This window comes from Lichenicola cladoniae, from assembly GCF_013201075.1.
In the GTDB taxonomy this organism is placed as follows: domain Bacteria; phylum Pseudomonadota; class Alphaproteobacteria; order Acetobacterales; family Acetobacteraceae; genus Lichenicola; species Lichenicola cladoniae.
Window position 1 is genome coordinate 2583529 of the sequence record NZ_CP053708.1, and the last position, 57671, is coordinate 2641199.

Annotated in this window: 49 protein-coding genes and 1 pseudogene (2 of these 50 only partly in view); 24 read left to right on the forward strand and 26 right to left on the reverse strand. The window is 66.0% G+C overall.

Annotation, left to right across the window (positions count from 1 at the left end):
* From HN018_RS11920 to tssA, 11 genes are all read right to left on the reverse strand, one after another.
* A protein-coding gene (locus tag HN018_RS11920) for a c-type heme family protein (protein WP_171835597.1) crosses the window boundary here: on the reverse strand, positions 1-797 show its 5' portion. The gene continues 76 nt to the left of window position 1, outside the view; the window shows 797 of its 873 coding nt (coding positions 1-797); it begins with the start codon at positions 795-797; the stop codon falls past the left edge of the window.
* Positions 794-2092, reverse strand: a complete 1299-nt coding sequence (locus tag HN018_RS11925; RefSeq protein ID WP_171835598.1) for a peptidoglycan-binding domain-containing protein — start codon at positions 2090-2092, stop codon at positions 794-796. Before HN018_RS11925 ends, HN018_RS11920 begins: the two co-directional genes overlap by 4 nt.
* 88 nt (positions 2093-2180) lie before the next feature.
* Positions 2181-3602 (reverse strand): class I SAM-dependent methyltransferase, encoded by a 1422-nt coding sequence (locus tag HN018_RS11930; protein WP_171835599.1) that lies wholly within the window; start codon positions 3600-3602, stop codon positions 2181-2183.
* Positions 3599-4807, reverse strand: coding sequence for a type VI secretion system baseplate subunit TssG (gene tssG, locus HN018_RS11935; protein ID WP_171835600.1), 1209 nt, complete (start codon positions 4805-4807; stop codon positions 3599-3601). Before tssG ends, HN018_RS11930 begins: the two co-directional genes overlap by 4 nt.
* Complete coding sequence (tssF, locus tag HN018_RS11940) at positions 4804-6660, reverse strand: type VI secretion system baseplate subunit TssF (protein ID WP_171835601.1); 1857 nt, start codon at positions 6658-6660, stop codon at positions 4804-4806. The genes tssG and tssF overlap by 4 nt, the downstream gene beginning before the upstream one ends.
* Before the next feature lie 3 nt (positions 6661-6663).
* Positions 6664-7158 (reverse strand): type VI secretion system baseplate subunit TssE, encoded by a 495-nt coding sequence (tssE, locus tag HN018_RS11945; protein WP_172443477.1) that lies wholly within the window; start codon positions 7156-7158, stop codon positions 6664-6666.
* Between the two features lie 40 nt (positions 7159-7198).
* Complete coding sequence (locus HN018_RS11950; RefSeq protein ID WP_239478622.1) at positions 7199-8056, reverse strand: type VI secretion system accessory protein TagJ; 858 nt, start codon at positions 8054-8056, stop codon at positions 7199-7201.
* 56 nt (positions 8057-8112) lie between these two features.
* Positions 8113-9726, reverse strand: a complete 1614-nt coding sequence (gene tssC, locus HN018_RS11955; RefSeq protein ID WP_171835603.1) for a type VI secretion system contractile sheath large subunit — start codon at positions 9724-9726, stop codon at positions 8113-8115.
* Positions 9701-11188 (reverse strand): type VI secretion system contractile sheath large subunit, encoded by a 1488-nt coding sequence (gene tssC, locus HN018_RS11960; RefSeq protein WP_171835604.1) that lies wholly within the window; start codon positions 11186-11188, stop codon positions 9701-9703. The genes tssC (HN018_RS11955) and tssC (HN018_RS11960) overlap by 26 nt, the downstream gene beginning before the upstream one ends.
* A 3-nt stretch (positions 11189-11191) precedes the next feature.
* Entirely contained in the window at positions 11192-11698 is a 507-nt protein-coding gene (gene tssB, locus HN018_RS11965; protein ID WP_171835605.1) for a type VI secretion system contractile sheath small subunit, read from the reverse strand.
* A 305-nt stretch (positions 11699-12003) separates the two neighbouring features.
* Positions 12004-13116, reverse strand: coding sequence for a type VI secretion system protein TssA (tssA, locus tag HN018_RS11970; protein ID WP_171835606.1), 1113 nt, complete (start codon positions 13114-13116; stop codon positions 12004-12006).
* Between the two features lie 164 nt (positions 13117-13280).
* On the opposite strand from tssA, the gene tssH reads away from it, so the two are divergent.
* The 3 genes from tssH to HN018_RS11985 all read left to right on the forward strand — a co-directional run bounded on the left by tssH (position 13281) and on the right by HN018_RS11985 (position 18011).
* Entirely contained in the window at positions 13281-15941 is a 2661-nt protein-coding gene (gene tssH / locus HN018_RS11975; protein ID WP_171835607.1) for a type VI secretion system ATPase TssH, read from the forward strand.
* A gap of 22 nt (positions 15942-15963) precedes the next feature.
* Positions 15964-16440: an Hcp family type VI secretion system effector gene (locus HN018_RS11980; protein ID WP_171835608.1), complete on the forward strand. Its 477-nt coding sequence runs from the start codon at positions 15964-15966 to the stop codon at positions 16438-16440.
* 851 nt (positions 16441-17291) lie between these two features.
* Positions 17292-18011 carry a CarD family transcriptional regulator gene (locus HN018_RS11985; protein WP_239478624.1) on the forward strand — a complete coding sequence of 240 codons (720 nt, stop codon included), beginning with the start codon at positions 17292-17294 and terminating at the stop codon, positions 18009-18011.
* A gap of 386 nt (positions 18012-18397) precedes the next feature.
* On the opposite strand, the gene HN018_RS11990 is transcribed toward HN018_RS11985, so the two are convergent.
* On the reverse strand, positions 18398-19177 hold the full coding sequence (locus HN018_RS11990) for a Bax inhibitor-1/YccA family protein (protein WP_171835609.1): 780 nt from the start codon (positions 19175-19177) through the stop codon (positions 18398-18400).
* A 307-nt stretch (positions 19178-19484) separates the two neighbouring features.
* On the opposite strand from HN018_RS11990, the gene HN018_RS29105 reads away from it, so the two are divergent.
* The 9 genes from HN018_RS29105 to HN018_RS12030 all read left to right on the forward strand — a co-directional run bounded on the left by HN018_RS29105 (position 19485) and on the right by HN018_RS12030 (position 27267).
* Positions 19485-19610, forward strand: coding sequence for a hypothetical protein (locus tag HN018_RS29105; RefSeq protein WP_275433962.1), 126 nt, complete (start codon positions 19485-19487; stop codon positions 19608-19610).
* Between the two features lie 8 nt (positions 19611-19618).
* The gene (gene thpR / locus HN018_RS11995; RefSeq protein ID WP_171835611.1) at positions 19619-20161 is read left to right on the forward strand and encodes an RNA 2',3'-cyclic phosphodiesterase; all 543 of its coding nucleotides are present in this window, start codon (positions 19619-19621) and stop codon (positions 20159-20161) included.
* Positions 20148-20675 carry a hypothetical protein gene (locus tag HN018_RS12000; protein WP_171835612.1) on the forward strand — a complete coding sequence of 176 codons (528 nt, stop codon included), beginning with the start codon at positions 20148-20150 and terminating at the stop codon, positions 20673-20675. The genes thpR and HN018_RS12000 overlap by 14 nt, the downstream gene beginning before the upstream one ends.
* A 10-nt stretch (positions 20676-20685) precedes the next feature.
* A complete protein-coding gene (locus HN018_RS12005; RefSeq protein ID WP_171835613.1) occupies positions 20686-21381 on the forward strand; it encodes an NAD-dependent deacylase in 696 nt (231 codons plus the stop codon).
* Positions 21378-21977, forward strand: a complete 600-nt coding sequence (locus HN018_RS12010) for a uracil-DNA glycosylase family protein (RefSeq protein WP_239478626.1) — start codon at positions 21378-21380, stop codon at positions 21975-21977. The genes HN018_RS12005 and HN018_RS12010 overlap by 4 nt, the downstream gene beginning before the upstream one ends.
* An 84-nt stretch (positions 21978-22061) precedes the next feature.
* A complete protein-coding gene (locus HN018_RS12015) occupies positions 22062-23696 on the forward strand; it encodes a peptide ABC transporter substrate-binding protein (RefSeq protein ID WP_171835615.1) in 1635 nt (544 codons plus the stop codon).
* A complete protein-coding gene (locus HN018_RS12020) occupies positions 23680-24633 on the forward strand; it encodes an ABC transporter permease (RefSeq protein WP_171835616.1) in 954 nt (317 codons plus the stop codon). Before HN018_RS12015 ends, HN018_RS12020 begins: the two co-directional genes overlap by 17 nt.
* Positions 24626-25495, forward strand: coding sequence for an ABC transporter permease (locus HN018_RS12025; RefSeq protein WP_239478628.1), 870 nt, complete (start codon positions 24626-24628; stop codon positions 25493-25495). Before HN018_RS12020 ends, HN018_RS12025 begins: the two co-directional genes overlap by 8 nt.
* Positions 25492-27267: a dipeptide ABC transporter ATP-binding protein gene (locus HN018_RS12030; RefSeq protein ID WP_239478629.1), complete on the forward strand. Its 1776-nt coding sequence runs from the start codon at positions 25492-25494 to the stop codon at positions 27265-27267. The genes HN018_RS12025 and HN018_RS12030 overlap by 4 nt, the downstream gene beginning before the upstream one ends.
* 78 nt (positions 27268-27345) lie before the next feature.
* On the opposite strand, the gene HN018_RS12035 is transcribed toward HN018_RS12030, so the two are convergent.
* Complete coding sequence (locus HN018_RS12035; protein ID WP_171835617.1) at positions 27346-28173, reverse strand: SDR family oxidoreductase; 828 nt, start codon at positions 28171-28173, stop codon at positions 27346-27348.
* A gap of 97 nt (positions 28174-28270) precedes the next feature.
* On the opposite strand from HN018_RS12035, the gene HN018_RS12040 reads away from it, so the two are divergent.
* On the forward strand, positions 28271-29185 hold the full coding sequence (locus tag HN018_RS12040) for a LysR family transcriptional regulator (RefSeq protein ID WP_171835618.1): 915 nt from the start codon (positions 28271-28273) through the stop codon (positions 29183-29185).
* An 83-nt stretch (positions 29186-29268) separates the two neighbouring features.
* Here HN018_RS12040 and HN018_RS12045 read toward each other — a convergent pair whose 3' ends face one another.
* Both HN018_RS12045 and HN018_RS12050 read right to left on the reverse strand, forming a co-directional pair.
* Positions 29269-29607: a DoxX family protein gene (locus HN018_RS12045; protein ID WP_171835619.1), complete on the reverse strand. Its 339-nt coding sequence runs from the start codon at positions 29605-29607 to the stop codon at positions 29269-29271.
* The gene (locus HN018_RS12050; protein WP_171835620.1) at positions 29604-30023 is read right to left on the reverse strand and encodes an ester cyclase; all 420 of its coding nucleotides are present in this window, start codon (positions 30021-30023) and stop codon (positions 29604-29606) included. Before HN018_RS12050 ends, HN018_RS12045 begins: the two co-directional genes overlap by 4 nt.
* A 125-nt stretch (positions 30024-30148) precedes the next feature.
* Here HN018_RS12050 and HN018_RS12055 point away from each other — a divergent pair, with 125 nt between their 5' ends.
* The 5 genes from HN018_RS12055 (at position 30149) to HN018_RS12075 (ending at position 36558) form a co-directional block, all read left to right on the forward strand.
* Positions 30149-30733, forward strand: a complete 585-nt coding sequence (locus tag HN018_RS12055; protein ID WP_171835621.1) for a TetR/AcrR family transcriptional regulator — start codon at positions 30149-30151, stop codon at positions 30731-30733.
* A 275-nt stretch (positions 30734-31008) separates the two neighbouring features.
* Entirely contained in the window at positions 31009-32094 is a 1086-nt protein-coding gene (locus HN018_RS12060) for a hypothetical protein (RefSeq protein WP_171835622.1), read from the forward strand.
* On the forward strand, positions 32094-32915 hold the full coding sequence (locus HN018_RS12065) for an FAD binding domain-containing protein (protein WP_171835623.1): 822 nt from the start codon (positions 32094-32096) through the stop codon (positions 32913-32915). The genes HN018_RS12060 and HN018_RS12065 overlap by 1 nt, the downstream gene beginning before the upstream one ends.
* Positions 32912-35623: a molybdopterin-dependent oxidoreductase gene (locus HN018_RS12070; RefSeq protein ID WP_171835624.1), complete on the forward strand. Its 2712-nt coding sequence runs from the start codon at positions 32912-32914 to the stop codon at positions 35621-35623. Before HN018_RS12065 ends, HN018_RS12070 begins: the two co-directional genes overlap by 4 nt.
* Positions 35620-36558, forward strand: a complete 939-nt coding sequence (locus HN018_RS12075) for an antibiotic biosynthesis monooxygenase (RefSeq protein WP_171835625.1) — start codon at positions 35620-35622, stop codon at positions 36556-36558. Before HN018_RS12070 ends, HN018_RS12075 begins: the two co-directional genes overlap by 4 nt.
* Positions 36559-36753: 195 nt before the next feature.
* On the opposite strand, the gene HN018_RS12080 is transcribed toward HN018_RS12075, so the two are convergent.
* On the reverse strand, positions 36754-38232 hold the full coding sequence (locus HN018_RS12080) for an amidohydrolase family protein (protein ID WP_171835626.1): 1479 nt from the start codon (positions 38230-38232) through the stop codon (positions 36754-36756).
* A gap of 83 nt (positions 38233-38315) precedes the next feature.
* Here HN018_RS12080 and HN018_RS12085 point away from each other — a divergent pair.
* Both HN018_RS12085 and HN018_RS12090 read left to right on the forward strand, forming a co-directional pair.
* A pseudogene (locus tag HN018_RS12085) lies at positions 38316-38615 on the forward strand (MgtC/SapB family protein); the annotation flags it as partial.
* A gap of 44 nt (positions 38616-38659) precedes the next feature.
* Positions 38660-39166 (forward strand): hypothetical protein, encoded by a 507-nt coding sequence (locus HN018_RS12090; RefSeq protein WP_171835627.1) that lies wholly within the window; start codon positions 38660-38662, stop codon positions 39164-39166.
* A gap of 113 nt (positions 39167-39279) precedes the next feature.
* On the opposite strand, the gene HN018_RS12095 is transcribed toward HN018_RS12090, so the two are convergent.
* From HN018_RS12095 to HN018_RS12105, 3 genes are all read right to left on the reverse strand, one after another.
* Positions 39280-40827, reverse strand: a complete 1548-nt coding sequence (locus tag HN018_RS12095; protein WP_171835628.1) for an FAD-dependent monooxygenase — start codon at positions 40825-40827, stop codon at positions 39280-39282.
* A 769-nt stretch (positions 40828-41596) separates the two neighbouring features.
* Positions 41597-42025, reverse strand: a complete 429-nt coding sequence (locus HN018_RS12100) for a DUF4267 domain-containing protein (RefSeq protein WP_171835629.1) — start codon at positions 42023-42025, stop codon at positions 41597-41599.
* A gap of 357 nt (positions 42026-42382) precedes the next feature.
* Positions 42383-43141 carry an SDR family NAD(P)-dependent oxidoreductase gene (locus HN018_RS12105; RefSeq protein WP_171835630.1) on the reverse strand — a complete coding sequence of 253 codons (759 nt, stop codon included), beginning with the start codon at positions 43139-43141 and terminating at the stop codon, positions 42383-42385.
* A gap of 95 nt (positions 43142-43236) precedes the next feature.
* Between HN018_RS12105 and HN018_RS12110 the strand changes: the two genes are divergently transcribed.
* On the forward strand, positions 43237-44148 hold the full coding sequence (locus HN018_RS12110; RefSeq protein WP_171835631.1) for an AraC family transcriptional regulator: 912 nt from the start codon (positions 43237-43239) through the stop codon (positions 44146-44148).
* Positions 44149-44566: 418 nt separating this feature from the next.
* Here HN018_RS12110 and HN018_RS12115 read toward each other — a convergent pair whose 3' ends face one another.
* Positions 44567-45454, reverse strand: coding sequence for a hypothetical protein (locus HN018_RS12115; protein WP_171835632.1), 888 nt, complete (start codon positions 45452-45454; stop codon positions 44567-44569).
* A gap of 444 nt (positions 45455-45898) precedes the next feature.
* On the reverse strand, positions 45899-46369 hold the full coding sequence (locus HN018_RS12120) for an Lrp/AsnC family transcriptional regulator (RefSeq protein ID WP_171835633.1): 471 nt from the start codon (positions 46367-46369) through the stop codon (positions 45899-45901).
* Positions 46370-46511: 142 nt separating this feature from the next.
* Here HN018_RS12120 and HN018_RS12125 point away from each other — a divergent pair, with 142 nt between their 5' ends.
* Positions 46512-47477: a DMT family transporter gene (locus HN018_RS12125; RefSeq protein WP_171835634.1), complete on the forward strand. Its 966-nt coding sequence runs from the start codon at positions 46512-46514 to the stop codon at positions 47475-47477.
* Here HN018_RS12125 and HN018_RS12130 read toward each other — a convergent pair.
* Together HN018_RS12130 and HN018_RS12135 are read right to left on the reverse strand one after the other, a co-directional pair.
* Positions 47470-49563 (reverse strand): lysylphosphatidylglycerol synthase domain-containing protein, encoded by a 2094-nt coding sequence (locus HN018_RS12130; protein WP_171835635.1) that lies wholly within the window; start codon positions 49561-49563, stop codon positions 47470-47472. The two genes, HN018_RS12125 and HN018_RS12130, sit on opposite strands and share 8 nt — an antisense overlap.
* A 23-nt stretch (positions 49564-49586) precedes the next feature.
* Positions 49587-51224 carry a lysine--tRNA ligase gene (locus HN018_RS12135; protein WP_171835636.1) on the reverse strand — a complete coding sequence of 546 codons (1638 nt, stop codon included), beginning with the start codon at positions 51222-51224 and terminating at the stop codon, positions 49587-49589.
* A 79-nt stretch (positions 51225-51303) separates the two neighbouring features.
* Here HN018_RS12135 and HN018_RS12140 point away from each other — a divergent pair, with 79 nt between their 5' ends.
* Both HN018_RS12140 and HN018_RS12145 read left to right on the forward strand, forming a co-directional pair.
* A complete protein-coding gene (locus HN018_RS12140) occupies positions 51304-54240 on the forward strand; it encodes an ATP-dependent DNA helicase (protein ID WP_171835637.1) in 2937 nt (978 codons plus the stop codon).
* Positions 54241-54322: 82 nt separating this feature from the next.
* Positions 54323-55012 (forward strand): MBL fold metallo-hydrolase, encoded by a 690-nt coding sequence (locus HN018_RS12145; RefSeq protein WP_171835638.1) that lies wholly within the window; start codon positions 54323-54325, stop codon positions 55010-55012.
* 328 nt (positions 55013-55340) lie between these two features.
* Here HN018_RS12145 and HN018_RS12150 read toward each other — a convergent pair whose 3' ends face one another.
* From HN018_RS12150 to groES, 3 genes are all read right to left on the reverse strand, one after another.
* Positions 55341-55547, reverse strand: a complete 207-nt coding sequence (locus HN018_RS12150; RefSeq protein WP_171835639.1) for a cold-shock protein — start codon at positions 55545-55547, stop codon at positions 55341-55343.
* Positions 55548-55765: 218 nt separating this feature from the next.
* Entirely contained in the window at positions 55766-57403 is a 1638-nt protein-coding gene (gene groL, locus HN018_RS12155; protein WP_171835640.1) for a chaperonin GroEL, read from the reverse strand.
* A 60-nt stretch (positions 57404-57463) separates the two neighbouring features.
* Positions 57464-57671, reverse strand: the 3' portion of a protein-coding gene (groES, locus tag HN018_RS12160) for a co-chaperone GroES (protein WP_171835641.1). It continues 92 nt past the right edge of the window; the window shows 208 of its 300 coding nt (coding positions 93-300); its start codon lies off the right edge, out of view; the stop codon is at positions 57464-57466.

Below are 57671 nucleotides of genomic sequence, written 5' to 3' on the forward strand. Positions count from 1 at the left end.
TCATCCTTCGCGGTCACGTTGAATTCCGGAGCGGTGAAATCACCCAGGCTGACACGGTCCGCGATCGCTGTGATGTGAGCGACGGGACGGATGATCACGACATTGAGCAGCAGGTTGACCAGCGCGAACATCACCGCGAACACCAGGACCAGCCAGCCAAAGGTGACGAGGGTGAGATGCGATGCGCGCGCTAGAGCGCCGGCCTCGGGCACCGATACGATGGTGGCGCCTACGATATCGCCCATGTGCCAGCCGAAGCCGTGCTTGCTGCCGTACACGTCGAGCAGCGTGGTAGGCGCCGCCTGCGGGGTCGAGTGGCAGGACAGGCAGCTTGCATCGGTTACCTTGATCGGCAGCGCGTATGACAGCATCTGCCCGGCGGCGGTCTGGTTCTCGCTCACCAGCTTGGTCAGGGCAGCATCGTCGCGAAAGCGCTGGATGATCGCCGCCTCCCATGGCGCCGGCAGGTCGGACAGGTTGGTCGGGTTGCTGGTCGCCTGGTGGAAGACGTAGTTCGGGAACGCCTTGGTCAGGAAGCGGAAGCTTTCGGCGGCGGCGAAGAACGAAATGCCCTGGGGCAGGAACTGCACCTTCATCTGCTCGGCCAGCAGCGGAGCCACTTCGGTGTCGGTGTAGTGGATGGTCGCGTGCGCCTCGCCCATCATCACCGCGGCCTGGTTGATCTGGCCCTGCTTCGCCGTCTCGACGCTGATCCGGTGCACGAAGAACGTCGCCAGCAGCAGGCCGACGACGAACGTCGCTAGCATGACCATGTTGAACTTGAGACGGAGGCTCACTGGCTGTCACCGGCGCTTGATGGCGGAGCCGGTGGCTGTGCCGTCGCCGGCAATGTCGAAGTGATGAACCTGGACTCCAGCGCGTTCAGTTCCGCATAGGTCAGGAAACCGGTGGTGGGATGGTTCAGCGAGGACTGGTAGGCGCTGACCGCCTTCTGGGTGTCCTGGTCGTCATGCCCGGTGATCGCGCCCTTCATCAGGCCGCGTCGGGCCAGCGCCGACTGGATGCGACGGACCGTTTCGGATCCTGTATTCGCGTCTGCGGCGACCACGGGCCTGGGTGCCCTTCTGGGCGGCGCCAGGTTGATCGGGCTGGAACCGGGCGGTGGGGCGGACGCATCACCGCCCGTTCCGTCCAGGTTCTTGTGCCCAGGCGTGGAGGCGTCCTCGGCCGGCGGAACGGCTGCGGCGGCCAAGGTTGCCTGGGCGTCGGTTGGTTGAGCGTTGGCTGGCTTGGCGTCAGCCGGCTCGGCGTCCGCGGGCTGAGCGTCGCCGGTCTTGGAGTCAGCCGACTTTTCGCCAACTGGCGGCTGATCGTCGGCTTTTGCCGAGGAAGCGCCGGACTTGTCGTCCGCCGTGGTCGCATCCGGCGGGACCGATGTCCCGGCTGCGGGAATGCTGGTCCAGTCGCGCGATGCGGAGACGGTACTGGTGAACGCCTCGATCAACGGTGCGCCTGCCGACGTGGGCTCGACCGCGATCGAGAGACGGGTACCGGGCGCGGTCTCCTCGCGGAGCGACTGGATCGCCGATTGCATGGAGGTGGCGCCGGGGCCGGTGCTGGGTGGCGCATGTAGCTCGGCGAGGAACATCGAAGCGTGGGCGGACAGGATCCGAGAGACCGTGCGCGCGATGATCGCCTGGCGCGGCAGGTCGGCAGGCCCGGTGATCGCAGCGTCGGCCGGCAGCAGGAACAGCTTGTCGGTATCGGCCATCGCGTACCCGCAATAGGCCACCAAAACGCGCCCGGACGAAGGCAGCCGTCCGGCGAAACTGCCGATTGCGGCGCGCAGAGTAGGTCCCGGCGCATCCATGATCTCTGTGACGGTGTCGCCCTGGCTGCGCAGGCGATCACCCAGGCCGTGCAGCGCAGGCTCGCAGCCTGGCAACCCAGGCAGGGCAGCCGGCTTGCCGTTGCCGATCAGGAGTGCCGCGCCGACCGGTGGCGCTGCATTCGTGGCGGCGATGTCGGTGGCCTGGGCGGAGCGGCTGGTGCCGGCGATCGCTGCCGACAACAGGGTCACCGAGACAAAGACGCTGCCGATCCGGGCGGCATTCCGGGTGCGACCGCTCATCACGGGTGGCCGTGATCTATCAACAGAAATCATGGCGCGATCATAATCCAGGCAGAGGTTCGTCGAAAGCCGTTGCGTTTCCGGTGGGTCAACTCAGGACCCCTGCATGCTGCCAGATCGGCCGGCGACCGTCGGGTGGAGCCGCGCCCGGACGCCGGGTATCCCCGGTCTCCGCGGCTTGCACCGCGGCCACCATAGTATCCGGATCGCATACCAGTCCCGCGCCAAGGCGGATGCTGGCGAGCCCGGACTGGGCAGGATCGCCACGCAAAATATGCGCTGCGATCGCACGGTTATGGCGAACTGCACCAGAGTCCGGATCGGCCTCGGCATCCGGCCGGCCGACCACCACCGCCTGGCCGGAACCGACCAGCAGCCCGACCAGATCGACGGCGCTGCCAATCTGCCCAGTCGCCGACAGCAGGTCGCCCACCTTGCGCGGCCCGTCGGCCAGTGCAGACACCGCCGGCCTGAAGAAGTCCGGCGAAAGGGTCGCGGTACCGGTGGCAGTCTTCAGCGCGTAGATCACCTCGTCCGGCAGCCTGGTCAGGCAGAGCACCAGTTCGCGCAGCGCCTGTTCCTGGACGTCCCGCGACATCAGCCGGGCGCCCCGCACATACACGTCGCTGCGCAGCGGGCGCGGCATGCAGAGGTCGCGGGTGAGTTCGCGCAGCCGGGGCTCGTCGATCCGGTCGCAGACGGCGCGCTGCTCGGCGGTCAGCACCAATTCGGGAAAGTTTTCGAGCAGCTCGGCGGAGCCCACAAAGTCGAGCCGAGCCGGCTCCAGCGCGTCCTGCACGTCGGCTTGGAAGCACGGCCGCCAGAACCGGTTCATGTATTCATGGCTGAGATAGGACGGCGACACGCTCTTGGCGCGGTCGATCAGTCCGGACGGCTGGCTCGCCTCGAGATGCATCGCCCCCGCCGCACGCAGCGCCTGCGCCAGTTCCAGCGCACCCGCCGCCCGCCGGTCACTGCGCCCGCCGATGCGGTCGCCGGCCTCCAGCAGCAGGCGCTGCAGGCCGATCGCGCCCTGCCAGCCGGGCAGGGCGTTGTAGCTGAGGTGCAGCAGGCCGCCGGCGCGCAGCCGGGCCGCCAGCACCCGCACCAGCCCGTCGCGCACCGGGTCCGCGACCCAGCTCCAGAAGCCGTGCGCGCTGGCGATGTCGAACTCCGGCAGCATGGTCGGATCGAAGGTGACCAGGTCGGCTTCCATGAACTCGACGTTTGCGATGCCGGCCTCGGCAGCGAGCGCGCGTGCCTCGGCGATATGCGCCGGCAACAGGTCCAGCCCGATCACCCGCCAGCCCGGGTTGCTGGCCGCCAGGCACAACGCGGTGCGACCGCGGCCGCAGCCGAACTCGACATAGGTGAGGTCGTCGCGCCGTGCCGGCAGGGGGCTCTCGGTCCGGTTCAGAAGGCAGGCCAGCGCGAGCACGTCCGGCGATTGCTGCGGATGGTAATGGGCGGTGTAGGGGATGTCGGCGACGTAGCCGTGGCTCCAGCTCATGCGGGTACCCGTTCGATCTGTTCCATTTCGACCAGCTCCGCCTCGAACAACGCCTCGTCCGCATGCTCGGCGCGCACGCCGGCCGAGCCGAGCCAGCTGTTCCAGCCGAGCTGCGGCGGCGTGGCGCCGGACAGCAGCAGCGGCGGCACCGCATCGCGCGCCAGCACCGGGTTGACCGCGAAAGCTGTCTCGAAGCCGAGATAGGCGCGCACCAGGGCGACCAGCCGTTGCAGCAGGCGTCCGGTCGGCAGCATCGCCCGGAACTGCGGCAGGTCGAGCGGGCCGACGCGCAGCACGATCCGCGACTGCACGTCCCACACCCGCACGCCCACCGACGCATCGACGCCGAGCTGGTTGAAGGACGGCACTGTGCCGCCGTTCGACAGGGTGACCGGCAGCGCCGAACGCTCCCCGACGTCCAGCGCCAGCCAACTCCCCGCGAACTGCTCGATCTCGACCGGCTGGCCGAGCCAGTCGGTCAGGATCGCCTGCAGCCGGTCGGCGGAGCGCGGACGCGTGGCGAACTGGCCGGCGAAATGCAGCAGCGGCTCCGGTTCCACTCCAAGCCTCGGGACCAGGTTCGGGGTGCCGAAACCGCCCAGCGCCAGCAGCATCGCGGCGAACGGATCGGCCATCGGGTCCGACCGGTCGGAGCCCTCAGGGGTGCCGGCCAGCAGGGCGGCGGCGGCGGCACGGTGCGGGCGATACTTGATGCCGGCCTCGGCGAACAAGGCAACCGGGCGCTGCGCCAGCACGTCGAGGAACGCGGCCAGCGCCGGCGACCGCTTGCGCTGCTCGGTGACGACCTGTTCGGTATACGGGCGCGGCAGCACGCCGGATGGACCGGTCAGGCCGATCGGGGTGACGGTCGCCTTGAACTGTCCGTCGGGTCGTTCGACGGACAGCACATCGGCGCCCGGAAAGGCCAGGCCCGGTGGGGCATGGAACTCGACCGCGCGTCCGGGGTCGCGCTGCGAGGAGGCCTGCATCAGCACCATCACGGCAGCGTCGAACGAGAACCGCTGCGGTTGCTGCATCAGTCGCTCGAGCAGGGTGCGCGGCGCGGTGTGGCGTGGTTGTGCCGGAACAGGCAGGGCGGCTGCGGCATCGGGATCGCCGGCCTGGTCGAGCTCGATGGCGTCGGCCGTCACGGTGACGATGCCGGCGTCGGGCGCTGCGTGCGGTGGCGCGGTCTCGCCGCTCACAGCAGCACGCGCGAGCCGGCCCGCGGCGGAAACCTGGCGACGATACCGGGCCGGCCCTGCAGCACCACCGTTGTGCGGACGAACGAGTTGACGGTCGCGTGCAGGGCCAGGAACCGCTCCAGCACGCTGGCCATCAGATAGAGCCCGGACGAGGTCCAGACCCTGGCATCGAACTCGAGCTGCACGTCGAGCCCGCGGCAGAAGGCGCCCGGTCGGGCGCCGGGCACCCTTGCGGTGCCGCTGGCGGACGAAACGCCGACCAGACCGCCGATCCCGTTACGCGTCTCAGCGCTGTCATGCAGGTCGTAGAGCCGCAGCACGTCGCGCAGGCTTTCCGCGCCGGCGCCGCCGCCCACGATCGACAGGTGGCTCAGCGACAGATGCGAGATCAGGCGCCAGGCGCGGCTGTCCTGTAACTGGGCGCGGAGCGACGCGGTCGGCGGGACCAGGCAATCGACCGACTGCACCGTCGCCAGCCCCTCGGACAGATGCAGATGCGGCTGCCCGCCGCCGAACGGCAGCAGCGCCGGCAGGTCGCGGTTGCTGCATAGCGCATCGATCGACAGCACCGCGTCCGCTGGGCGATCGACCGACATGGCGGGGTCCATCGGGGCCAGGAAGAGCTCGGTGCCGCCCAGCGAGGGTGCGCCGGTCCGCCGGGTCACGTTGTAGAAGCCGGCCGGCTGCGCATCGGCCTGGCTGCGATCCCCGGGGCCGCGATCCTCGGCGAAATCGTGCGGGGCATGGCGATAGAACGGCCGCCACGGACGCGAGGAACCGTCGCCATGCAGCTCGCGTACCCGCTCGACGCTCCAGATTTCCAGCCCGCGCGGGCGACGATGATCCGGGGCGATATGATACTCGGTTTCCTCGTGGCTCAGCGCCACCGGCTCGCAGCTCCGCTCGAACAGGTTGACGATCGGCACGCAGCCCAGCGCCACCGCGTCCGGCCGCAACGACCGCTCCAGCTCCGGCACCGCCTGGTCGAGATAGATGAAGATCTCGAGACGGTTGCGTGCATGCAGCATGGTCCGCGCATCGAGCCCGACCAGGTCGATGAACAGGAACTTCTCCGGCAGCGCGAAATACTCGGTCAGTAGCCGGAAGCCGGAAAAGGAGCGCGCCGACCACGGATAGAGGGCCTCCTCGGGAGCGAACCCGGCAGGCTGGATCGACGAGGCCGGCAGCAGCGTGGGCTCGACGTCGTTCGGTCCGTCCGCGCAGGCAACGCCGATGCCGTTGCGACAGATCAGCTCGTACAGCGCCAGGCTCTGCTCGATCGGCCCGCGCAGGAACAGGCGCAGCCGGTCGATCTCGAGGTCGGCGAAGCTGGTGTCGGGACTGGTGGTCTCGAGCACGATGCGCAGGCTGGACCGCACCCCCCTCGCCTGCGGGTTGACCGGCGCCACCAGCGGCAGGCCGGTCAGCCGCACGCTGGTGACGTTGATCGGCCATAGCGTGGCGTCGGAGGTGGTGCGGAAGCGGCACGGCTCGCCCTCCACCGGCTCGGTCTCGACCGCACTGCCGCGCGGCACCAGCACCGGCACCTTGAGCTCGGGCTGGCAGGTCAGCTGGACCACCGAGGCGGACGGTACCGGCGCCAGGTAATGCGGATACAGCACCCCGAGCAGCGCGTCGGTCAGCTCCGGAAACTCGTCGTCCAGGCGGCGATGCACGCGCCCGGAGAGGAACGCCACCCCTTCGAGCAGACGGCCGACATGCGGATCGTCGACCGCATCCGGACCCATGCGCAGCCGGCCGGCGGCCTTCGGATTTGCCTCGGCGAACTGCGAGGCCAGTTCGCGCAAGGCGACGAGTTCGCGATTGTAGTAGGGAAGCAATCCGTCTGACATATCTTAGGTGCCGCTCTGCAGATGCAGGACCATTTCCGCGGTCGCGGCATTGACCGTGGTGTCGAACGCGATCGGCGCGACCACCGGCTCGACCCGGAGCAGCGCCTCGATCCGCAGACGCAACGTGCTGCGCAGCCGGTCCGGATCGTCGGTGAGCCGGACATGGACCTGGGCCAGGCGCGGCTCGAACCGCTTGATAGTCAGCTCGATCTCGTCACGAAGCGTCTCGCGCTCCTCGCGACGGTTGAGCGCGCCGGAGGTGAAGTTGGGCACGCCGTATTGCAGGCCGGACGTCCGCAGCGCGGTGAGCTGCACCGGCACCGAGGCCCAGGGGCGGTGCGCGTTCAGCAGCGCCTCCAGGTCGCGGTGCACCGAGGCGCGCAACGCGGCGATCTCGTCGACGCGTACGGACGGGCCGTGCACGGGACCGTCGGTGTCGAGCAACCGGTCGAACACCGAGCTTTGCACCCGTCGCGGCGTGTCGCGCGCAACCGGCATGCGCGGCATTCTCATGCGCGTCGCCGAGGCCGGGCATCCCTCATCCGAAGGTGAGCGAGACGAGATCCTGAATCGCCAGCCCATCCTCGCCGGCCAGGAACAGTCGCTGTCCACGGCCCCGCACCAGGGTCTCGCCACTCCACTCGGTGGATTTGCCGAGGCGCAGTGTATCGGCGTCCGCCTCGCCGGGCGACGATGCGGTCGTCGGACCGCCGGCATAGATCGCCGGCACATAAACGTCGCCATCCGGACCGGCCCGCACGGTCATGCTGCAGCGGCGCCAGAACAGGTCGCGCGGACGGCGGGCAGGATGGAAGATGGCCTCCTCGATCCGCTCGGTCGGCATCCAGAAATAGCGGCCGGTCACGGTTAGGACTTCGATGAAACCAGCGCAGATATCGTCGGCGTCCCGGAAATCGTCGAATAAGGCATCCTCGTGCTGTCCGCCGACATGCGGCCGTACGGCTTCGGCTTGCTGGGCCGCCTGCGCGGCACCCGCCTCGTCGCCTTCACGCAGCAGGGTCAGCGCTTTCAGGGAGAGGCTGAGGGACTCCGTCGGTTCACCGACGAATTCGGGCACCCGGCCCTCGTTCCACGTCTGCTGCCGGGCGATTTCGGCGCGCAGCAGATGCCGGAACTCGGACGCGACCAGCATAAGCGAGGGATCGATAGTTTCCGCAGCGGCCAGCACCGTGTCGGCACGTTCGAAGCGGCCGGCGAACAGCAGCAGCTCGGCCAGCAGCATGCGATGTTCCATGACAGCGGGCGCGCGACGCACGCTGTCGTTGGCGGCCGTGATGGCGGCTTCGAGATGTCCGGCGCGAAACAGCGAACCGGGCTTGTTGGACATGTCCGCCGCCTCGTTCGAGGCGCCGGCGTCGTTCTGGGCTGCACACATAATGCCGGTATTTCCTTTCATTACGGAGACGATGTCAATCGTGGACGGATCGTTCTTCAGTTGCGTGAGCCGGGAGCAGACAACTCCGTGACCAGGCGGAACGCCGCCTCGATATCGTCGAGCTGGTAATGCGGCTGCAGATGGATCACGCAACCGAACGTTCCGGGACGATCGGGCTGCTCGCGGACCGTGATGCGGCTCGCCACCAATGGATGCCGGGCACGACTTTCAGGCCCGGCCCGCATGCTGCCATTGGTATATTCCGAGAGCCATTTCTGCAGCCGGCGTTCGATCTCGTCGGCGGTCAGCAACGAGCCGACCATTTCGCGACCCATGACCTTAAGATAGTGCGCGAACCGCGATACGCACAGCACCGAGTTGATCTGCGCCGAGATGCGCGCATTGGCCCCGGCGGCCACGGCGTCCCGAACGCCGCCTTCCTGCAGCGTCGGCACATGCATGCTGCGCACCGACGCGAAAACCGCCTCGTTGCCGTGCGGCAGCCGATTGAGCGGGATCAGGCCTGCATCGATCAGCAGCCGCTCCTGCCCGTCGGTCAGCACGAGATCCAGCGACTGGCGGCACCAGCCGCGCTCGTGGTCGGTATCGAACGGCTCGACCACCAGGTCCGGTACCAGGCCGCCGCCGATCCGGTCGGGATCGATGCCGCGGATGTCGGCCGGCCACTGGAATTGGGTCTGCGCCCGTACCACCACGGAGGCGAACGCATAGCAGCCTACCGACCAGACCCGCTCACGTGCACTCGGCGCGAACTCGGCGTACCGAAAGCCCTCCTGCCGCGAGGGGTCCGCGGTCCAGGGAGGCCGCGCGAGCACGCGCGGCATGGTGATGCACAGGAAGCGCGAATCTTCCCGCGTCGAGAGGGTCCGCCAGCGCGCGTGATCGTCGTCGCGCAACGAAGTCGATGGATCGAACGACAGGGCAAGATCCTCGAACCGATCGACGCCGAGCAGTTCCGGCGCGGCGGCGACCACGACTGGGGCAAAGGCTGCCGCAGCGACCGCGCCGAGCGATGCGAGTGCGGCGATATCGTCGAGCGATGGCAGGTCTTGCACCCGCCGGCTCGGGGGACGGTGGCGCATCTCGTGATCGACGACGAGCAGGCCGAACGGCTCGCCGCCGGCGCGACCGATTTCGCTTTCGTAGATCAGCCGGAACAGGGCGCTCTGGTCGAACTCCAGTGCACGATCGAGATCGCGGCAGATCTCACGCCAGGTCACGGACAGGACGCGTACGCGTACCGATGCCGACGCATCAAGCCCGTCAACCAGCCAGGCGAGGCCGCGCCAGGACCCCTCGAAACGCTGGAAGCGCGGATCATGCAGGATTGCGTCAAGCTGGTCGCCGATCAAGCGGTCGATGAGTGCTATGTCGCGGTCGATGAGACCACGCAGGCGATCGTCCAGAGAAATTGCGTTGACCGGGCCGGCACCAAGCAGCGCGGGTCCGAACCACTCGATCAGGCCGTCGAGGCCGCTACGCAGAAAATGTCCCAGGAGATTGGCGACCCGCACGGTATCCGGCCCGGTGAAACCGCCCTCGAGGACGGTCTCACGCAGGCCGGCCTTGCCGCCATCAAGCCTGGAACCGGCTTGAATGTGTCCCAGAACGATTCCTAACGGGTCACGCTTTTTCCGGAATACGGGCAACCATGCGCAGGCTGGTGGTCAGCTCTTCCATCTGCAGCCACGGCCGCATGTATGCGATCGCATTGTACGCACCCGGGCGGCCGGGGATCTCCCGCACCTCTACGCGTGCTTCACGCAGCGGATATTTTGCCTTGCTGTCGGGACCGGCGTTCTCGTTGGTGTTGACGTAGTTCTTGATCCAGCGGTTCAGCCAGATCTCGCAATCCTCGGCCTCCATGAACGAGCCGATCTTGTCGCGCGCCATCACCTTCAGGTAATGCGCAAACCGGCTGGTCGCCATGATGTAGGGCAGGCGTGCCGAGATGCGGGCGTTGGCGGTCGCGTCCGGGCGGTCGTACTCCTTGGCCTTCTGCGCCGTCTGAGCACCGAAGAAGACCGCGAAATCGTGGTTCTTGTAGTGGCACAGGGGCAGGAAGCCGAGGTTGGACAGCTCGTACTCGCGGCGGTCGGTGATGCCGATTTCCGTCGGGCACTTCGCGTCCAAATCGCCGTCGTCGGACTGGAAGATATGGGTGGGCAGGTTGTCCACCTTGCCGCCGCCTTCGGCACCGCGGATCGCGGTGCAGAACCCGTGCTTGGAGAACGCATCGGTCAGGCGCGTGCCCATCACGTAGGCGGCGTTCATCCAGCAATACTGGTCGTGATCCATGCTGAGCGCCTTGCCCGCGACATCGAGCGGCGCTTCTTCGTAGTCGAACTCGTCGATCGGCTTGGTCAGCGCGCCGTACGGCAGTCGTGCCACGACGCGCGGCATAACCAGGGAAACGAAGCGACTATCCTCGCTGTCGCGGAAGCCGCGCCACTTCTGATATTCGACCGTATCGAAGATCTTGGCGAGATCGCGTGGCTTGGACAATTCGGTCCAGCTGTCGAAGCCGAACATGTTGGCGCCGGCAGCCGAGATGAACGGTGCGAACGCGGCAGCGCTGACGTTGGAAATCAGCCGCAGCGTCTCGATATCGTCCGGGTGGTTGCCCCATTCGTAGTCGCCGATCAGCGCGCCATATGGCTCGCCGCCGGGCGTGCCGAATTCGTTCTCGTAGATCTTGCGGAACAGCAGGCTCTGGTCGAATTCGACAACGCGGGTCAGGTCGCGGTTGAGGTCGCGCTTCGACGCGTTCAGCAACCGGATCTTGAGCATCGTGCCGGTTTCGCTGTTCATCACGAAGTAATGCAGGCCGCGCCAGCTTCCCTCGAGCTTCAGAAACCGCGGATCGTGGATGATCTCGTTCAGCTGGTCGGACAGCTTCTTGTCGATCTCGGCGATCGCCCGCTCGATGGTGCGATTGAGGTTGCGATCGAACTTGATGGTGCCGGCCTCGGCCTGCTCGACCAGTGCCCGAACCAGGTCCTGCGCCCGATCGGGCTCGGTTTGGCGGGTGGCCGACACGACCTGCTGCAGGAGGTCGTTGGTCTCAACGGCTTTTGAAGCGCCGGTGTTGGGTGTTGTGGTTTGCGACATCGATCAGGCTCCGGCCTTCGGACCGAGCTGGCTGGTAACCTGCTTCAGGTCGTCACCATCCTTGAGGATTTTTTCAAGCAACGCCTCGAGCTCCTCGGAACGATCGGCCTTGCTCATCAGGTCGCGCAGCTTGTTGCGTGTTTCGAGCAGCGCACGGAGCGGAGCCACCTGATCCAGCACGCGACCCGGCTCGAAATCCTCGATCGAGTTGAATTTGAGAGACACCGCAATTTCGGTACCGTCATCGGTCAGCTTGTTCGGGACGATGAGATTGAGGCCCGGAGTCAGCCGGGTCATGACCTCGTCGAAATTGTCACGATCGACCTGGATGAACTTTCGCTCCGCCAGCGGACGCAGTGGCTGGGTCGGATCGCCGGAGAAATCGCCCAGCACTCCCACGACGAACGGCAGTTCGCGAATGACTTCTGCGCCCTCGGTCTCGACTTCATAGGTGATATGGACGCGCGGACGGCGCACCCGGCTCAGCTTCTCGTGAATACTTGCGCTCATCGAAGCCTCTCCTTGCTGCCATCGCACCTGGCCGCAACCGTGACATCACGATCCTCGACATGATCAGGAAACACGATCAAACGCCTTCGGCATCTGTCTTGCAATAAACGCAGCCTCCGGCATGTCGATCCGGACGACCAAGATGCCTCACCGTATGCGCCGCTCTGGGGAACGGTCAATCCTCGGTATAACCTCGCAGAGCTCACATTGGGGCAAGCCGGTCGCCGGACACCTCCCGGGAGGCTCGCACACACAGGCTGCACCATTGGGATGGCGGCGCGCACCATGTGATAATTGGATGACAATCAACCGGAAATTGGACGGATACCGAGTTGCGATAGAATAATCGCGCGCGCCTCCGGATCCGGAACGACTTCGCCGAGAAGCTCGGGCCAGGTGAGGCGTCCACGCCGCACGGCCTCCTCGAGGGTGTAGGCCAGGGGCGAATGCGGCTCGTGGGTGCGAAAGAATTCTGCGACGTCGAGCAGCGTCGCCAGCATGCTTTCCCGTGTCGGCCGCTTCGGTGCGTGCGGAACCGGAGTGCCCTGGTCCGCCGTCATGTCGCCCGGCTCCGCGAGCGCTTCCGCGATGGGCGACTCTATCTCGTCGGGCTGGGCAAGACGGTCGGGCACATATCGCTCGGCGATGCGGATGATCTTCTCGATGACGCCGGCCACGCGACTGCAGGGCGGCGCTTCCGTCCCTGCCACAGCGGCCAGGGCCTCCACCAGATCCTGCCACGCAAGCAACGCCACCTGTGCCTCGCGGCCGATCACGCCCAGTTGCGCAGCACCGATCGTCCGGGCTGCGTCCTCGAGCTCGCGGAACGGCAGGACCCCGGTGGCAAGTTTCTGTTTCTTTTTAGCGGCTTCGCCGATGCCCTCGACCTCCTCGCCCCGCTCGAAACGCCACAATGTCACCGCACTCTGGTCGGTGTGCGTGAACAGCACGAGCTTGCGGAGCGGCTGCATCAGGGTGCCATCACTGCCGACGCCGTTCAGGCCGGCGAGCGGCGTGGTCCGGCCCTCGATCCCATCCTCGTCGGGCAGCGGATACAGCCCGTGCGCCCAGTATTCGCGAACCAGCCCGGCAATCAGCATGGCGCCCTCGGTCAGGCCGGCGAGGCCGTGCTGCCGCACCAGCGCTTCCGCGAGCCATGCCGCAACCTCGATATCCTTTCCGTTCGATGACAGAATGGAGAGCGCATGATCGCGCACGGCATTCCAGCTCGGCGGTATTCCGCTATCGGCCGCGTCGTGATCGCTCGAGCGCTCGATCTGCCGCGCATCGGCACGTGCGTCACGCAGCCGGAAATAGGGAGATTGCGGCGATACGTCGGAGCGAGGATCGGACCCGGCTGGCTGTTCGCCGGGAAACGGGGCCAGCAAGGTTGCGAGATCGGTGGAAGCTGGCGTCAAGTTCATATGGTCCCGGATACGGAACTTGAGGCTGTTCCTGGTGACAGACGTTGATACTCTATTCAGCAGTGCCGTTGCTGGACAGATGCGCCCCGAAAAACTAACGTCTCGAAGCATGACGTTTAGTATGCGCCGCCGCAAGGCCGTGCAATTCAGGGATCTGCATGGCCGCAATCGACCTGTCGCTGCTCGTCGCACGACTGAATGGCACGTGCCGCAGGGCGCTTGAAGCAGCCGCGGGACTGACGCTGTCCCGCACGCACTACAATGTCGAGATCGAGCACTGGCTGCTGCAACTGGTAGGAACCGCCGGCACGGATATTCCGGTGCTGTTGCGTCACGTTGATATCGACGAAGGCCGGCTGACTGCGGATCTGCAGTCGACGCTGGACGGGATGAAGACCGGCAACGGACGTGCCCCGGCGCTGGCGCCGGAAATCGTGTCGCTGATGAAACAAGCCTGGTTACTGGCCTCGGTCGAGCGCAATGCGGCCTCGATCCGCTCGGCGGACCTGCTGATGGCGCTGCTGGCCGACGAAGCGCTGTCACAGGGTCTGCGCAGGACCCTGCCTCGGCTGTTCCGGATCGAGACTGCGGTGGACCGTGCGGCGCTGCCCCGGATCCTCCGTGACAGCAGCGAGACCGCGGGGGATGCACCGCTCGGTGAGGCTGCGGCCGCGCCTCCGGGCGACGTGGCTGCCGGCGCCGCACGCGCTGCATCGCCCGCACTCGCGCAGTTCACCATCGACCTCACTGCGCAGGCCAGGGAGGGCCGGATCGACCCGATCCTCGGTCGTGACGCCGAGATCCGCCAGCTGGTCGATATCCTGACCCGGCGGCGCCAGAACAACCCGATCCTGGTCGGCGAGGCCGGCGTCGGCAAGACGGCGGTGGTCGAGGGACTGGCGCTGCGGATCGCCCAGGCCGATATCCCGCCCGCCCTGGCCGATGTCAGCATACTCACCCTCGATCTGGGGCTGCTGCAGGCCGGAGCCGGGGTGAAGGGCGAGTTCGAGAACCGGCTGAAGGCGGTCATCCGCGAGGTACAGGCGAGCCCGTCGCCGGTGATCCTGTTCATCGACGAGGCGCATACGTTGATCGGCGCCGGCGGCAGTGCCGGATCGGGCGACGCCGCCAATTTGCTGAAGCCGGCGCTGGCGCGGGGCGAATTGCGGGTGATCGCAGCCACCACCTGGGCCGAATACAAGAAATATTTCGAGAAGGATGCCGCCCTCACCCGGCGATTCCAGCCGGTGACCATAGCCGAACCCGACGAGCCGACCGCAATCGCGATGATTCGCGGCCTGGTGGCGACGCTGGAGGCGCATCACGGCATCCCGATCCTGGACGAAGCCGTGGACGCCGCCGTGCGGCTGTCGGCGCGCTATATCCCGAGCCGGCAGTTGCCGGACAAGGCGGTCAGCCTGCTCGATACCGCCTGCGCGCGGGTGGCGATGAGCCAGTCCGCCTCCCCGCCTGCGGTCGAGAACGCCGAGCGGCGGCTCGGTCTGATTGATACCGAGCGGAATGGACTGCACCGCGAGGCTGCACTCGGTACGCGTCACGACGATCGCCTGGCGGCGCTGGATGCCGAGCACCAGGCGGTGTCCTTGGATCATGCGGCGCTGACCAGCCGGTGGCAGGCGGAACGGGAGGTTGTGGCCTCCCTGCACGCCCTGAGGGCCCTGATGCTGGAGCCGGCGGTTGCCCGGGACGGCGCGCCTTCGATGGACCTGGACGCGGTGCGCGCCGACTATGGCGAGCAGCGTGCCCGTCTGCAGGCGCTGCAGGGCGAGCAGCCTCTGGTGTTCCCGGTGGTTGATGCGCAGGCGGTGGCCGAGATCGTCGCCGCCTGGACCGGCATCCCGACGGGCCGCATGCAGTCCGACGAGATCCGCACGATCCTCGACCTCGATGCGGCGATGGGCCGACGCATCGTCGGACAGGATCATGCGCTGCAGGCGGTGGCCCAGGCGATCCGGACGTCGCGGGCCGGACTTACCGATCCGCGCAAGCCGATCGGTGTATTTCTGATGGTGGGCACGTCCGGCACCGGCAAGACCGAGACGGCGCTGGCGCTGGCAGAGCTGCTGTATGGCGGCGAGCAGAACCTGACGGTGATCAACATGTCCGAGTTCAAGGAGGAGCATAAGGTCAGCCTCCTGATGGGCAGCCCGCCAGGCTATGTCGGCTACGGCGAAGGCGGCGTGCTGACCGAGGCGGTTCGCCGGCGGCCCTATTCGGTCATCCTGCTGGACGAGATGGAGAAAGCCCATCCGGGCGTGCAGGACGTGTTCTACCAGGTATTCGACAAAGGCCAGATGAAGGACGGCGAAGGCCGCGACATCGACTTCAAGAACACCGTCATCATCATGACGTCGAATGCGGGCAGCGACGTGCTGGCGCAGCTGTATGCGGATCCGGAAACCGCACCGGAGTCGTCGGCGCTCGCCGGCCTTCTGCATGAACCTTTGCTTAAAGTGTTCAAGCCGGCTTTCCTCGGGCGGACGAAATTAATACCGTATGTTCCGTTGAACGATGAAACGCTGCGCAGGATCGCAGTTCTACAGCTCGAGCGTGTCCGGAAACGGTTCCGAGATCGTTTCGGTGCGGACCTGTTGTTCGATGGCGCGATTGTCGATCTGCTTGCGGCACGGTGTGCCGAAAGCAGCGCCGGGGCGCGGGCGATAGAGGGCATTCTGTCCGATACATTGCTTCCCGATCTGGCAACTGCCGTCCTGACACGGATGGTGGACAATATCGCAGTCGAGAAGATACTCGTCGAAGTGGACAATGCGGGCTCGTTTCGCTACTCGCTGACATAAGGCCCGCGAGAGAGGAGAACACATGGCAATCTATATGAAATTCCCCGGTTGTGACGGAGACGTTACAGAAACGTCGCATCCGAGCTGGATCGAGTTGCACGGCTTCCAGTGGGGCGTCGGTCGCGGCATTTCGAGCGTCGTCGGTTCGTCGTCCGAGCGTGAGTCGTCCGCGCCGTCGATCAGCGAAGTCACCGTCACCAAGGAAAACGACATCGCCACCGGCAAGCTGATGCAGGAGGCGCTTTCCGGTCACGGCAAGGAGGTGCAGCTCGATTTCACCCGCACCTACAAGGATCAGCAGGAAATCTACCTGACGCTGACCCTGACCAACACCATCATCAGCGGCTATTCGCATTCCTCCAGCGGCGATCGTCCGATGGAGAGCCTGTCTCTCAACTTCACCCAGGTCGAGTTCAAGACCAAGCAGATGAAGCCGGACGGAACGCAGGGCGATCCGGACACCGTGACCTACAACCTGGCGACCGCGAAAACCTCCTAAGACCTCTATTCCTGATCGATGCTGCGCCCTCCGCAAGGATGGGCGCGGTTGAGATCGGTTTTTCGCCGGCGTGTTCCGTGCGGCTAGACGCGATGCGCGTGGTCGAGTGTGAGCCTCGCTTTCATGTGCGGGCAGTCGGTCACCATGACTCAACTGCTCGCGCGCGAGACTGAGCGGGATGAAGCTACGGACCGGATCGCATTTTGGTTTCGTGGCCGGTGGCGGATGCGGGTCCGCAAGGCATCCTGGCAAAACCGGACGGTGCGTTAACGGCTACTCCATTCCGTGGAGTGCATCCATCGGCAACGCGACGATGACGCTATGGCTGTTTTGGGGTTGCGCCAGCCTCAACCGGAGATCGTGGACATCTGCATCTCAGCTCGCGCGGGACGCGTTCACCCATTGCGACGCGCTCTCCGCATGCCTATCCGGCAGCACTGCAGGTACTGACCGAAAACGGTCTGCGAGGCCGTAGAGCATAGCGACGGCGGAAACCACAGGCTCGGCATTCGCCTTTCGATGCCGATCGAGCCATGGAAAGCAGCCATTCGGCCCGCCGTCCCCGAGAGGGTCGAATAAGCGCCGCTGTGCGGGTCGCCGAAAGCGGTCCTGGATCAAGTATCGGCTCGGCATCGCCCGTGACGCCAAGCGGTCCCTGCCCCGGTGACGGCCGGCAGGAGTCCGGCGAGCGGGGCCTCCGGACCGTCAGGGTTCCGTAGAGGCCGTTTTCGTGATAGGATGTAACGACATCTTAAACCGCCAGTGCGTCGATATCCTGGATCGAACCGATCCGGAAGCCCGTCATTTGCGGTTTCGCGCCCCTCTGGGCCGAATCAGGAGACGGCAAGCACGTGCTGATAAAGACCGAGACCGAAGCGACCAACGACGTTGACCAGACCGCGGTCGAACAGGCGGTGGTCGAACAGTCCATAGCCGAGCAACCATTAGACGAACAACCAGTAGCCGAACAGGCTGGTGCTGAACAGGTTGGCGTGGAGCCGACGTTGGTCCCTCCCGTGGCAGCCGATGCCGCCGAAGACAGCAAGGCCCGTCCGGCGCCGGTGCGGAAGCCCAAGGAGGACGAACCGTTCGTCGAGGGCGATCATGTGGTGTATCCGACCCATGGCGTCGGCAAGGTCGAGCGGATTGCGACGGAAGAAATCGCCGGCCATAAGCTCGAGCTGATCCATATCACGTTCGAAGAGAACCGGATGACGCTGCGCGTCCCGGTGGCGAAAGCAAAAAGTGCCGGCCTGCGCAAGCTGGCAACCCGCAAGCTGTTCGACGAGGCGCTGACGATTCTTAAGGGCCGTGCCCGCATCAAGCGCACCATGTGGTCACGCCGGGCGCAGGAATACGAGGCGAAGATCAACTCGGGCGACCCGCTGGCGATCGCCGAGGTTGTGCGCGACCTGCACCGCAATGCGGGTCAGCCGGATCAGAGCTTCTCCGAGCGGCAGATCTACGAGGCGGCAATGGACCGGCTGGCGGCCGAGCTCGGCGCGCTGGAGCAGATCGACAAGAACGCGGCTGCGGCCAAGCTGTCGGACTATCTCAAGACCATCGCCTGATCAAATCGCCGATGGGAAAGCCCGGCCAGCAATGCTGGCCGGGCTTTCGTACGTGCTGGTGGGGACTGATCAGCTCGTCCGTATCGCACCGCAATCAGCATGCCTTGGTGAGCGGATGCAGGCTGCATAGTCGCTGGCCGAACGGCCTGCCTCGGCAGCGGTGGACATAGCCACCGATCGCTCGAGCCCGCCGCGGCGCTCGTCCGAAATCTTCAACCCGACCTGGCCGCTCCGGTAGCAAGCCCGTATGGGCCTCGGACCAACCTCGCCCCGTCGACGGGAGCCCGGTGAGGTATCATGCCGGAAGCTGGGCAGCACGACCCGCATACGAAAATCCCCGGCCTTGTGAGGCCGGGGATCGGGCAGGCTCGATAAGGGCAGGTCGATCAGTTGCTGCTGCTGCGAGTGCCGGTGAGCTGCAGCAGGAAGGTGAACAGGTTGATGAAGTTCAGATACAGGGTCAGCGCGTCGTAGACACTGCGCTTTGCCGCACCGTCCGCGCCCTCGTAGTTCGCGAACTGCAGGTAGTTCCACTTGATCCGCTGCGTATCGAACGCGGTCAGGCCGGTAAAGATCAGCACGCCGAGAATGCTCACTGCGAGATACAGCGCGGCGCTGTGCAGGAACATGTTGACCAGCATCGCGATCAGGATGCCGAACACGCCCATGATCAGGAACGAGCCGAGCTTGGTCAGGTCCGCCTTGGTCGTGTAGCCGTAGAGGCTCATTGCGCCGAAGGTGGCGGCGGTGATGAAGAACACCCGCACGATCGACATGTCGGTATAGACATAGAAGATGTTGGTCAGGCTGATGCCCATCGCCGCGCAGAACGCCCAGAACAGCGTCTGCGCCGCGGTCTTGGACAGCTTGTTCACGCCGAAGCTCAGCACCAGCACGAAGGCCAGCGGCAGGAAGATCGACACGATGCCAAGCATGGTCGGCTTCATGACCATGGTCCCGGACTGGGTCATGACCAGCTGGTGGAACAAGCCGGCCAGCGAGCTATGGGCAATGCCGTAGGCCACCAGGCCGGTGAGGACCAGGCCGGAGGTCATCCAGTTGTAGACGCGCAGCATATAGGCACGCAGCCCGAGATCCACGGCCCCGGACTGGGCGCCCGCGCCAGCGGCGCGAGAGGTGGTGCGATAGTCGGGAACGAACGCCATGTGTGAATTCCTGTGCCATCGGGTGATCCCGGGTAGCTCCACGTATGTTGGAGGTTCCGTGATGCAGGTCAAGGATAAGCGGTTGTCAGCAAGATACTGACACGAAACTCGTCCTCACGCAGCATCCGCTAGACGTCATCCAAACGGGCGTTGACCAGCGGCAGGCCGGCGGGCACCGTCCTGGTGCACAATGTCGGGCCAGGCCTTCCCAGGCGCCAAGCTGCAGATAGGCGTGCGAGTCGGGGAGGCGATCGGTCCAGGCATGCCCAGCGCGCCTACTCAACGCGAAAAGACTATCCTGGCGCGGATGCAGAGACGGCCCATCCCGGGCGCCGCGCGACCGTCCCGGCCCGCCTCGACCCGCACCGGGGTCATGCTGGCGATCCTGGCCGCAGTCGTGCTGCTGTTCTCCCGGCCGCGGCGCGCACGCTAGGCACGGCCATGGTGCGGCTGTTCGTCGCCATCGATCTGCCAAGGAGCCTGCGCGAGACGCTGGCCGGGCTCTATGGCAGCCTGCCCGGCGCCCGGTGGGTGGCGCCCGACGACATCCACCTGACCCTGCGCTTCATCGGCGAGACCCGTCCGGATGTCGCGGACGAAGTCGACTACGCGCTCCGAAGTCTGCGTGGCCGAAGGTTCGACCTGGCGCTGCAGCAGACCGGCGTTTTCATGTCGGCCGGATCACGCGGTGCCTCGACGCTGTGGGCCGGCGTCGCGCGGAGCGAGCCGCTCGACCATCTGCGCTGCAAGATCGAGACGGCGCTGCAGCGGGTCGGCATCGCACCGGAGCGGCGCCGGTTCCAGCCGCATGTATCGCTCGCGCGGGTCGACCGGGTGCCGGACCCGGTACTTGCCGGCTGGATGCAGGCGCATAACCTGCTGCGGACCGACAGCGTTACCATCGACAACTTTACGCTGTTCAGCTCCCAGCCGGGGCCTGACCGGCCGGTCTATACAGCGGAGGTCGACTATGAACTCGTCTAGAGGTTTTACCGCTGTCACGGTCCTGTTCATGGCGCTGGCCGGTATCGGGTCAGCTCGCGCGGTCAGCCAGGTCTCGGGGCCGGTGCAGATCGGCCCCTCCTGGGGACAGGGCGACCCGGCGCATTCGGCGGCGATGCTGAACACGCGGATCATCAACCTGGGTGGCTCGCCCGACCGGTTGATCCGGGTGGAATGCCCGGCGATCGGCCGGGTGGCGCTGCGCAACGGCACCCTGCATGGCGACATCCAGGCGCCGACCCTGTCGCAGCAGCAGGCCGCACAGGCGCGCCAGCAGGACCCGGACACCAGCCACACGCCGCAGAACGGCCTGGACCTGCCGCCGTCGTTGCACGGCAAGTCGCAGCCGGTCATGGCGCAGTTCGACCTGACGTCGGCCACCCAGCCGATGACCGACGGTGCGCTGGTGCCGTGCTCGCTCTATTTCGCGCATGCCGGGCAGCGGATCGTCATCTTCACGGTCGGCGAGAACCCGGCGCCGACCGACGAGCCATAGCCTGCCTGCCATGGGACCAAAGCGCGTCGTGATCCTGACCGGTGCCGGGATCAGCCAGGAATCGGGGCTGCATACGTTCCGGGATACGGGCGGGGTCTGGTCGCAGGTGCGGCTCGAGGATGTCGCCACCCCGGAAGCGTTCGTGCGCGACCCGGCTCGGGTGCAGGCATTCTACAATGCGCGCCGGGCGCAGTTGCTGTCGGTGATGCCCAATGCGGCACATACGGCGCTCGCCAGGCTCGATGCGGAGTTCGACGGCGAATTGCTGGTGGTGACGCAGAATGTCGACGACCTGCACGAGCGTGCCGGCAGCCGGCGCCTGCTGCACATGCATGGCGAGCTCGGGCGTGCGCGATGCACCGACTGCGCGGCTACGCGGGAATGGAACAGCGCGATCGAGCCTGACACGCCCTGCCCCAGCTGCCGACAGCCTAGGCTGCGCCCGGACGTGGTGTGGTTCGGCGAGATGCCGCTGCACATGGAGGCGATCGAACGGGCGCTGATGGCGTGCGACCTGTTCGTCTCGATCGGCACCTCGGGCACGGTCTATCCGGCGGCTGGCTTCGTGCAGATGGCGTCGGGTCATGCACGCACGGTCGAGCTCAACCTGGAACCATCCGACGGATGGACGCAGTTCGACGACAGCCTGGCCGGGCCGGCGACGAAGCTGGTCCCGGCCTTTGTCGACGAGCTGCTGGCGCGGTGACCGATACGCCGGAGGAGACGCTCGCGCGGCTGGTCGCCGAGGTCAGGGCCTGCCGCGTGTGCGCGCCGCATCTGCCGCTCGGGCCGAGGCCGATCTTGCATGTGTCCGCGACGGCGCGGGTGCTGATCGCGAGCCAGGCGCCGGGAACCAAGGTGCACGAGAAGGGCATCTCGTTCTGGGACGCATCCGGCGACCGGCTTCGGAATTGGCTCGGGCTGGACAAGGCGGTGTTCTACGACAGCAGCCGCCTGGCGATCATGCCGATGGGCCTGTGCTATCCGGGGCGCCTGCCGCAGGGCGGCGATTGCCCGCCGCGACCGGAATGTGCGCCGATCTGGCGCGACCGGGTGCTGGCGCTGATGCCGGACATCCGGTTGACGCTGCTGATCGGCACATACGCGCAGGCGCATGTGCTCGGAGCCGGGCCGATGACCGGACGGGTGCGGGAGTTCCGCTCCTACCTGCCACGCTATTTTCCGTTGCCGCACCCGTCCTGGCGCACCGAGGTCTGGGAGAGACGCAATCCCTGGTTTACCACCGAGGTTCTTCCCGCGCTGAAGGCAGAGGTGGCATGCGCCCTGGACATGAGCACGTAGCTCTGGCACCACCGGACCGTGCCTGTCTCGATTTCTTCCTGGCGTCTCGCGGCTGCGGCCTGCTGTGCACTGAGTGCGACGGTGGTGCCGGCAGTCTCCCGGGCCGCACCACCGACTTCCTGCGGCACTGTCATCGTGCCGACGGCGGTCGGCTCGGGAAGCTCGGCGACGATCACCTCGTTCAACCCGATGCTCACGACGGCGCTCGGGGCGCACGAGGTCATCGAGCAGATGTTCAAGCCGCTGGTGTGGATCGACCGGCACGGCAAGCCGGACTGGGAGCGCAGTCTCGCAGCGAACGTCACCACTCCGGACGATGGGCTGAGCTTCGTGGTCACCCTGCATAACTGGCGCTGGTCCGATGGGGTGCCGATCACCTCGGGCGATTTGCTGTTCACCCTCGATTTGATCCGCCGGCTCGGCGCCGGCTACGCGTATTACGGCACCGGCGGAATGCCGACGCTGGTGGCGAATGCCACAGCGCTGTCGTCGCACCAGGTACTGTTGCGGATGACCCGCAAGGTGAACCCGCGCTGGTTCATCTCGATGGGCATGGGAAACTTGTTCTTCCCGCTTCCGAAACACGTTTTCGAAGGCATGAGCCTGGTCGAGATGCGTCGTCGCCAGACCGATCCGACGCTGTTCGCGGTATCCGACGGCGCGTTCCTGCTGAAGAGCTACGCGCTCGGCCGACACATCGTCATGGAGCCGAACCCGCTCTATGGCGGCAGGCATCCCAGCATCAAGCGACTGATCTTCGCCTTTCCGAACGGCACCACGGCGCTGGAGGAACTGCGGTCCGGCGGCCTCGACATCGCCAACATCCCGTTCCTCCTCTCCGGCATGATGGACCGGCTGCCGGGCTTCGAGACGGTCCACCTGACGCCGAACTTCGCGTATGGCGATGGCTATTTCAATTTCCGTTCGCACAATGCGCCGTTTCTCGCAGACGACGCGGTTCGGCGGGCGATCGCGCGCGGTATCGACCAGAAGGAGATCATCGACCTGGTGTTTCATGGGCAGGCCGCGATCGACCACGGCCCGGTGCCGCCGTCGATGTTCGACATGCAGTCGGATGCGGCCCATGCCGGATATCCCGAACTGTCGTTCGATCCGGCTGCCGCACGGGCGTTGCTGCAGTCGGATGGCTGGAAGCCGGGAGCGGACGGCGTCATGACCAAGGGTGGCCGCCGCCTCGCCTTTACCATCATGACCTCGTCCGAAAGCGTTGCGGGAATATTGCAGGCGCAGGTGATGCAGCGCGATCTGCGCGCAGTCGGCATGGATGTCTCGATCCAGCTGGTCGGCTTCAACCAGCTGCTGGCCACGATGTCCGGAAACGGTCACGACTGGGACTTGGCGGTCTTGATCTGGTCGGTCGAAAGCTATCCCGACGTACATGACTTCTTCTCGTCGGACGGTGCGGAGAATTTCGGACACTTCATCGATCCGCACATGGATGCGCTCAATCGCGACGTGATGTTCGGCTCCGGCGATGGACCACTGCATGCGGTGCAGGATTATACGGTCGCGAAGCAGCCGCATCTGTATCTGCCGGTCGGCACCCCGAACCTGCTGGTGCGTCCCGGCATCGGCGGCGTGAAGGAATTCCTCAGTCCGAACGGGATGTGGTCGGCGGAACTGCTGACGCTGTCAGGACCGTTGGCGTGCCCGGCGGATGTCACCCAGGCCGGGAGCACGCATGTTCCGCACGCTTGAGCGACGGTTGCGGGCGGCGATCCTGTCGCTGTTGATCCTGGTGAGCGTCGCGTTCCTGCTGATCCACATCACCCCGGGCGGGCCGGCCTATTCCATTCTCGGGCCGGGCGCCAAGCCGGCCGCGGTGGCGGCACTCAACCATGGCTTCGGGCTCGACCTGCCGCTGTGGCGGCAATACCTGAACTGGCTGTGGAGCCTGGCGCACGGGCAACTCGGGTCGTCGTACATCTATAACCGGCCGGTCGGGCAGATGCTGCTGGCGTACGAGCGCAATACGCTGGCGCTGCAACTGGTGTCGCTGGGCGCCAGCCTGCTGATCGCGCTGGCGCTCGGGCTCGCGCACGGCGTGTATTACTCGGGGAGGATCGGACGTTTGATCGGCGCACTCGAACTTGGGTTGTACGCGATCCCGACTTTCTTTAGCGGCACCCTGCTGATCCTGTGGTTCTCGATGGGGCTCGGCTGGTTTCCCGCCGGCGGGCTCGAGGATCTGCGCCTCGACCACCAGACGATCGGCGCCACCCTATCGCACCTGGCGCTGCCGGCGATCACCATCACCCTGTTCACCGTGGCGCCGCTGTCGCGCTACTTCGCGCAGTCGGTGCACGAGGAACTCGGGCGCGACTATGTCCGGTCGGCACTGGCGCGCGGTGCGTCGCCGATGCGCATCCTGCTCCGGCACGTGCTGCGCAATGCGCTGCGGCCGCTGGTGACCATCCTCGGGCTCTCGCTGCCGGCGATCTTTGCCGGCGGCATCGTCACCGAGAGCGTGTTCGCCTATCCCGGGCTCGGCTGGCTGCTGTGGCAGTCCGCCATCGCGCAGGATTATCCGGTGGTGGTCGGCATCGTGCTGGTGATCGGCGTGCTGACCGTTCTGGGCAACCTGCTGGCCGACGTGATCAACGGCCTGCTCGATCCGCGGACCGGTTATGCCTGAGGTGGTGGCCATGTCGGGCCGCAGCGCGTCGGTCATGCTCGGGCGGATTGTCGGCATACGACGCTCCGGCGTTCTGGGCGTCGGCATCGGGCTCGCCTTGCTGATCATCGCCCTCTGCTTCCTGCTGCCGCTGGCGTACACCGCGGACCCGTATGTGCTGCATCCGGCCTCCACGCTGGCCTCGCCGGGGGGTGCGTTTCCGCTCGGCACCGACGAGATCGGGCGTGATGCGCTGGCGCGGCTGCTCGATGCCGGGCGCTCGACGTTGCTGGTCGCGATCCCCGCGGCGGTGATCACCTTCCTGGCCGGGCTGGTGTACGGGCTCGGATCCGGGCTGGCGCCGCGCTGGCTGGACAGCATGCTGATGCGGCTGCTGGACGCGGTGCTGGCGCTGCCGGGCCTCGTGGTGCTGATATTCTTCGCCTCGATCCTGAAGCTGGCGACGCCGTCGCTGATCCTGCTGCTCGGGCTGATTTCCTGGCCGCCACTGGCGCGGCTGGTGCGCAACGAGACGCTGGCGCAGCGCGACCGCGAGTTCATCCAGGCCTCGCGGCAGATGGGCGCCGGCTTCCTGCATATCGCCACCACGCACCTGCTGCGGGTGATGGCGCCGGTGCTGGTGGTGAACTTTACCTTCCTGGTGGGCGACATGATCCTGGTGCTGTCGGCCCTGTCGTTCCTCGGGCTCGGGGTGCAGCCGCCGCAGACCAGCTGGGGCGGGCTGCTGGAAAGCGCGCTGCAACTGGTGGCGCTCGACCCGTGGTGGCTGATCCTGCCGCCGGGCCTGCTGATCTTCGCGTCCCTGCTGTCGGCATCCCTGATCGGCCAGGGCCTGCTGGCGCGGCAGGGGCGCACGTCTTGACCGAACCGCTGCTTCGGCTCGAGCGGCTGGGCGTCAGCCTCCCGGCGCATGGCGGCGGTGGGCGCGTGCAGGTGCTGGAGGAACTCGATCTCGATATCCGTCCCGGCGAGATGACCGCGCTGGTCGGCGAGAGCGGCTCCGGCAAGACGATCGCGGCGCTGGCGGCCATGCGGCTGCTGCCGCGTGGTGCGGCGACGACCGGGCGGGCGCTGTTCGAGGGCGTCGACCTGCTGGTGCAGGACGAGCGTCGCATGCGCGATCTGCGTGGGCGTATCGGCATGGTGTTCCAGAACCCGCTCTCGGCGCTGAACCCGTCCATGACGATCGGCGCGCAGGTGGCGGAGGGGCATCTCCTGCATGCCGGCGGCACCGGGCGGCAGGCGCGGGCCCGGGCGATCGAGCTGCTGGGCGAAGTGGGCGTGCCGGACCCGGCGCGGCGGCTGGACGATTATCCGCATCAGTTCTCCGGCGGGCAGCGACAGCGGGTGATGATCGCGGCGGCATTGGCCTGCGACCCGAGGGTGCTGATCGCCGACGAGCCGACCACCGGGCTCGACCCGCTGGTCGCGCGGCAGATCCTGGCACTTCTGGCGCGGCTGCAGGTGTCGCACCGGCTCGGGGTGCTGTTCATCACCCACGACCTGTCGATCGTCGAGGCGCATGCGGACCGGTTATGCGTGCTGTATGCAGGGCGCGCGGTCGAGTGGGGCGCGGCCGGGCGGTTTTTTGCGCATCCGCGCCACCCGTACAGCCAGGCGCTGCTGAAGGCGGTTCCACGGCTTGGCCAGGCGACGCTGCAGGGTATCCCGGGCACCCTCCCCGATCCGGCCGCGCGACCGCCCGGTTGCCGGTTCGCGCCGCGGTGCGGGCATCGCGGGCCACCCTGCGACGACGCGTTTCCACCGGCGATCGGGGATGAAGACGAGGCGGCGGCCTGCCTGTTCCCGCAACCGGTTCCGGTGCTTGCCGCCGGGCATGCGCCGGCGCCGGAGATGCGTGCGGATCTGGCGCCGTTGCTGGAGCTGCAGAACGTCAGCGTGAGGTATGCCGGTGCGCCGCCGTCGCTGCAGGACGTTTCGTTGACGCTGCGGCGCGGTGAGTGCCTGGGCATCGTGGGCGAGAGCGGCTCGGGCAAGTCGACGCTGGGGCGGGCGATCCTGCACATGCTGCGGTTCGAGGGACGCATCCTGCTCGACGGACAGGTGGTGGCCGACCTGCCGGTGGTGGATCGGCGCCGGGCGCGGCGGCGCATCCAGGTCGTGTTCCAGGACCCGCGGGAGTCCTTGAACCCACGTTTGCGTATACGCGAAACGCTGGCGGAGCCGTTAAGGCTCGGCGGCATCCGGGATCGCGTGCGGCTCGACCGGGAGGTGGCCGGGCTGCTCGACAAGGTCGGCCTCGATCGCTCGCTGGCGACGCGGTATCCGCACCAGATTTCCGGTGGACAGGCGCAGCGCGTCGCGGTTGCGCGGGCGCTGGCGGCGCGTCCGGAAATCATCGTGCTGGACGAACCGACCTCGGCGCTCGATGTGTCGACGCAGGCGATGCTGTTGACGCTGCTGCGCGATCTCAGCCGCAGCGAACATGTGGCCTACGTGATCATCAGCCACGATCTTGCGGCGGTGAGCTGGCTCGCCGATCGGATCGCGGTGCTGAAGCAGGGCCGGATCGTCGAGTTGGCCGATACGGCTGCGTTGATTGCGGCACCGCGGGACGAGTATAGCGCGGCGCTGATCGCCACGGCGCCGCGTCTGCAGGGAGCGAAACGGTAGGCTTGCACCGGACCTACGGCGCGTGACTACCGCATTTCTTCGAGGGGAATCCCGACGGGCGGTGGACGCGCTGAAGGCTTAGTCGCGATCGGCCGAGAAGGCGATCTCGCGCTGTGCCTCCGCTTCCACCAGCCGGCGGCGAAGCGAGTCGACGATCGGCGTATAGGCGCCGCTCCCCAGCACCAGTCGCAAATCGGGTTTGTTGCTGTCGCACGCCGCAATCATGGCGGCGGCGGTCTTTGCCGCGTCGCCGGTCAGCACGAAACTGCCGGTCTCGATCGCTCGCCGCACCTCGTCTGCCGGCGTTGCGTCGTATGCATTCATCTTCGGAGCATGAACCAGTCCTGCACGAAAGCCGGTCGCTGTCGGACCGGGTTCGGCGATGATGAAGTCGATTCCGAAAACGCCCACTTCTTGCGCCACCGCCTCGACGAAGCCTTCAATACCCCACTTGGTCGCGTGGTAGAGGCTGAAGTAGGGAAACGCCATTTGGCCGCCTGCGGACGAGACCTGCATGATCCGGCCGCCTTTCTGTGCACGTAGATGCGGGAGGGATGCGCGGATAAGCTGGATCGAGCCGGTAAGGTTCGTTGCGATCTGCCGGTCTATGTCAGCGTCCGCCAACTCCTCCGACGCGCCGACAAGGCCATAGCCGGCATTGCTCACGATGACATCGACGCGCCCGAGGCCGCGGAACGCTTCATCGGTGACGGCGCGGATCGCAGCCACGTCGGTGACGTCAAGCGTCAGGCTGACGAACCTGTCCCCATGTTCGCGTGCCAGATCGTCGTTTGCCTCGGGTCTGCGCGACGTGCCGGCTACCCTGTCGCCGCGCGCCAGTAGCTGCTGCGCCATCTCCCGCCCCAAGCCCGAGGAAGCGCCTGTGATGAACCAAGTCCGTGCCATGGAAATCCTCCGCTGGTCTGTGCACGGAGACATGGCGGTTTCGGATTGGTGCGATAAGATGGACAAGCTTGACTGACCCAGTGCGGATTTCATACCAATGGCACGGCCCTCGCTCCGCGATCTTGAAGCCTTCGCCGCGGTCGCGACCCATCGCCACTTCGGACGGGCGGCGGCCATCCTCGGCATCTCCCGCTCCGCGCTAAGCCACACGTTGATCGGGCTCGAACGCTCGCTTGGGGTCCGGCTGCTTCACCGCACGACACGAAGCGTGTCACCGACCGACGCCGGCGCACAGCTGCTCGACCGGCTCCACCCGATCCTGCACGATCTCGATAAAGCTCTTGATGGTCTCGCAGTGGCTCGTGGCGAGCCGGCAGGCCGGTTGCGCATCAATGCGACGTCACGCGCGGCCCTGCTGCTGCTCGAACGCGTCGTGCCTCGCCTTCTCGCTCGCCACCCGGCGGTGGAACTCGACATCGTCACGGAGGGCCGCCTGGTCGATATCGTGGCGGAAGGTTTCGACGCCGGGCTGAGACTTCTCGATGCGGTCCCACAGGACATGGTCGCGGTGCCCTTTGGTGGCGACATCCGGTTCGTCGCGGTCGCGTCACCGGATTATCTCGCCGCCGCGCCGCCGCTGTCGACGCCCGACGATCTTCGCCAGCATCGTTGCATCCGCCAGCGCCTGCCAAGCGGAAAGAGGTATCGCTGGGAGTTCAGCCTTCATGGCGAGGAACTCACGATCGATGCGCCGGGCGCGCTGACGCTCGACGATGGCGACCTCATGGTAGCGGCGGCGCAGCAGGGACTTGGGATCGCCTATATCGCCGAACCGTTCGCGGCCGATGCGCTTGAGGCTGGAACGCTCGTGCGCGTGCTCGATGCATGGTGTCCGCCGTCGCCCGGGCTCGCACTCTACTACCCCGGCAACCGGCACCTGCCGTCGGCGCTGCGCGCTTTTATCGACGTGCTCAAGGGATGTGAGCGAGACGCCGGGTATCAGCCCGGCTAACAGGGGTTGCCGGGATTGGACAGTCGGCGGTGGCGGGCGTGAAGACCGATCCGTTCGCGACGCTCCGTCAGTCGGACGCCCTGCTAGGCTCCGGCATGAAGGAGTGCGGCATCCACCAGGATCATCCCGAGAAAGCCCACCGCCGGGGCGAGATGCGAGAGGCGCTCCCGCATTTTCAGGAGCGTGGCGAGCGCGGCGAGGATCAGCGCTGCGAGCCCGACGAGCGCGATGTTGCGTGTGGACGGAAGCAACAGCGCCGCCGCGCCCAGGAGTTCCAGACCTGCGGTCAGCAAACGCCATCCCCTGGGATAGCCCCATCGCCGAAAATCCGCTTCGACGCCGCCGACATCGAAGAGATTGGCCAGGCCGGCACCGGTGAACGCAAGCATCGTGATGCCGTTCATGAACAGGGCGATGGTCATTGCGCCGCGCCGCCCGGCATCGGGATCGCGCCCATCTGCTGAAACACGTCCAGGAGGTTGAGTTCGTCCCAGTGCTCGACGAACCGACCGTTCTCGACCCACCAGATATCGATCGAACGCATGGTGATGTCAGCACCGGACGCCGGCACGCCGACGAATGGCCCGGTATGGCGAGCGCGATAGGTGAAGCGTCCGACTACGCGGTCGCCGCCGGAGAAAGCATCCTCCACCGTGACGTGGGTGTCGGAGAGGGTTTCGAACCAGTGCCCCATGAAGGCGACCAGGCCGGCGCGACCGGGTCCTACGCCGGGATTATGTTGCACGTACGCTTCCGAAACGAGCGCGTCGAAGCGGCGGGCGTCGTGGCTGTTCATGATGTCGGCGAACAGATGGGCCAGATCGACGTGATTGCGCATGATAGACCTCCCGGGCTAAAAGATGATACATAATCGTATCGTGTCTTTGATGTAAGACGGAGTAGTATCGTATGCAAGCCCAAGGTTCCAGAAAGTGGCGGGAGGATGATCCGCGCAGGCTGCGCATGGCGGAAAAACGCTCTGCGATCCTGCAGGCGGCCCGTCCGATCATGCTGAGGGACGGTCTGGGCGGGACGACGCTCGACCGGGTCGCGGCCGAAGGGGGTCTTTCCAAAATGACCCTCTACCGGCACTTCCCCAACAAGGAGGCGCTCTTCGAGGGGCTGGTCGCAGCCATGTGTGCATCCATGCGCGACGGCATCGAGAACGCGCCATCGCCGGCACCAGACAAGGACGCCGCCGACAGGCTTTCCGAGGAGTTGCACGCCTTCGTCGCGGCGTTGATCGAGCCGGATGCGCTTGCGCTCTATCGCGTGATCGTCGCCGACGGCTGGCGTTCTCCCGGGCTCGCGCGTGTCTTCGATCAATCCGGAATGCGCGTTATCCGGTGCCGCATCGCCGCGATCCTTTTAATCGGCGGCATTTCTGCCAACCAGTCGATGCAGGTTGCCGCCGAGATTGTCGCACTGGCGCTCGGCGATGCGTACCAGCGTGCGGTTCTTGGCATAGCCGAAGAGGGAGACGGCCAGGCCTTTGCACAGCAGATCGAAGCTGCTGTGAGACATGGCTTCAACCAGGCCGCTATATAAGCTTACCCTTCGGGCAGTTCGAATGCCGGGACGTGCTAGCTGCGAACGTGCTCGAGCATCTTCGTGATCTGCTCCGGGTCCATCGCGCCTGGCGCTTCTCGTCATCTTTCAGCGCGTTGTCCCGCCGGCGCGACAGATCCAGGGCGTTCGGCGTTGTAACAGCCGGCTTGCCGGCGCCGATGCACAAACTTCTTGTGCGGTGAGGGACGCAACGATTGTCCGGTCGTCGGGAACGTGCATAATATCGTTACCGAAACGGTCTGCGCGAGGCACCAATGCGTCTGCGATCCACTCCTGGTTGCATGGTGGTGTTTGTTGCGTCATTGGCGGCGGCGCACGCGCAGCCTGCGCCGTTCATGGAGCCGATCGCGGGTATCGTGGCCTCGACGCCGGCAGCCACCGCAACCCGGAATGTCCTCGCCCTGAACAGCGCCATGTTCGAGCTGTACGGGAGCGCCGGCCGGGTGTTCCAGACGAATATCCGGGCCAATCACCCGATCATCCTGGGCATGTTCTCGACCGATGGCGGCCGGTTCATCCTCTACCGCCCCGGCAAGGCTCCGCTCGAAGCCCCACCGACCCCGGTCGTCTACCAGGTAATGAAATCGGTCGGCCACAGCACGATGGCGCTCGCCGAGGCAGTGGCGCCCTACCTCGACAATCCGGCGAACCAGGAATGGCGTGCCGCCCTGCTCGCCTACCGGTCTCGCGTGCAATCGGCGATCGATACGCTGGATCAGGTCGCGATGCCGGACGGGCAACGCGCGACGGTCAAGGCGATCCTGGCCGCCGATGTCGGCTTCATGGACCAGTGCGTCGAGCGGCGCGCGATCACCACGCCGGACCTGCAGGCCTTCGCCACGCGGGAAGCGCCCGACCTGAAGAAAGTGGTGGCCTGGGCAGCGGAAACGCAGGTTGCGCACTGGATGGACGTGCTGGCGGGCTGGAAGACAACGCTCGGGCCGGACTGGAACAAGGCCTATGCGATGAGCAACTCGATCTACGTCACCCGGCAGAACAACGTACTGTTCGGCATACTCGCCCAGTTCTTTCCACCGGAGGCCGTCAATTCGCGGCTGATGCTGCTGGAGACCATGTCGTTCACCACGACCCCCGACGAGATGCTGGAGGCGCTGACCCGGATCGTCGCCGACCGATCGGTGGGCGCGCTGTTTTTCAAGAACTACTACCTGATGGATTACGAATTGATGGGCGGCGATGCCCGCGTGGCGATCTCCGCGGAGACGGCCAGGCGCGGCATGACCACGTTCCTGCCGCCGGTGGTGCCGTTCGGCTCGAACCAGTGGCCGGCCCTGAGCATGGCCGGTCCGGGTGCGGCGACGCTCGCGGAACTGCCCTGATGGACCTGCACACGATCCGGACCGTGCTGCGGCCGTCGGCTGTGGAACAGGTCGCCGGCTGGACGCCGGGTCATGCCTGGCTTGCGGGCGGCACCTGGCTGTTCTCCGAACCGCAGGTCTCGACCGACACGCTGGTCGATCTGCACGGGCTCGGGTGGCCGGCGCTGGAAGCCGACGCCACCGGCCTGACGATCGCCGCCACCTGCCGGATCGCCGAGATCGCGCACTATGCCGGTCCCGCCGACTGGCGCGCGGTGCCGCTGTTCCGGCAGTGCTGCGACAGCTTCCTCGCCTCGTTCAAGATCTGGAACGCGGCGACAGTGGGCGGCAACCTGGTGATGTCCTTGCCGGCCGGGCCGATGACGGCACTCGCGGCGGCGCTGGACGGCGTCTGTGTTGTGTGGCCGCGTGTCGGTGCGCCGCGCATGGTCCCCGTCGTCGATTTCGTTACGGGCGACCACACGAACGTCCTGCAGCCCGGCGAATTACTACGGAGTGTCCATCTGCCAGCCGCCGCCCTGCGCGCGAGGACGGCGATGCGCCACATGGCTCTGACCAAGCTCGGCCGCTCGGCGGCGCTGCTGGTCGGGACGCGAAACGAGCAGGACGCCATGGTGCTGACGATTACGGGAAGCACAGACCGGCCGGTGCAGTTGCGATTTCCCGGGGTGCCGGATGCCGACGGGCTGCGCCAGGCGATGGCGACCATTCCAGAGGCGCGGTGGTTCCAGGACGTGCACGGGTCGGCGCCGTACAAGCGGCACGTCACGCAGTATTTCGCCGAGGACATTCGGGCCGAACTTGGAGGGCTGGGCGCATGAGCTGCACGATCGACGGGCGCCTGATCGACGCCGAGCCCGGCGCTGGCCAGTGCCTGCGAACGTTCGTGCGCGAGAATGGCGCGCTCGGGGTCAAGAAGGGCTGCGACGGCGGTGATTGCGGCGCCTGCACGGTGTGGCTCGATGGCGAGCCGGTCCATTCCTGCCTGATGCCGGCATTCCGTGCGGGGGGGCGACATGTCACCACTATCTCCGGCCTCGGCCAGCCCGGCGCCCTGCATGAGCTGCAGCAGCGCTTTCTGGATGCGCAGGCCTATCAGTGCGGGTTCTGCACGCCCGGGATGATCATGACGATCGCGGCGCTGACGCCGGAGCAGCACACCGATCTGCCGCGTGCGCTGAAGGGCAATCTGTGCCGGTGCACCGGCTATCGATCGGTCGCCGACGCGATCATCGGCCGGGTCGAGGCCGAGGAGGACCGTGCCGGGCACGCGGCCGGCGCCAGCCTGCGCAACCCGCTCGGCCCGGACATCGTCACCGGCTGCGCACGCTATACGATGGATCTGGCCACCGACGATCCGCTGCTGGCGGGATTGCTGCATCTGAAAGTGCTGCGGTCGCCGCACGCCCACGCCCGGATCACCGGCATCGATACCGCCCGGGCGGAGGCCCTGCCCGGCGTCGTGGCCGTGCTGACCCACGAGAACACGCCGAAGCGCCGGTTCAGCAGCGCGACCCACGAGGATCATCTGGTCGATCCCGACGACATGGTCCTCCTGGACGAGGTGATGCGGTTCGCCGGCCAGCGCGTGGCGGCGGTGGTCGCCGAGACCGAGGCGATCGCCGAGGCAGCATGCCGGCTGCTCGACGTCTCGTACGAGGTGCTGCCTTCGGTGTTCGATCCGGAGGACGCGATGCTGCCCGGCGCGCCGGTGCTGCACGAGAAGGCGCTGGAAAGCCGCGGGAACGTCTACGCCGAGATCAGCGGCGAGAGCGGCTGCGTGGCGGACGGCTTCGCCAAGGCGGACTACGTGCACGAGAAAACCTATTCCACCACCCGCGTGCAGCACGTCCATCTGGAAACCCATGGTTCGATCGCCTGGCGCGATGCCGAGGGACGGGTGCATGTGCGGACCAGCTCGCAGGCTCCGTTCATCGTGCAGCAGAAGCTCTGCCACGTCTTCGACCTGCCGCTCCGCGCGGTGCATGTGTTCACCGAAAGGGTCGGCGGCGGCTTCGGCGGCAAGCAGGAGATGGTGACCGAGGACCTTTGCGTGCTCGCGGCGGTGCGGACCGGGCGGCCGGTCAAGTGGGAGTTCTCGCGCGGGGAACAGTTCACTGCCGCAACCACCCGCCACCAGATGACGACGCAGGTGAAGATCGGCGCGCGGCGGGACGGCACGATGACCGCGATCGAGTTGCGCGTGGTGTCCAACACCGGCGCCTATGGCGGGCATGGCGGCGAGACCCTGGCGGCGGCGCTCGGCAGCCCGCTGACCGTGTACCGCTGCCCGAACAAGAAGGCCGCCGGCTACGCGGTCTATACCAACATGGTGCCAGGCGGCGGCTTCAGGGGGTATGGCGCGTCGCAGACCACGTTCGCCGTCGAGTGCGCGATGGACGATCTGGCGTTGGCGCTAGGGCTCGACCCATTCGCGATCCGCCGCACCAACATGATCCGCTCGGGCGACTGGATGCAGTCGATCTGGACGGAAACCGCCGATATCGGGTGGGGCAGCTACGGCCTGGACCAGTGCATGGACTGGGTCGAGGCGGCGTTGGCCAGTGGCCGGGGCGAGCCGAAGCCGGTCGGCGCGGAGTGGCTCGAAGGCAGCGGCATGGCGCTGGCGATGCTCGATTGCGGGCCACCGACCGAACACCGCTCCGGAGCGGAGATGACGCTGCTGCCGAACGGGCGGTATCACCTGGCGGTCGGCTCGACGGAGATGGGCAACGGGTCGGTCACGTCGCACCGGCAGATCGCGGCGGAACTGCTCGGCTGCGCCGCCGACCAGATCGACATCATCAATGCCGATACCGATCGCGCGCCGTACGATACGGGAACGTTTGCCAGCACCGGGACGGTCGTTGCCGGCAAGGCCGTGGCGCTGACGGCCGAGGCGCTGCGCGACAACCTCCTCGACTATGCCTGCCTGGCGCACGAGACGCTGCGACCGGCGGCGCGGCTGGAAGCGGGCTTCTTGATCCGCGGCGACGAACGGCTGGCGCTGGCCGACCTGCATGTGGCGGGCACGGCGGCGGGCCACCGGTTCCAGGCGAAGCGAAAGGCCTATCTCTCGCCGCGAACCGTCGCCTTCAACGTCCAGGGCATCCGGCTGGCGGTGCACCGCCACACCGCCGAGATCCGCATCCTGCACTCGGTCCATGCGGCCGATATCGGCCGGCCGCTCAACCCGATGCAGTGCCAGGGCCAGATCGACGGTGCGATCGCGATGGGGCTCGGTTGGGCGCTGACCGAAACCATGGTGCATGACGACGACGGCCACGTGGTGAACCCGAGCCTGCGGAACTACCGCATTCCGGCGTTCGCGGACGTGCCGCCCAGCGAGGTGCACTTCGCCGATACCTACGACAGCATCGGGCCGCTCGGTGCCAAATCGCAAGGCGAGTGCTCGATCAACCCGGTCGCGCCTGCGATCGCCAATGCGCTGGCGAGCGCGGCGGGCGTGCGCTTCGCCCACCTGCCGCTGACGCCGGACCGCATCTATGCGGAGCTTCCGCTCTCATGACGACGGGTGCGGGCGTCACCATCGTCACCCAGACCCGGGTGGCCGAAGGCGGCGCCCATGCGTTTGCCCGTTTCCAGGCGGACATCAACGCGGCCATCGCGCGACAGCCCGGCTTCATCGAGCAGTCGGTGCTGCCACCGAACCCGCCGGTGCAGGTGGACTGGGTTATTTTGCAGCGGTTCCGCGCCACGGCGGACGCGGTCGGGTGGCTGCGCTCGGACGAGCGCATCGGGCTGGTGGCGGGGGTGCAGGCGCATCTGGTCGGTCCCGACGACGTCCATCTGTTGCGAGATGGCGACCAGGGTGCGCTGCCCTCGCCGGTGTCAATCGTGATCACCACCCGGGTGAAGCCCGGCTGCGAGGCGCCGTTCCGGCTGTGGGAGCATCGGATCGCGGCGGCGCAGACCCAGGCTCCGGGATTTACTGGCTATCGGCTGGAGCCGCCGATCCCGGGCGTGCAGGACGATTTCGTGGCCATCCTGCGGTTCGCCTCGGACGCGTCGCTGCAGCAGTGGCTGGACTCCCCGCAGCGCGCAGCCCTGCTGGCGGAGGCGGCGGCGTTCACCGTCGAGGTGCGGACGCGGCGGGTGCAGGCCGGCTTCTCGCAGTGGTTCGCGCCGGCGGGCGGCGGTCCGGCGGCGTGGAAGCAGAACATGGTCGTGCTGCTGATGCTCTATCCGGTGGTGTTCCTGTTCGGCCGGTGGGTGCAGACGCCGCTGCTCGCGGGGGTCTGGGGGCTGCCGTTCTGGCTGTCGCTGTTCATCGCCAACGTGGCGGGGGTCGTTCTGCTGAACTGGCTGGTCCCGTGGGGCAGCCGCCGGTTCGCGTGGTGGCTGACGCCACGCGACGACGCGCCGGCCTGGACGTCGTGGATGGGCGCGGCGGCGTTGATCGGCTTGTACTGCGTGACGATGGCGGCGTTTTCCAGATCGTAGACGATAGCGGTGGCGTCGCGCGACATTTCCCAGCGCCGAAGCCGGTGAGGATCGGGGGTAGTTGTAGCGAGTTTCGGACATCGCCTTGAAGACCGGGGTAGTTGCCGCGTTTCTACACGGACCAGGATTGGGCAAGTTCCGTTATGGTATCGTCACAGTGACGATTCCCACTGCAAGATATAATGGCCATGAGCTTTATCCGCGCAACTCGCAGGGTGGCTCGTTCAACGGAGTGTCGGCGAAAGCGACCGGATACAGCGCGCGTCCGGTGGCGAACGACTGCAGCGCGGCGATGTCCGGTCGGCCGGCTTCGGGACAGACGCGCCTGGCGTTGCCGGCGACATCCAGCGTTCCGCAGCCGGGCCGTAGCGCATCGACGATGTCCGGCTTGCCGTACAGGATGGTTCCGCCGCGCAGTACGAGTGCAACGGTCGCCGGGGTTGCCCGCACGACGGCTTCGTACGGGTCACCTCCGTTCGCATCGAACAAGGCCAGGTCGGCGACCTTGCCCACCGCAATGCTGCCGATGAGCGCGTCGTCATGCACCACGCTGGCGGCGTCGATGGTGACCATGCGCCATAGGTCGCGAGCGCTCAGCACATCGTGCAGGATGGCATGATTGTAGTGAACCGCGCATGCCAGTTCGCGGTTCAGGTTCATCGAGCCGGATGGCAGCCAGTCCGAACCGAGCGCCAGGGTTATGCCGAGGCGATGCGCCTCGATGATGTCGAGCGTCTTGCCATACAGCGCCAGGTTGCTTCGCGGTGACCAGACGATGCCGGCATGCCGTTGCGCCACAAGTTCGAGGTCCTGCTTCGTCAAAGCGACCGCATGAATCAGGGTGGCCTGCGGCATGATCCAGTCGTTGGCGATGCCTCCCCCGCCGGCGAGCGGGGTTGTGTCGTAGGTGCGCGAACTTTCGCAGCGGAACTCGTTGCGCGCGGCCTGGTCGCGTCCCTCCGATACATGCGCCAGGAACGCGCTGCTTGCCGCGACCTCGTCATGCGTCGCGGGATGGTGGCCGTAGTCGCAGTCGTGCACGCGCATGATGCCGGCCGCATCGTCGAGCGGAAAGATCCGGTAGGTTACCGGACGTGCCGGAAGTCCTTCCAGTCCGGCCGCGAAATCGAGGTTGCGCAGCAGGCTGGGCGCCATGCGTTCGCCGACCGTCGAGGTCGCACCGCCGACAAGAAAACGCAGTTCGCCCCAGGCGATCACCCGCGGATCGCGATCGGGCTTGAAGTCTTCCAGCGCATGGTGTCCGTCGAGGCCCTTGCGCCACTCATGACGGTGTTGGTAGCGCTCGCCGGTATCCGGACGCGGCGCGATGCCGGTGTAGTCGATATGGTCGTGGGTGTTGATCAGGCCGGGGGACAGGATCTCGGCAGGACAGTCCAGGATCGTGGCGCCGTGGGCCTGTGCTGTGCAGGACTGCCCGACGCAGGTGATCCGGCCGTTGCTGTCGACGAGCACCTCGCCGGCGCGGATGACGCGGTCCGGGGTCAGGACGATGGCGCGGATGAGCAGGCTGTTCGGGATGCCGTTGCCATGCGTGCTGCTGCACGGCGTGGCGGCGCCCGCATCGGCCCCGTAAAGCGCCAGCAGGATCGACGCGGCCACGGCGATCCATGCCGCGCAACGCAACGCCACGGCCGAAATGTTCGTTTGCATCATGTCTGTCCTGCTTCGGTGCATCCGCCTATGCAAGTTGCTGGCCGACATCGGCAGGACGGCGCCGAAGCGGCGATGGAGTGGGTATGCCGGACTTTTTCGACCTCGCCGGCCAGGGTTGGGTGCAGCTCGCCGAGCTGACCATGGCGTTCGTGCTGTCCGCACTGGTCGGGCTCGAGCGGGAGATCCGCCAGAAGAGCGCCGGCCTGCGCACCTACACGTCGGTGGGCGTGGCGGCGGCGCTGTTCATGCTGATCTCCAAATACGGCTTCACCAACGTCCTGGTGCCGAGCCGGATCGTGCTCGACCCGTCGCGGGTCGCGGCCCAGGTGGTGTCCGGCATCGGCTTCATCGGCGGCGGCGTGATCTTCATGCGGCGCGACATGGGCGCTTTGCAGACTTGCGTGTGCCGTGATGATAGGACGCCTGCATGAGCCATCCCATCTCGCTGTCTCCCTCCGTGAACCCGAGCCATCGATGTGCAACCCGACTTCTCACAATGGTCCACGAATTTCACAAGGCAGGCTATCAACGCATTCGCTTCAGCTCGGGCATGGCGCCGAGCGGCATCTATTGGCGTTGCTCCATCACCCATGCCGGGAACATGACCGCCGATGGCCTCCACATCCAGGACTACAATGCTCCTGAGGAGGTCGCGGCCTATTCCTCAAGTTCGGGCGACCACTACTTCGGCTGGGCCGACGCCCCGGGACGTTCCGCCCGCGAGCTCGGGCTCCTGTTCCTCGATCGATTCCCGGCTATCGCGGAAAAAGGCCTGGGGCGTGATTGGACGTATGCCGGCTGGTTGACAGAGATTCTCGGACGAGCCGAACGCGATGAACGTTCTGGATTTCCCGTCTTTTTCGCAGACTACCCGATTGATCTTGAGCCGGCCGATCGCCCGCCGCCCGTGACCATCGGCATGATGCACGAATGACCAACTTCCATCCACAGCACGCATACAGCCGGGCAGACTGGCCGAAAGCAGACCGTCTGCTTTTAAGGGACCGGTAGAGAAAGCGGACGCTCGATCCCGCGACGCATCGTCGGTCATCTCCCCACCTTACGCGTCTCTGGCCCGCCGAACCACCGCAACGCGGCCTCAGCCGCCGCATCGACATCCGGTTCAGCCTCACTGGCCCAGGCGACGTAGCCGTCGGGGCGCACGAGCACCGCGCTCAGGCCAAGCCGTTCCTTGGCGTCACTTGCGACATACGTGATCCGATCGCCCCAGCCATGCACCAGCGCCTGAAGCAATTTGCAGCCACAGAAGTCGAGGAAGAGACCTCTCCCGCTGCGAAGGTGGAGGCTAGGCGTCGTGTCGTCCAACAACTCGAAATCGGGAACGCTGCGACCTACCAGAGGATGCGTGCCTGCTAGATTGTAGCGGAGGGACACACCCCAAACCCGCTCAGCAAAGTAGGTTGCGCCGTCACGCGTTTCGATCAGGTCGCGAATGATGGCTTCGAGCGCGCGTGCGCTCCGGTCAGGGCGCATGATCGCGACCTGAGCGCGCGACCAATCGAGGATCTGTGCGCCCACTTCAAGGCGTTCACTCACGTAGCTGTCGAGCAAACCGACCGGTGCATCGCCCTTAATGGTGGCCGCTAGCTTCCATCCGAGGTTCATGGCATCGCCGAGACCAAGGTTGAGGCCCTGACCTCCCAGCGGCGAATGTATGTGTGCGGCATCGCTTGCCAACAGCACTCGCTCTTTACGATAGGTCGTCGCCTGACAGGCGCGGTCCGTCCAAGTCGTGGCTAAATCGAGTGACGTCACGGTGATGTCCTCACCGGAAATGCGGCGCAATACCGCTTGCACATGATCGAGCGTGACAGGTTGGGATCGGTGGAAGGCACCACCATCGAACTCGACCATCCCGACCGTTCCGGGCGGCGAGAAGTTGTACATGCCGGTCGCGGTGTAATGACGGCCTGGCTTGAGCTTTGTTGGTTCGTCCATCACGACCTGAACGGAATAGCCGGTGAACTCGGGATCGGTGCCGACAAACTCGAAGCCGCTCATCTTGCGCACAGTACTTCGGCCGCCATCGCAACCGACCAGCCACAGTCCGTGGAATTGCTCGTCACCAGCGTGGACGGTCACGTGCCGATCCGCCTGTTCGACGCCGCGGACGGCAAGGCCGCGCCTGATTTCGACGCCCAGCTTGTCCGCCCGGGCTGCAAGGACCGTCTCGAGGCACGACATGTCAGTCATCATGGTGGTGTCAGCCGCACTAGCCAGGCGGTACGGCCACTTCGACATATCGATGTTGTCGTGGAAAAACTGGATACCGGCGAAATGTCCGCCCGGTCGCCGCACCTGCTGCACCCAGTGCGGCAAGTTGTAGCTCCCATCCAAGGCATTCTTCGCCGATTGGCTTTCGGCGAGATCGTCAAGCAATCCGCGACGGCGAAACGCCTCGATGGTCTGCACCGAGAGGCCGCGCATGCCGAACGGAAGCTGTTTCAGGCGTGAGTGCGGATCTTGAGCCTGCTCCAGAACCAGCACCGAGAGGCCTGCAAGGCGCAGCTCGAGCGCAAGAAACAGGCCGACCGGACCAGCACCGGCGATGAGAACGTCGTAATGTGCGTGCATGGACCACTCCTCGTATCATCCGACCGGAGCGGCTTGTCGATCCGACAACCACACGGACGAACAACGGGCGCTTGAACAGCGCCCGAGATTCGTCGTGGGACTCATGCAAGATGCATGGACAGAGCTTCCGTCACCGGAAGGACCTGGGCTGGACCACACCAAGTCTGCCTTTTTCGACGCGCCAGATCTACCGGCGTGTTGCTCGAAACGCAAGCGTGCAGCTGACGCCTTACGTAGGTCCTGATCCTATCATGGCGGGAGCGTCCGCTTTCGAGCGCAATAGGCGACCACGTCGTGACGGCTTCTGGGCGCAGAGCAGCCACCGTCGAACGGCAAAGACTGGCCGGAAGCGGACTGGCAGCTTTGGAGTGGTTGGCTGAGAGAAGCGGACGTTCATGGTGGGATGCCAGTTGGCAGATGGCGCCCAATCTCGGCCGTTCGGATCGGAAATCCGCGAGCCCATAACCAGCCATTCGTTAAGGGCGACCATTCCCATTTTTCCATCTCCGAGCCACAATTTCGGGAAAGAGCAATCGGGAACAGATTTTGGGAATGCGGATGCCTCGAACGTCTGTCGGAGCGAGCGCCGGGGCGACTGTCCCGTGGTAGGTTCGTTTGAGGGAACACGCTAAGCGGAGCCGCTACCGTGAACCTGTGTTCGAATAATGCACAGGAGCCGCCACAGTGGCTGAGTTCTACTTCGACGCGGACAGCCAGCCGCTCCCCTCGGCGTCCTTGTTCGGGGGCAAGCAAAATGCTAGTAATCGAACTAAGGTGTCAAGTAGCGGACTGATCCAGCCAGCAAAGCGATCAGAGCACCAGGAATTACATGAAATAGGCCTTTTGCTCCCGCGCCTGAGCGATACAGGAAGAAGCCATCGGTGGTGGCGACGACTAGGCCGAGAATGACCAGAATGGTGGCCATCTCGGTCCACTTGCCCTGGCTGGCAAAAGCCAAGAGTGTGAAGCCCGTTGCCAGCTGTCGAACGCCCATCAGCGAGACGTACGACGCGGCAGTTTTTCCGTCCAGACGATTTGGGTTGATGTTGACATCATTCTTCTTGGGAAGCGGCTGTAGCGGCATGCCAAATGAGGCCGCAAATCCGACGGGCTTCCAAAGCGCATGAGCGCCGGTCGCCACTGCGAGACATGCAAAGGTAACGCTGACTGCTTTGAATGCTGGGAGGATGTAGTTCATGGCTGTTTGCTCGTTGCTTCGATCTTTGGTGGGTGATCCGGCCCATCGTGACCGGCGGTTCCGGTCCAACCTCACCGATTTCAGGCGCGAACCGGAATCATCGGTCACTGTACCGGAATCGGCGGTCACGTTAACTGGAATACGCATTTGCCGTCTAAAGGACCCATTACTCCCCGCCCGCTTGTCCTTTTTAGCGCCTCCAACGGGTTTGGGAACGATTCCTCGTTCCCGATCAACGATCGTTTGTGGGATAGCTTCACCTATCCGGATCGCCGTTCCTTTTTAGGAAAGCCGGGTCACACCGTTGGCGATGGTCAGAGACGACGCCAACGGCCCAAGCGAGTGTCGGTTAGGCGATCACCAAGGGATCGGTGCGTCCTGCCACCTCGTGAACTTGCCGGTCGGACCATTCCGCCCGAGCAGCACAACGCGGACGATCTCCTGCGCGCCTTCCTCCACTGTGCCGGTTCCTTGGAAAGCGTTAAGATTGGTGCCGATAAAGCCCGGCGATACAGCGTTCACAGGGATGCCTTCTGCCCCCAGCTCGATCGCCATCGCCACAGTCAGGGCGTTGAGAGCCGTTTTCGATCCCGGGTAGATCGGCCCGAAGCTCGAATGTAACGGGGAAGCAGGATCAGAGTTGGCCGTGAGCGATCCCGCACCGCTCGAAACGTTCACGATGCACGAGCCGGGCGTAGAGCGGATCAACGGCACCATCGCTTGGTAGACGGTGAGCACGCCGAAGACGTTGGTGTCCCACACGGCCCGCATCTCATCAATGTTCAAGATGCTTGCGGTGCAGGTCTGAGCATATTCCTGAAAAGTCTGCCCGGGCTTTTTGTTCGTATTCGAAATCCCCGCGTTCTGGATCAGAACATCGAGCTTGCCGAGTTCGTCCCTAATGCGGTCAGCCGCTGCTGCTACCGAGGCTGCGTCGGTCACGTCGAGCTGGATAGCGCGCGCATCGCCATCGATCGTGCTGGCGGCTTCCATGCCCCGCGCGAGATCACGCGACCCGATCAGGACGGTGAAGCCGTGTCCGGCGAGATCCTTTGCGACCTGAAGGCCGATTCCCTGATTGGCTCCGGTGATTAGGGCTACGGGTTGGTTGTGCATCGTCATTCCTCAGCGTGTTGCGACGCACAGATATAAGAATTAGAAAGCGGACGATAAACGACTGATCGTCCTAGAGTTGTTCGCAGGAGTCCGGTTTGTCTGATCCCCTCACGCAAGTAGCCGCGCTGATTCAACCGCGTGCGCCGTTTTCAAAGCTCACGAGCGCGGCAGGCCATTGGCATGTGAGCCGGTCCGAAACGGGACGCCCCTTCTATTGCGCCATCCTGGAGGGACGAAGCTGTCTCGCAGCGGAAGGGCATGACGCGATCATGCTGGAAGCGGGTGATTTTGTCCTCATTCCCGCCGCGCGCGATTTGTCCATGACAAGCGTGCCACCGCCAGCGTCGATGACCGAGAGCCCATACAGCGTGCTTTCGGGCGGCGAGGTCCGGCTCGGCGAGCCGGATCGAACGCCCGACTTTCGCGCCTTGGTCGGATATTGTGTGCTGGGCTCGCCCGATGCCACCCTGTTGCTGTCACTCCTCCCGAGGATCGTCCATGTCCGGGACGAGCGGCGACTCACGACCCTTGTCGAGCTTGTTGGCGAGGAAGCTCGCGCTCAGCGGCCGGGTAAAGACATTATCCTCGCCCATCTGCTTGAAGTGCTGTTCATCGAAGCTCTGCGATCCACGGCGGCAACAGGTGGGTCACCCGGACTTCTACGTGGCCTTGCCGATGTTCGCATTGCTGCCGCGCTCCGGCAGATACACGATCTTCCTGAACGGTCATGGACGGTTGAGGACTTGGCACATGTATCGGCGCTATCTCGATCCGCCTTTTTCGAGCGGTTTCAGCGCACCGTGGGCGTTACGCCAATGGAATATGTTATTTCCTGGCGAATGGCGCTCGCGATGGATCTCCTTCGCCGTAGGGGCGGCAGCATCGCCGAAGTGGCCGAGCGCACCGGTTACAGCTCGGCCAACACGTTTAGCACAGCGTTCAAGCGCCATTCCGGTCAGACGCCTGCTCAATATGCACGGGGCGGGGGCGGTACTTCGGGTCACTAAAGTTGGGAGCTGAGCGGAGGACGACGGTGTTTCCGACCTTTCCAAAATACGATCCTTTTCGGGAAAGGCGGCGGGGTTGCGCAATGTCGGCTATCGGCGCGCCTTCATCGCCAAGAGCGGACCGTCCGTAGTCCGCCAAACTTGGACAGCAGTCCCTAGGGCTGCCGGTCGTCAGAAACGAGCGTTTTCCGATACCGAGCCGGTGTAGCCCGACGTGCCATTTTATCAGCTCCCCCAAGCCCTTTTTCTGGAAACCAACCTTTACCGATGCCCGATGGAAATATCGATAAACGACCGATGCTGTTGAAAAAGGAGCTGTGATTGCCGTTGCTGCGACACGAACGGGCGTGATTCTCTGCTGTTGGAAGATCCGACGCCACACGGTTGCAGTCGGGCGGAACTCAGCGCTTCACAGACGTTACTGAGCGATGATTGCCGCATCGAGACAAACAAAGGCGAGCAGGGCCGCGATCGTTCGTACCACGTTGCTGGCGAGCATTATGGTCCGATCGCGCATGAGTTGGGCAGAAGTCTGCGTCTTCTCCGACCGCAACATCCGCAGGACACTTGGGGCTGACACAGCGCCACTACCGACCGCTGCAATCATCGTGCACACAACGCCAACCCAGCCGAAAATAGCGCTTGTCCCGTGCGAAGCTCGGCTGAAGACCGTCGCGGCGATCGCCGACGCAAAGCAGCATACCGGCATAAGTGGATCAACGAAGCGGACTGACACACGGAAGTCGGCGAGGAAGTCATCGAGCGGCATGTCTCGCCATGCCCGGCTACGTTCGACTGCCAAGAAGCTCACGCCGCCCGTCCACAGGCCTCCTGACACAATCATGGCCCACCCGGCCGTGGTCGGGCATGCCGCCGTGCATAGGCACAGAAAGGCGGCCACCGCCGCTAGGGTACGACCTGCATGGTGGCCTCGCCACACTGCGCGGTGGCCCCTGAGCTCGGGTTTCGCTTGCCCGGTGGCGGCAGTCATGGTCGCCGGGGCGGGTTTGTCGATCATCCCGGAGGCGACCAGGGTGAACGCGGTGATGCTTGTCGCGATGATCGCGACTGTAGCGCTCGGTCCTGCGGTGATGGCAAACACGCCGCTCGAGAAAGCAGTCGCTAGTCCCGTCACCTCGACCCAAAGCTTTGAAAGCATCATCGTGCGGCGAAAATCATCCGGGTAGCCCTCGTCCGCCATGCGTTGCCACGTGCGCGCCCGTTCGGCCAACATCATTAGGTTGGATCCCGCCCAAAGGCCGCCGAAGAACAACATGCCGCCGAGGCCGACGGCATGAACGATCACGCGGGCTCCAAGCTGATCGGTTGAAACGTGGCCGGCCTGTTCATGAACTTGATTTTCCGCTGGTCGGGAGAACGGCCTTACACCGTAGCAAGACCGGCAAAGGAGTGGAACTCATTACCCTTCAAGCCCGAAGGGGCTAGTTTGATTCAGCCTGATCCCTAGAGGCGCGCGTTCCTGTTTGCGGACCTTCGAACGGGATTTGGGAAGCCCGTCGCGTTCTTAAAATCCGATCCTTTTCGGGAAAGGCGCGGAGCTGCGCAATATCGGCTATCGGCGCCCTCATCGCCAAAGCGGACCGACCGTAGTCCACCCAACTCGGTCACTTAGCGCTTGGTGACTGATGTCTGCTTTCGGGATCGTAGACAGGTCCATCTGATGACCGAGATTGGCGCATAGCAGCCGTTGCCGACCCGGCCATCTATGCTCCTTCACGCCGTGGTCGCGTTATGAGGGGTCCGGCGAACTCGTACGCTTCAGGGTGCGCAGGGTGAAGACCGAGCGGCAGTTTCGGACGCCGTGCAGGGTGTAGAGGCGTTCGCGCAGGAACGCCTCGTAGCCGGCGGTACCGTTGACCGCGACGCGGGCGAGGTAGTCGTAGTCGCCACTGACCAGGAACACCTCCAGCACCTCCTTCATGCGAGCCAGCCGCTCGCCAAAATCACGCATCAGGGCCATGTCGTTGCGGTCGAGGGTGATCTCGATGAACACGGTGTCGGCGAGGCCGAGCGCCTTCTGGTCGATCTCCGCCGTGTAGCCGGTGATGACGCCCTGTTCCTCGAGCCGACGCACCCGGTTCCAGACCGGCGTCGGCGACAGCCCGACGAGCTCCGCCAGCCTTGCGTTGCTGAGGCGACCATCGGCGCGCAGGGCGGCGAGGATGCGGCGGTCGGCGGCGTCGAGCACGTGGTTGGGCAAGGCTAGCTCCACAAGAGATGGTTCTTCTGGCGGATTGCTTGAACGACGGTAGAATATTCTGCTTAGAGGTAATCTTCTGGAGAATCCAGATACTAATCACCGGGGCGCTCGACGTATCTACTCCTGCACACAGGAGGCTTCGATGGCGCGGAACGGATCGATCGCAGGCGCCATCCGACTCAGGCCCGAGATGCTGCTGTTCGTTGTCACGCCGCTGCTGTTCGTGGGGAACATGCTGGTCGCGCGGGCGATCGCCGGCGACATTCCGCCAGTTACCCTGGCGTTCCTACGCTGGACCGGCGCCGCCCTGGTGCTGCTGCCGTTCGTGCGCGGGCTGCGTGCCCACCTGCCACGTATCGTGTCGCCCGACTTCGCCATGCTGGTGCTGACCGGCGCCGTGCTCGCCGTAGCACCGCTCTATGCGGCGGCAGCGCGAACCACGGCCGGGAACATAGCGCTGCTGTTGTCAGCGGCTCCCGCACTGGTGCTGGTCGCCGAGCGCATCCTGTTCCGTACGCCGCTTCGGGTTCCGGCCATGGCGGGCATCGCGCTAGCGGCTTGCGGCATGGTGACCGTGGTGACGCGTGGACACCCGTTTGCCCTGGCCTCGCTCTCCTGCAACGGCGGCGATGCGTTCGCACTCGCCGCGGTGCTGGGCTGGGTGGCGTATACGCTGCTCAGCAAGCGCCGGCCGGTGAAACTGCCGCCGCTGATCGGGCTGGCCGCACTGGCAGTCGGCGCGGCACTGATGCTGCTCCCCGCATCGCTGGTCGAACTGGCGCATCACGCAGGCCAGCCGCAGTTCGGGATGATCCTGACGCCGCGCAGCCTCGGCGCGGTGTTGTTCCTGTGCGTGGTGCCGTCGATCGGCGCCTATGGTGGCTACCAGGCGCTGGTCCGGCATTTCGGCGCGGCCACGGCTGCGTCGTCGATGTATCTCGTGCCGGTGTATGCAGTGCTGCTCGGCGCCCTACTGCTCGGGGAGACGCTGCATCCGTATCACGCGATGGGTCTGGCGTTGATCCTCGGCGGCGTGGCGCTGATCGCGTGCGCCAGACGGGTGGTGCCGGCCCTTGCACCTGTGGCGGCAGCCGGCGCGGTCAGCTGACCGGGGCGGAAAACTCCAGGTCCAGCAGCACCAGCAGCACGGCGCCGCGTTCGGCGGGGCAGCAGAGATAACGCCGCTCGTTGTCGGGCCCGGCGGACCCGGTATCGATCGGCCAGGCCTCGAGCCCGAGATCGGCATAGACGGCCAGCAGGTCCGGGCCGACCTTCCAGAATACCGGCTCGCGGCCTTCCTGGACGGCCAGGTCGCGCAGGCGCCAGATCGTCGAGACCTGATCCGACGCGGCACCGGCGGGATCGCCCAGACCGGCAACGATGCGGCCGAGACGGCGGAACGGGATCAGCGCGCGACCGGTCTCGCCCAGCACCAGTCCGTCGGGCACCGTAACCGGCAGGCTCGTGCCGGGAGCCAGCGCCCGGTATTTCGCTTCGGCGTCGGCATTCCAAGGGGTCGGGCTGATGCGGCCGGGCAGGATCAGCCGGGCGATCGCCAGCAGCCCGATGAGCACCGACAGGCCGACCGAGAGCCGTGTCCGGCCGCTCATGTTCCGGCCGGCGACCAGTTCCAGCCAGCTATTATCGGCGAAACTGTGGATGTCGGGCTCGAGCTGCACCAGCATCAGCACGCAGCCGAGCAGCAGCAGCAGCGGCAGCACCGTCGCCGGGGCCAGCGGCTCGCTGAGCAGGCGGGCGTGGCGATAGTATGAGCTTCGGAACGGCGCGATCACCAGGGCGGCCAGGATGAGCACGCCCGGCACGGCCAGCGGCAGCCCGCGCAGTGCCGTGATGGCGGCGGCGATGCAGAGCAGGAGCAGCGTGGTGCCCCAGGCCAGCGTCACCCGTTGCGAGAGGCCGATCGCCAGCCCCATCAGCACCGCGCCGATCAGCGAGGGAATGTAGTCGCCGGCTGCCTCGATGAAGAGGACGAGGCTGTTATCGGGGGCGAACAGTCCCGCCGGCGCCGGCAGCGCGAAGGACAGGTCCGGCACGGTCTCGATCGCGCCGAGTGCCAGCAGCATCGCCCCGCACAGCGAGACGGCGGCGGCCGCGACGATGACCGCGAAATCGGCCTCGCTCTCGCGCACGACGCCGGATGGCCGCACCCTCACCGCATGGCCGGCGCCCAGCCGGCCTGCGAACAGCGTGTCGCTCCGCAGCAGCAGTTCGTGGCCGGCGAACAGCAGGCCGGCGATGAACAGCGGGATGATGTAGTAGAACAGCCGGAACACCAGGATGACGCCGAGGGCAGTCGGCGCCGGCAGGAACGGCGACAGGCCGAGCACCATCGCCCCGTCGAACACGCCGAGCCCGCCCGGCACGCCGGCGATCAGGCCGGCACTGTACGATGCGATGTAGATGGCCAGGAACGCCGGGTAGCTCAGCCCGATCCCGTCGGGCAGCAGGGTGTAGGCGATGGCGGCGGTCGCGGCGACGTCGAGTGCGGCTACCGCAACCTGGCCGATCGACATGCGCAGGCCGGGAAGCGAGATGGTCCAGCGCCATAGCGTGACGGATTTCAGCCGGGCGGACAGACCGACGTACAGCGCCACCACCGACCATGCGCAGACACCGATCAGCGTCAGCAGCACCGGGGAAACCTTCGCCGAGAGCATCGGCAGCGAGCCGGGCTCGAGCAGCAGCACGGCGCCGATCAGCGTGCACGCGCCGAGAAGGTAAGTGAGCGAGCAGAACGCGATGATCTGGGTGATCGCGGCCGGTCTCAGGCCCCAGTTGCCGTACAGCCGGAAGCGAACGGCGGCACCGGAGATCGCGGCGAAGCCGAGATTGTGGGACAGCACGTAGGAACAGAAGGCGGCGAAGGCGGTGCGGCCGAAGCTCAGCCGATAACCGACATGGATCGTCGCGAGCCGGTCGTAGAACGAGAGAACAAAATAGGACAGCAGGGTGAAGCCGGCCGAGGCGAACAGGCTGGCGCGGGGAATACCGAGCAGGCTGTCGCGGATCTGGGCGATGCTGAGATGACGGACCTCCTTCTGGACCGCATAGATCGCGGCAACGAACAGCAGCAGCCCGATCAGCGGCGGCAGCCGGCGCAGCACGCGGCGCCAGGCGGGAGGGGGTCGGCCGGGATCCTCGTCGAGGCAACCGGGTGGGCGAGACGACATCATCACGTCGGATCCCGATCGAGCGCCTAGAGTTCCGTCAGGTCCGGACTTGGGCGGGCCAGGGCCGTGTCGATCAGGGCGACCGTCTCGGACACGCCGTAGAGCGCGATGAAGATGCCGAAGCGAGGCCCCTCCTTCTGGCCGAGCAGCACCTCGTACAAGCAGCCGAACCAGGCGCGCAACTCGGGAAACTGGTGCCGCTTGCCGACCTCGAACACCAGGTTCTGCAGCGCGTCGGGCGTCATGCCGCTGTGCGGATCGACGCCGCGCAGGGTTTCGGCGAGATCGGCCAGGGCCGCGCGTTCGCGTTCGTCCGGCGCCCGGTACGTTTTGGCGGGGCGGACGAAGTCCTGGTAGTACGACACCGCATGCTCGACTAGGCGGGCCAGCATCGGGTCGCTTTCGGGCGTGGCGCCGCTCTGGTAGCGGGCCAGGAACGCCCACAGCACGTCGGCGCTCTCGGCATTGGCGACCGAGGCCAGGTTCAGCAGCATGCCGAACGAGACCGCGCTGCCGGCCGGAGTAGCGCTCCCCGAGGTGGCGGGACGGTCGATGAACCAGGCAGGATTGGCCTGCAGGATCGCGCCCTCCTGCTCCTGCGACTTGGCGCGATTGGCCAGGTATTCATCGACGGCGCGCGGGATCACGTCGAAGAACAGCCGCTTGGCGCGGGTCGGCTGGTTGAACATGTATTGCGCAAGGCTCTCGGCCGGGGCGTAGCGCAGCCATTCCTCCACCGAGATGCCGTTGCCCTTGGACTTGCTGATCTTCTGCGCATGCTCATCCAGGAACAGCTCGTAGGTGAGGCTGACCGGCGGCTCGGCGCCCAGCACTCGGCAGATCCGGGTCGAAAGCTTCACGCTGTCGATCAGGTCCTTGCCGGACATCTCGTAATCGACGCCGAGTGCGGCCCAGCGCATGGCCCAGTCGGCCTTCCATTGCAGCTTTGCATGGCCGCCGGTGACCGGAGTCTCGAAAGTCTCGCCTGTCTCGTCGGTCCAGCGGACGGTGCCGGCATCGGCGTCGAACGCGTCGATCCGCACCTGCATCACGATACCGGTTTTCGGATGGATCGGCAGGATCGGCGAATAGGTGGCGCGGCGATCGGGTCCGAGCGTCGGGGCGATGACGGCGACGATCTCGTCGTGCCTGGCGAGCACCTGCAGCAGCGCCGCGTCGAAGCGGCCGTTGTGGTAATAGTCGGTCGAAGACGCGAACTCGTACTCGAAGCCGAACCCATCGAGGAAGGCGCGCAGGCGGGCGTTGTTGTGCGCGCCGAAACTGTCATGGGTGCCGAACGGATCGGGCACCTGGGTCAGCGGCCGGCCGATGAAGCCGGCCAGCATCTCGCGGTTGGGAACGTTGTCCGGGACCTTGCGCAGCCCATCCATGTCGTCGCTGAAGGCGAGCAGCCGGGTCGGGCGCCCCGTGAGTGCCGTATAGGCCTGGCGCACCCAACTGGTGCGGGCGACCTCGCCGAAGGTGCCGATATGCGGCAGGCCGGACGGGCCATAACCGGTTTCCAGCAGCGCCGGCACGTCGGGCGCAGCACCCTTGCGGTCCATGTGCGCGGCGAGCCGGGCAGCTTCTTCGAACGGCCAGGCTTTGGGAATGTTCGGGAAAACCGGCGCGGCGGGGTCGGATGATGTTCGGGCAGGGCACATGGCGGCGCACGCTAGGCCAAAATCGCAAAATGCGGAATCACCCGCGCCGATAGTTCTGCCGCGTCCTATATTGATACCGATGCATGATGCCGATTCACCCGCCACCATTCCGGCACTCGTCGCCGGCTACGGGCGGGTTTCCCTGCTGACCCCGGACGGCGAGCTCCTGACCCTCACCCGGGCGGAAGGGGCCGCCGCCGTGCGCGACATGCCGCCACCCCTGGTGGTGCATGCGCCCGCGAACGCCAAGCGGCTCGGCCTGCCCGGGCTGGCCGCCTATGACCTGCTGGAGCTGTTCGCCTTCGTGATGCCGGCGCGCTCGGCGGCGCCGACGCCGCGCGGGCTGGCGTTGGCACTGGGACTGGAGCCGGACGAGATCGGCGATGCCGACGCGTCGCTGCTGCCGGAACTGGCCTCGATGCTGCTCGAGCGGGCGAGCCAGCTCGACCATACCGCGTCGGGGCCTGAGATCCGTGCGCTGGTGCTACGCATGCGGCAGGCGGGCTGGAGCTGGGGACCGGTGCTGTGCGAGCGGCTGGGCATCGGCACGATGCTGCCGCCGGAAGCGATGCAGCCGGTCGACGCGATGCGGGTGTGGCGACGACTGCCGAAATGGGAAGAGACCGCACCTCGTCCGGCCCCGGGGCAGCGAGAGGTGGCGCCGCAGGAGGCTCGTGCCCGCCTGACCACGCTGCTGGGTCCCGACGCGGAACAGCGGGTCGGCCAGGCCGACTATGCCGATGCGGCGGCGGCGGCGTTCGCGCCGAGGCTGATGCGCGGCGACCCGCGGCTGGTGCTGGCCGAGGCCGGGACCGGGACCGGCAAGACGCTCGGATATGTGGCGCCGGCCAGTCTGTGGGCGGAGCGGAATGGCGGCACGGTCTGGATCAGCACGTACACGAGGCACCTGCAGCGCCAGATCGAGACCGAGCTGAAGCGGTTGCATCCCGATGCGGCCACGCGGCGCCGGAAGGTGGTGCTGCGCAAGGGACGCGAGAACTATCTGTGCCTGCTGAACCTGGAGGAGGCGGTGAACGCCACCGCCGCCAACAGCCGGGGCGCGGCGCCGTCGTCGATCATCCCGCTATCGCTGCTGGTGCGCTGGGCCGGGTCGACCACCGACGGCGACGTGGCGGGCGGCGACCTGCCCGGCTGGTTCGCGGAGCTGTTCGGCCACGGGACCACCGCCGGGCTCGCGGACCGTCGCGGCGAGTGCATCCATGGCGCCTGCCCGCACTACACGCGCTGCTACATCGAGCACGGGATCAGGCGCGCGCGTGACGCCGACCTGGTGGTGGCGAACCATGCGCTGGTGATGGCGCAGGCGGCTTGGCACAGCCGGTTCGGCGACACCGCCGACGAGGATGCGGTGCCGACCCGCTACGTGTTCGACGAGGGCCATCACCTGATGGAGGCGGCCGACAGCGCCTTCTCGGCCGAGCTGTCCGGGCTGGAGGCGGCGGAGCTGCGGCGCTGGCTGCTCGGCGCCGAGGGCAGCCGGTCGCGGGCGCGCGGGCTTCGTCGACGGCTGGACGAACTGGTGGTCGGGCAGCCGGACCTGGAAACGCCGATGGAGACGGCGCTGATGGCGGCGCGTGCACTGCCGGCGCCGGGCTGGTCGATGCGGATGTCCGACGAGACGCGGCCGCTGCTGCAGGGTCCGGAAACGCTGGATGCGGGGATCGCCGAGGCATCCAACCCGACCGAGGCGCTGCTGCATCTGTTGCGGCAGCAGGTGCTGGCGCGGGCCGGCACGCGCGGCGAGGCGTTCGGGGCGATGGAGTGCGACCTGCAGCCGGTGTCCGAGGAGCTGGGCGAAGCCGCGTCCCGGCTCGAGCGGGCGCTGGTGCGGATCGCGGAGCCGCTGACCACGCTGGTCAACCGGCTGCTGGCCAAGCTGGAGGAAGAGGCGGACACGCTCGATACGGCGACGCGTGGGCGCATCGAGGCGGCGACCCGCACGATCCGCAGGCGGGCGATCTCGCGGCTGGAAGCCTGGATCGCGATGCTGCGTGCGGTGTCGGAACCGGATGCGGCGGACGACAATAGTGTCGGACCCCGGAGCCACGTGATGTTCCTGCGGCTGGAGAAACGGTTCGCCGGGCCGCGCAATGCGCAGGGGAACCAGGGCGCCGGCGAACGGGATGTCGGGCTGCACCGGCACTGGCTCGACCCGACGCTGCCGTTCGCGGCGGCGGTGGCGGCACCCGCGCATGGTTTGCTGGTGACGTCGGCGACGTTGCGCGACGAGCCGGGAGCCGGACAGTTCGGCGCGCAGGAGGATGCGGACGAGGCGTGGGCCAGTGCCGAGGCGCGGGTCGGCGCGACTCACCTGCCCTCGCCTGCGCTGCGGGCGGCGTTGGCAAGTCCGTTCGACTATGCGCGCCAGACCCGGGCGCTGATCGTGACCGACGTGGCACATGACGATATCGGGGCACTGGCGGCAGCGTATCGCGCGTTGTTCCTGGCGTCCGGAGGTGGCGGGCTCGGGCTGTTCACCGCCATCAGCCGACTGCGCCAGGTGCATGAGCGGCTGGCCGTGCCGCTGGAGGAAGCCGGCATCCCGCTGTTCGCGCAGCACATGGATGCGATGGACAATGCCACGCTGGTGGACGTGTTCCGCACCGAACAGGATAGCTGCCTGCTTGGCACCGACGCGATGCGCGACGGCGTGGACGTGCCCGGTCGGGCACTGCGGCTGGTGGTGTTCGAGCGGGTGCCGTGGCCGAGGCCGGACATCCTGCATCGCGAGCGCCGGATCCACCTCTCCGGCGGCGCGCCGACCGCCTATGACGACCGGATCGCGCGGCTGCGGCTGCGACAGGCGTTCGGCCGGCTGATCCGGACCGCGACGGACCAGGGGGTGTTCGTGCTGCTCGACCGCCGCACCCCGACCCGGCTGTTCTCGGCTTTCCCGAACGGAGTGGTGGCGCGACGCGTCGGGCTGGCCGAGGCGGTGGCGGAAACCCGGGAGTTCCTGTCGGCGCAGGCGCTAACGCACGCGCAGGTGCGTTGAGGGCTGTCGCACGTGGTTCGATGAAAGCCGGATCCTGTCCGGAGGCTGATGTAGTGCCCAAGGTTGAGCGAAGGAAAGACCGATGAAGATCAAGTTCTATGCCCATGCCAGCTTCCGCTTCGAGGCGGACGGCATCGCCGTTATCACCGACCCCTATACGCCGGGAAAGAGCGGGTTCGAACCGATCAACGAGGCAGCCGATCTGGTGATCATGAGCTCGCGGACGGATGATTTTCATTCCGATCCGAGCCATATCGAAGGCAGCCCGACGCTCGTGAACGCCCTGGAATTGCCGTCCGAGGGGGCTGTGGTCTGCGGCATCCCGATCCGCGGCTTCGAAGCCTACGAGAGCAGGACGTTCGACTTCCAGGCCGAACGTGGCCGGGATGCGGATGCCAACGCCCTGTATCACTTCACCCTGGGTGGGCTGAGGGTGCTTCACATGGGCGACCTGGGTAATCCGGTCGATCCGGCACAGCTCGCAGCGCTTGCCGGCCAGGTGGACATCCTGCTGGCCCTGACCGGGGAGCACGCCACCATCGCACTCGACGATCTGGCCGTGGCGATCGATGCCATCCGGCCGCGCATCGTGATCCCGATGCATTACTGGCACGAACGCGGCGTGCTGAAGATCGAGAAGGTGGATCAGTTCGTGAAGCGATATCCGGCCGAGCAGGTGACGCTGCTGGAGACGTCCGAATTCGAGATCACGCCGGAAACGCTGCCATCTGCGGGTGAGATGCGCGTGGTCGTGTTGCAGCAGGCCCGATAGGCGAGCAAGCGACCAGGCGAGGGTGATCTGGTTGCCGGCATGTCTCGGAACCGGCTGTCCGGAGGAGGCGTCGGTGGGTCCGGTCCTCGTTCGGGATCCGGCAAGTGCGATGATCCTGGCTTGAGGAACACAGTCCGTCTCCGCCGACCCTCGTCATATCGGACCAGTCTCGGTCCGACGACGGCGAGCTGCACGAGCCGAATTATCGAGAACATCGAAGGCGCGACTGGAACCCCTATCCCGGATCGCCGGCACCGTTGAAGCAGTGCCGCGATCGGGCGGGCTAGGCCAGGATGCCGGTCAGCCGGCGCTGGCCGACCTTTCCGGGTCAGTCGAGAGGTTTGAGATTGGTGGCGGCTGCCTTGCCGCGCTCCATCACGATCTCGTAGCCGACCTTCTGGCCCTCGTTCAGACCGCGCAGGCCGGCGGCCTGGACCGCGGTGATATGGACGAAGACGTCCTTGCCGCCGTCATCGGGCATGATGAAGCCGAAACCCTTTGTGGTGTTGAACCACTTCACTGAACCGATCGCCATGTCGGTTTATCCTTCTCGCCGCCAGGCCGGTGCGCCGTAATCCGTCCGCTCCGAAGCCCACGCTGGAGATGATGGTGCGGCACCGGCCTATTTCGTTATGGGGGCAGAAAGGTTCCGTGGTGTCAATCATTTCGACGATGCTGCGCAGGACGCGAAAAGGGGCGGCCCTTTGCAGGACCGCCCCTTCCGGTAAGCGACTTTTAAGGCGCTGACGCGTCTTAGAAGTCCATGTCGCCCATGCCGCCGCCCGGAGGTCCGCCAGCGGGGGCCTTCTTCTCGGGCTTGTCGGCAATCATCGCCTCGGTGGTGACGAGCAGGCCTGCGACCGAGGCCGCATCCTGCAGTGCCGTCCGGACGACCTTGGTCGGGTCGATGATGCCGGCCGCGACGAGGTTCTTGTATTCGCCGAGCTGTGCGTCGAAGCCGAACGCGTACTCGGGGTTCTCAAGGACCTTGCCGGCGATCACGGCGCCGTCTTCGCCCGCGTTTTCCGCAATCTGGCGGAGCGGGGTCTGGATCGCCTTGCGGATGATCTCGATGCCGAACTTCTCATCCTCGTTGGCCGGGATCAGGTTGGCGAGCTCGAGCGAAGCGCGGGCGAGTGCCGTGCCGCCGCCGGGAACAATGCCTTCCTCAACCGCAGCGCGGGTCGCATGCAGCGCGTCGTCGACGCGATCCTTGCGCTCCTTCACTTCGACCTCGGTGGAGCCGCCGACGCGAATGACCGCGACGCCGCCTGCCAGCTTGGCCAAACGCTCCTGCAGCTTCTCGCGGTCGTAGTCCGAGGTGGTCTCCTCGATCTGCGCACGGATCTGGCTGCAACGACCCTGGATGTCGGCTTTCTCGCCAACGCCCTCGATGATGGTCGTGTTTTCCTTCTCGATGTGAATCTTCTTGGCGCGACCCAGCATGGCGAGGGAAACGGTCTCGAGCTTGATGCCGAGATCTTCGCTGATGACCTGACCACCGGTCAGGATCGCGATATCCTCGAGCATCGCCTTTCGACGATCGCCGAAGCCCGGTGCCTTGACGGCAGCGATCTTCAGGCCGCCACGCAGCTTGTTGACGACGAGGGTCGCCAGCGCTTCGCCATCGACGTCTTCGGCGATGATGAGCAGCGGACGGCCGGACTGCACGACGCTCTCGAGCAGCGGCAGCATCGGCTGAAGCGACGAGAGCTTCTTCTCGTGGATCAGGATGTACGGCTGATCGAGATCAGCAATCATCTTCTCGGCGTTGGTGATGAAGTACGGGGAGATATACCCGCGATCGAACTGCATGCCCTCGACGACATCGAGCTCGGTCTGGATGCCCTTGGCTTCCTCGACGGTGATGACACCCTCGTTGCCGACCTTCTGCATCGCACGGCTGATCATCTCGCCGATCTCGGTCTCGCCATTGGCGGAGATCGTGCCGACCTGTGCGGTCTCTTCCGGCGTGGTGATCTTCTTGGTGTTCTTCTCGAGTTCCTTGACCACGTGAGCCACGGCCTTGTCGATGCCGCGCTTGAGACCCATCGGGTTCATGCCGGCGGCAACGGCCTTCAGGCCCTCGCGGACGATCGACTGTGCGAGAACGGTGGCGGTGGTGGTGCCATCGCCTGCAACGTCGTTGGTCTTCGAGGCCACTTCACGCACCATCTGTGCGCCCATGTTCTCGAACTTGTCGGAAAGCTCGATTTCCTTGGCGACCGTCACACCGTCCTTGGTGATGCGGGGCGCGCCGAAGCTCTTGTCGATGACGACATTGCGGCCCTTCGGACCGAGCGTCACCTTCACGGCGTCTGCAAGAATGTCGACGCCGCGCAGCATGCGCTGGCGGGCTTCGCTACCGAAGCGAACGTCTTTAGCAGCCATGTTCAATTCTCCTTTGGAGCAAAACGATCAGAGAGCGTGTCGAAAAGACCAGGCCTGAGATCAGGCGGCCTGCTCGATGACGCCCATGATGTCGCTCTCTTTCATGATCAGCAGCTCTTCGCCGTCGATCTTGACTTCGGTGCCCGACCACTTGCCGAACAGGATGCGGTCGCCTGCCTTGACGTCCAGGGCGACGATAGCGCCCTGCTCGTTACGGGCGCCGGCGCCGACGGCAATGATCTCGCCTTCCATCGGCTTCTCTTTGGCA

Coding starts and splice junctions, on each gene's coding strand:
- HN018_RS12095 (WP_171835628.1), bottom strand. CDS start 40,827: ATGCACGCACATTACGACGTTCTCATCGCCGGTGCTGGTCCGGTCGGC.
- HN018_RS12135 (WP_171835636.1), bottom strand. CDS start 51,224: ATGTGCCCTGCCCGAACATCATCCGACCCCGCCGCGCCGGTTTTCCCG.
- HN018_RS12140 (WP_171835637.1), top strand. CDS start 51,304: ATGCATGATGCCGATTCACCCGCCACCATTCCGGCACTCGTCGCCGGC.
- HN018_RS12105 (WP_171835630.1), bottom strand. CDS start 43,141: ATGCACAACCAACCCGTAGCCCTAATCACCGGAGCCAATCAGGGAATC.
- HN018_RS11990 (WP_171835609.1), bottom strand. CDS start 19,177: ATGGCGTTCGTTCCCGACTATCGCACCACCTCTCGCGCCGCTGGCGCG.
- HN018_RS12020 (WP_171835616.1), top strand. CDS start 23,680: ATGTTCCGCACGCTTGAGCGACGGTTGCGGGCGGCGATCCTGTCGCTG.
- HN018_RS12060 (WP_171835622.1), top strand. CDS start 31,009: ATGCGTCTGCGATCCACTCCTGGTTGCATGGTGGTGTTTGTTGCGTCA.
- HN018_RS12130 (WP_171835635.1), bottom strand. CDS start 49,563: ATGATGTCGTCTCGCCCACCCGGTTGCCTCGACGAGGATCCCGGCCGA.
- HN018_RS12145 (WP_171835638.1), top strand. CDS start 54,323: ATGAAGATCAAGTTCTATGCCCATGCCAGCTTCCGCTTCGAGGCGGAC.
- HN018_RS12090 (WP_171835627.1), top strand. CDS start 38,660: ATGAGCCATCCCATCTCGCTGTCTCCCTCCGTGAACCCGAGCCATCGA.
- HN018_RS12040 (WP_171835618.1), top strand. CDS start 28,271: ATGGCACGGCCCTCGCTCCGCGATCTTGAAGCCTTCGCCGCGGTCGCG.
- HN018_RS12035 (WP_171835617.1), bottom strand. CDS start 28,173: ATGGCACGGACTTGGTTCATCACAGGCGCTTCCTCGGGCTTGGGGCGG.
- HN018_RS12070 (WP_171835624.1), top strand. CDS start 32,912: ATGAGCTGCACGATCGACGGGCGCCTGATCGACGCCGAGCCCGGCGCT.
- HN018_RS11980 (WP_171835608.1), top strand. CDS start 15,964: ATGGCAATCTATATGAAATTCCCCGGTTGTGACGGAGACGTTACAGAA.
- HN018_RS11925 (WP_171835598.1), bottom strand. CDS start 2,092: ATGAGCGGTCGCACCCGGAATGCCGCCCGGATCGGCAGCGTCTTTGTC.
- HN018_RS12005 (WP_171835613.1), top strand. CDS start 20,686: ATGGGACCAAAGCGCGTCGTGATCCTGACCGGTGCCGGGATCAGCCAG.
- thpR (WP_171835611.1), top strand. CDS start 19,619: ATGGTGCGGCTGTTCGTCGCCATCGATCTGCCAAGGAGCCTGCGCGAG.
- HN018_RS29105 (WP_275433962.1), top strand. CDS start 19,485: ATGCAGAGACGGCCCATCCCGGGCGCCGCGCGACCGTCCCGGCCCGCC.
- HN018_RS12080 (WP_171835626.1), bottom strand. CDS start 38,232: ATGATGCAAACGAACATTTCGGCCGTGGCGTTGCGTTGCGCGGCATGG.
- HN018_RS12100 (WP_171835629.1), bottom strand. CDS start 42,025: ATGAACTACATCCTCCCAGCATTCAAAGCAGTCAGCGTTACCTTTGCA.
- tssF (WP_171835601.1), bottom strand. CDS start 6,660: ATGTCAGACGGATTGCTTCCCTACTACAATCGCGAACTCGTCGCCTTG.
- HN018_RS12045 (WP_171835619.1), bottom strand. CDS start 29,607: ATGACCATCGCCCTGTTCATGAACGGCATCACGATGCTTGCGTTCACC.
- tssB (WP_171835605.1), bottom strand. CDS start 11,698: ATGAGCGCAAGTATTCACGAGAAGCTGAGCCGGGTGCGCCGTCCGCGC.
- HN018_RS12065 (WP_171835623.1), top strand. CDS start 32,094: ATGGACCTGCACACGATCCGGACCGTGCTGCGGCCGTCGGCTGTGGAA.
- HN018_RS11930 (WP_171835599.1), bottom strand. CDS start 3,602: ATGAGCTGGAGCCACGGCTACGTCGCCGACATCCCCTACACCGCCCAT.
- HN018_RS11950 (WP_239478622.1), bottom strand. CDS start 8,056: ATGTGTGCAGCCCAGAACGACGCCGGCGCCTCGAACGAGGCGGCGGAC.
- tssH (WP_171835607.1), top strand. CDS start 13,281: ATGGCCGCAATCGACCTGTCGCTGCTCGTCGCACGACTGAATGGCACG.
- HN018_RS12075 (WP_171835625.1), top strand. CDS start 35,620: ATGACGACGGGTGCGGGCGTCACCATCGTCACCCAGACCCGGGTGGCC.
- HN018_RS12150 (WP_171835639.1), bottom strand. CDS start 55,547: ATGGCGATCGGTTCAGTGAAGTGGTTCAACACCACAAAGGGTTTCGGC.
- groL (WP_171835640.1), bottom strand. CDS start 57,403: ATGGCTGCTAAAGACGTTCGCTTCGGTAGCGAAGCCCGCCAGCGCATG.
- HN018_RS12055 (WP_171835621.1), top strand. CDS start 30,149: ATGGCGGAAAAACGCTCTGCGATCCTGCAGGCGGCCCGTCCGATCATG.
- HN018_RS12050 (WP_171835620.1), bottom strand. CDS start 30,023: ATGCGCAATCACGTCGATCTGGCCCATCTGTTCGCCGACATCATGAAC.
- HN018_RS12000 (WP_171835612.1), top strand. CDS start 20,148: ATGAACTCGTCTAGAGGTTTTACCGCTGTCACGGTCCTGTTCATGGCG.
- tssC (WP_171835604.1), bottom strand. CDS start 11,188: ATGTCGCAAACCACAACACCCAACACCGGCGCTTCAAAAGCCGTTGAG.
- HN018_RS12025 (WP_239478628.1), top strand. CDS start 24,626: ATGCCTGAGGTGGTGGCCATGTCGGGCCGCAGCGCGTCGGTCATGCTC.
- HN018_RS12125 (WP_171835634.1), top strand. CDS start 46,512: ATGGCGCGGAACGGATCGATCGCAGGCGCCATCCGACTCAGGCCCGAG.
- tssE (WP_172443477.1), bottom strand. CDS start 7,158: ATGCCGGTTGCGCGCGACACGCCGCGACGGGTGCAAAGCTCGGTGTTC.